Source organism: Acinetobacter sp. ANC 4648 (assembly GCF_002135345.1).
Lineage (GTDB): Bacteria > Pseudomonadota > Gammaproteobacteria > Pseudomonadales > Moraxellaceae > Acinetobacter.
Map to the genome: position 1 here is coordinate 285441 of NZ_NEGI01000004.1, position 57671 is coordinate 343111.

General features: G+C 37.5%; 46 protein-coding genes and 1 tRNA gene (2 of these 47 cut by a window edge). 26 read left to right on the plus strand and 21 right to left on the minus strand.

Annotated features, from left to right (window positions below; genetic code table 11):
* Nucleotides 1-793: the 3' portion of a succinyldiaminopimelate transaminase gene (dapC, locus tag B9T27_RS09240; protein WP_086206534.1), read on the plus strand. It extends 377 nt beyond the left edge of the window; the window shows 793 of its 1170 coding nt (coding positions 378-1170); its start codon lies beyond the left edge, outside the window; the stop codon is at nucleotides 791-793.
* A gap of 50 nt (nucleotides 794-843) precedes the next feature.
* On the opposite strand, the gene B9T27_RS09245 is transcribed toward dapC, so the two are convergent.
* The 4 genes from B9T27_RS09245 to msrB all read right to left on the minus strand — a co-directional run bounded on the left by B9T27_RS09245 (nucleotide 844) and on the right by msrB (nucleotide 3312).
* Nucleotides 844-1461, minus strand: a complete 618-nt coding sequence (locus B9T27_RS09245; RefSeq protein ID WP_086206535.1) for a LysE family translocator — start codon at nucleotides 1459-1461, stop codon at nucleotides 844-846.
* A gap of 82 nt (nucleotides 1462-1543) precedes the next feature.
* Nucleotides 1544-2380 carry an AraC family transcriptional regulator gene (locus B9T27_RS09250; RefSeq protein WP_086206536.1) on the minus strand — a complete coding sequence of 279 codons (837 nt, stop codon included), beginning with the start codon at nucleotides 2378-2380 and terminating at the stop codon, nucleotides 1544-1546.
* Nucleotides 2381-2410: 30 nt separating this feature from the next.
* The gene (locus tag B9T27_RS09255; RefSeq protein WP_086206537.1) at nucleotides 2411-2896 is read right to left on the minus strand and encodes a glutathione peroxidase; all 486 of its coding nucleotides are present in this window, start codon (nucleotides 2894-2896) and stop codon (nucleotides 2411-2413) included.
* Nucleotides 2893-3312 (minus strand): peptide-methionine (R)-S-oxide reductase MsrB, encoded by a 420-nt coding sequence (gene msrB, locus B9T27_RS09260; RefSeq protein WP_086206538.1) that lies wholly within the window; start codon nucleotides 3310-3312, stop codon nucleotides 2893-2895. The genes B9T27_RS09255 and msrB overlap by 4 nt, the downstream gene beginning before the upstream one ends.
* A gap of 152 nt (nucleotides 3313-3464) precedes the next feature.
* On the opposite strand from msrB, the gene B9T27_RS09265 reads away from it, so the two are divergent.
* Both B9T27_RS09265 and B9T27_RS09270 read left to right on the plus strand, forming a co-directional pair.
* A complete protein-coding gene (locus B9T27_RS09265; RefSeq protein ID WP_086206539.1) occupies nucleotides 3465-4700 on the plus strand; it encodes a pyridoxal phosphate-dependent aminotransferase in 1236 nt (411 codons plus the stop codon).
* A 230-nt stretch (nucleotides 4701-4930) separates the two neighbouring features.
* A complete protein-coding gene (locus tag B9T27_RS09270; protein WP_086206540.1) occupies nucleotides 4931-5989 on the plus strand; it encodes a type II asparaginase in 1059 nt (352 codons plus the stop codon).
* Nucleotides 5990-6052: 63 nt separating this feature from the next.
* On the opposite strand, the gene B9T27_RS09275 is transcribed toward B9T27_RS09270, so the two are convergent.
* Nucleotides 6053-6937 carry a tetratricopeptide repeat protein gene (locus tag B9T27_RS09275; protein WP_086206541.1) on the minus strand — a complete coding sequence of 295 codons (885 nt, stop codon included), beginning with the start codon at nucleotides 6935-6937 and terminating at the stop codon, nucleotides 6053-6055.
* Between the two features lie 181 nt (nucleotides 6938-7118).
* Between B9T27_RS09275 and dnaE the strand changes: the two genes are divergently transcribed.
* From dnaE to B9T27_RS09305, 6 genes are all read left to right on the plus strand, one after another.
* Nucleotides 7119-10685: a DNA polymerase III subunit alpha gene (gene dnaE / locus B9T27_RS09280; protein WP_086206542.1), complete on the plus strand. Its 3567-nt coding sequence runs from the start codon at nucleotides 7119-7121 to the stop codon at nucleotides 10683-10685.
* 14 nt (nucleotides 10686-10699) lie between these two features.
* The gene (locus B9T27_RS09285) at nucleotides 10700-11536 is read left to right on the plus strand and encodes an RNA methyltransferase (protein ID WP_086206543.1); all 837 of its coding nucleotides are present in this window, start codon (nucleotides 10700-10702) and stop codon (nucleotides 11534-11536) included.
* Nucleotides 11536-12354 carry a serine O-acetyltransferase gene (gene cysE / locus B9T27_RS09290; RefSeq protein WP_086206544.1) on the plus strand — a complete coding sequence of 273 codons (819 nt, stop codon included), beginning with the start codon at nucleotides 11536-11538 and terminating at the stop codon, nucleotides 12352-12354. The genes B9T27_RS09285 and cysE overlap by 1 nt, the downstream gene beginning before the upstream one ends.
* Nucleotides 12355-12468: 114 nt before the next feature.
* Nucleotides 12469-13398, plus strand: a complete 930-nt coding sequence (locus B9T27_RS09295; protein WP_086206545.1) for an ABUW_2363 family tetratricopeptide repeat lipoprotein — start codon at nucleotides 12469-12471, stop codon at nucleotides 13396-13398.
* 130 nt (nucleotides 13399-13528) lie between these two features.
* Entirely contained in the window at nucleotides 13529-15487 is a 1959-nt protein-coding gene (locus B9T27_RS09300; protein WP_416224395.1) for an esterase/lipase family protein, read from the plus strand.
* Nucleotides 15488-16112: 625 nt separating this feature from the next.
* Complete coding sequence (locus B9T27_RS09305; protein ID WP_416224401.1) at nucleotides 16113-18119, plus strand: TonB-dependent receptor domain-containing protein; 2007 nt, start codon at nucleotides 16113-16115, stop codon at nucleotides 18117-18119.
* Nucleotides 18120-18370: 251 nt separating this feature from the next.
* Here B9T27_RS09305 and B9T27_RS09310 read toward each other — a convergent pair whose 3' ends face one another.
* From B9T27_RS09310 to B9T27_RS09320, 3 genes are read right to left on the minus strand one after another with little or no spacing between them, the layout of a single operon-like run.
* The gene (locus B9T27_RS09310; RefSeq protein ID WP_086206547.1) at nucleotides 18371-18709 is read right to left on the minus strand and encodes a DUF3325 domain-containing protein; all 339 of its coding nucleotides are present in this window, start codon (nucleotides 18707-18709) and stop codon (nucleotides 18371-18373) included.
* Nucleotides 18706-20388 (minus strand): PepSY-associated TM helix domain-containing protein, encoded by a 1683-nt coding sequence (locus B9T27_RS09315; protein ID WP_086206548.1) that lies wholly within the window; start codon nucleotides 20386-20388, stop codon nucleotides 18706-18708. The genes B9T27_RS09310 and B9T27_RS09315 overlap by 4 nt, the downstream gene beginning before the upstream one ends.
* Nucleotide 20389: 1 nt before the next feature.
* Entirely contained in the window at nucleotides 20390-20746 is a 357-nt protein-coding gene (locus B9T27_RS09320) for a hypothetical protein (RefSeq protein WP_086206549.1), read from the minus strand.
* Between the two features lie 866 nt (nucleotides 20747-21612).
* Between B9T27_RS09320 and mutS the strand changes: the two genes are divergently transcribed.
* The 4 genes from mutS (at nucleotide 21613) to B9T27_RS09340 (ending at nucleotide 26464) form a co-directional block, all read left to right on the plus strand.
* Nucleotides 21613-24255, plus strand: a complete 2643-nt coding sequence (mutS, locus tag B9T27_RS09325) for a DNA mismatch repair protein MutS (protein ID WP_086206550.1) — start codon at nucleotides 21613-21615, stop codon at nucleotides 24253-24255.
* Between the two features lie 219 nt (nucleotides 24256-24474).
* Nucleotides 24475-24798: a ferredoxin FdxA gene (gene fdxA / locus B9T27_RS09330; RefSeq protein ID WP_086202708.1), complete on the plus strand. Its 324-nt coding sequence runs from the start codon at nucleotides 24475-24477 to the stop codon at nucleotides 24796-24798.
* Nucleotides 24799-24933: 135 nt separating this feature from the next.
* A complete protein-coding gene (locus B9T27_RS09335) occupies nucleotides 24934-25653 on the plus strand; it encodes a D-Ala-D-Ala carboxypeptidase family metallohydrolase (protein WP_086206551.1) in 720 nt (239 codons plus the stop codon).
* A gap of 145 nt (nucleotides 25654-25798) precedes the next feature.
* Nucleotides 25799-26464 carry an O-methyltransferase gene (locus tag B9T27_RS09340; RefSeq protein ID WP_086206552.1) on the plus strand — a complete coding sequence of 222 codons (666 nt, stop codon included), beginning with the start codon at nucleotides 25799-25801 and terminating at the stop codon, nucleotides 26462-26464.
* Between the two features lie 348 nt (nucleotides 26465-26812).
* Here the strand turns inward: B9T27_RS09340 and B9T27_RS09345 are convergent, their stop codons facing one another.
* The 9 genes from B9T27_RS09345 to B9T27_RS09385 form a co-directional block, all read right to left on the minus strand.
* Nucleotides 26813-27655: a universal stress protein gene (locus B9T27_RS09345; RefSeq protein WP_086206553.1), complete on the minus strand. Its 843-nt coding sequence runs from the start codon at nucleotides 27653-27655 to the stop codon at nucleotides 26813-26815.
* 130 nt (nucleotides 27656-27785) lie between these two features.
* Complete coding sequence (locus tag B9T27_RS09350) at nucleotides 27786-28403, minus strand: acyltransferase (RefSeq protein ID WP_086206554.1); 618 nt, start codon at nucleotides 28401-28403, stop codon at nucleotides 27786-27788.
* A complete protein-coding gene (locus B9T27_RS09355; RefSeq protein WP_086206555.1) occupies nucleotides 28396-28992 on the minus strand; it encodes an IMPACT family protein in 597 nt (198 codons plus the stop codon). The genes B9T27_RS09350 and B9T27_RS09355 overlap by 8 nt, the downstream gene beginning before the upstream one ends.
* 116 nt (nucleotides 28993-29108) lie before the next feature.
* Nucleotides 29109-34181: a SwmB domain-containing protein gene (locus tag B9T27_RS09360; RefSeq protein WP_086206556.1), complete on the minus strand. Its 5073-nt coding sequence runs from the start codon at nucleotides 34179-34181 to the stop codon at nucleotides 29109-29111.
* An 815-nt stretch (nucleotides 34182-34996) separates the two neighbouring features.
* Complete coding sequence (gene lptB, locus B9T27_RS09365) at nucleotides 34997-35743, minus strand: LPS export ABC transporter ATP-binding protein (RefSeq protein ID WP_086206557.1); 747 nt, start codon at nucleotides 35741-35743, stop codon at nucleotides 34997-34999.
* Nucleotides 35743-36309, minus strand: coding sequence for a lipopolysaccharide transport periplasmic protein LptA (lptA, locus tag B9T27_RS09370; RefSeq protein ID WP_086206558.1), 567 nt, complete (start codon nucleotides 36307-36309; stop codon nucleotides 35743-35745). Before lptA ends, lptB begins: the two co-directional genes overlap by 1 nt.
* Nucleotides 36296-36841: an LPS export ABC transporter periplasmic protein LptC gene (lptC, locus tag B9T27_RS09375; RefSeq protein ID WP_086206559.1), complete on the minus strand. Its 546-nt coding sequence runs from the start codon at nucleotides 36839-36841 to the stop codon at nucleotides 36296-36298. Before lptC ends, lptA begins: the two co-directional genes overlap by 14 nt.
* Nucleotides 36842-36883: 42 nt before the next feature.
* On the minus strand, nucleotides 36884-37423 hold the full coding sequence (locus B9T27_RS09380) for a KdsC family phosphatase (RefSeq protein ID WP_086206560.1): 540 nt from the start codon (nucleotides 37421-37423) through the stop codon (nucleotides 36884-36886).
* Between the two features lie 3 nt (nucleotides 37424-37426).
* A complete protein-coding gene (locus B9T27_RS09385) occupies nucleotides 37427-38404 on the minus strand; it encodes a KpsF/GutQ family sugar-phosphate isomerase (RefSeq protein ID WP_086206561.1) in 978 nt (325 codons plus the stop codon).
* Nucleotides 38405-38850: 446 nt separating this feature from the next.
* On the opposite strand from B9T27_RS09385, the gene cysS reads away from it, so the two are divergent.
* Nucleotides 38851-40272 carry a cysteine--tRNA ligase gene (gene cysS, locus B9T27_RS09390; protein WP_086206597.1) on the plus strand — a complete coding sequence of 474 codons (1422 nt, stop codon included), beginning with the start codon at nucleotides 38851-38853 and terminating at the stop codon, nucleotides 40270-40272.
* A gap of 64 nt (nucleotides 40273-40336) precedes the next feature.
* Nucleotides 40337-40412 (plus strand) — tRNA-Gly (locus tag B9T27_RS09395).
* A 271-nt stretch (nucleotides 40413-40683) separates the two neighbouring features.
* Here B9T27_RS09395 and B9T27_RS09400 read toward each other — a convergent pair.
* Nucleotides 40684-41664, minus strand: a complete 981-nt coding sequence (locus tag B9T27_RS09400; RefSeq protein WP_171263373.1) for an AraC family transcriptional regulator — start codon at nucleotides 41662-41664, stop codon at nucleotides 40684-40686.
* A gap of 262 nt (nucleotides 41665-41926) precedes the next feature.
* Between B9T27_RS09400 and antA the strand changes: the two genes are divergently transcribed.
* From antA to B9T27_RS09415, 3 genes are all read left to right on the plus strand, one after another.
* Nucleotides 41927-43300 carry an anthranilate 1,2-dioxygenase large subunit gene (antA, locus tag B9T27_RS09405; RefSeq protein WP_228146196.1) on the plus strand — a complete coding sequence of 458 codons (1374 nt, stop codon included), beginning with the start codon at nucleotides 41927-41929 and terminating at the stop codon, nucleotides 43298-43300.
* 3 nt (nucleotides 43301-43303) lie between these two features.
* Nucleotides 43304-43801: an aromatic-ring-hydroxylating dioxygenase subunit beta gene (locus B9T27_RS09410; protein WP_086206564.1), complete on the plus strand. Its 498-nt coding sequence runs from the start codon at nucleotides 43304-43306 to the stop codon at nucleotides 43799-43801.
* 139 nt (nucleotides 43802-43940) lie between these two features.
* Entirely contained in the window at nucleotides 43941-45323 is a 1383-nt protein-coding gene (locus B9T27_RS09415; protein ID WP_086206565.1) for an MFS transporter, read from the plus strand.
* Between the two features lie 701 nt (nucleotides 45324-46024).
* On the opposite strand, the gene B9T27_RS09420 is transcribed toward B9T27_RS09415, so the two are convergent.
* From B9T27_RS09420 to B9T27_RS09430, 3 genes are all read right to left on the minus strand, one after another.
* Nucleotides 46025-47320, minus strand: coding sequence for a DcaP family trimeric outer membrane transporter (locus B9T27_RS09420; protein ID WP_086206566.1), 1296 nt, complete (start codon nucleotides 47318-47320; stop codon nucleotides 46025-46027).
* A gap of 93 nt (nucleotides 47321-47413) precedes the next feature.
* Nucleotides 47414-48793 (minus strand): MFS transporter, encoded by a 1380-nt coding sequence (locus B9T27_RS09425; protein WP_086206567.1) that lies wholly within the window; start codon nucleotides 48791-48793, stop codon nucleotides 47414-47416.
* A gap of 404 nt (nucleotides 48794-49197) precedes the next feature.
* A complete protein-coding gene (locus B9T27_RS09430) occupies nucleotides 49198-50112 on the minus strand; it encodes a LysR family transcriptional regulator (protein ID WP_086206598.1) in 915 nt (304 codons plus the stop codon).
* Between the two features lie 114 nt (nucleotides 50113-50226).
* Here B9T27_RS09430 and B9T27_RS09435 point away from each other — a divergent pair, with 114 nt between their 5' ends.
* The 8 genes from B9T27_RS09435 to benE form a co-directional block, all read left to right on the plus strand.
* A complete protein-coding gene (locus tag B9T27_RS09435; protein ID WP_086206568.1) occupies nucleotides 50227-51336 on the plus strand; it encodes a muconate/chloromuconate family cycloisomerase in 1110 nt (369 codons plus the stop codon).
* A 25-nt stretch (nucleotides 51337-51361) separates the two neighbouring features.
* Nucleotides 51362-51652, plus strand: a complete 291-nt coding sequence (gene catC / locus B9T27_RS09440) for a muconolactone Delta-isomerase (RefSeq protein ID WP_086206569.1) — start codon at nucleotides 51362-51364, stop codon at nucleotides 51650-51652.
* A gap of 135 nt (nucleotides 51653-51787) precedes the next feature.
* Nucleotides 51788-52708 carry a catechol 1,2-dioxygenase gene (catA, locus tag B9T27_RS09445; RefSeq protein WP_086206570.1) on the plus strand — a complete coding sequence of 307 codons (921 nt, stop codon included), beginning with the start codon at nucleotides 51788-51790 and terminating at the stop codon, nucleotides 52706-52708.
* A 79-nt stretch (nucleotides 52709-52787) separates the two neighbouring features.
* A complete protein-coding gene (gene benA, locus B9T27_RS09450) occupies nucleotides 52788-54173 on the plus strand; it encodes a benzoate 1,2-dioxygenase large subunit (protein ID WP_086206571.1) in 1386 nt (461 codons plus the stop codon).
* On the plus strand, nucleotides 54170-54679 hold the full coding sequence (gene benB, locus B9T27_RS09455; RefSeq protein ID WP_086206572.1) for a benzoate 1,2-dioxygenase small subunit: 510 nt from the start codon (nucleotides 54170-54172) through the stop codon (nucleotides 54677-54679). Before benA ends, benB begins: the two co-directional genes overlap by 4 nt.
* Nucleotides 54680-54762: 83 nt before the next feature.
* Complete coding sequence (gene benC / locus B9T27_RS09460) at nucleotides 54763-55779, plus strand: benzoate 1,2-dioxygenase electron transfer component BenC (protein ID WP_086206573.1); 1017 nt, start codon at nucleotides 54763-54765, stop codon at nucleotides 55777-55779.
* 17 nt (nucleotides 55780-55796) lie between these two features.
* The gene (gene benD, locus B9T27_RS09465) at nucleotides 55797-56582 is read left to right on the plus strand and encodes a benzoate diol dehydrogenase BenD (protein WP_086206574.1); all 786 of its coding nucleotides are present in this window, start codon (nucleotides 55797-55799) and stop codon (nucleotides 56580-56582) included.
* A gap of 51 nt (nucleotides 56583-56633) precedes the next feature.
* Nucleotides 56634-57671 carry the 5' portion of a benzoate/H(+) symporter BenE gene (gene benE / locus B9T27_RS09470; protein ID WP_086206575.1) on the plus strand. 186 nt of this gene lie beyond the right edge of the window, so 1038 of the gene's 1224 nt are visible here — the first part of the coding sequence; the start codon lies at nucleotides 56634-56636; its stop codon lies off the right edge, out of view.

Sequence of the window (57671 nt, forward strand, 5' to 3'; positions counted from 1 at the left end):
AATTTATGAAGGTGCAACGCTTTTAGCTGGTGCCAAACCCTATTTCATTAACTGTACCGAAGAAAATCACTATCTGGGTGATTTTGATGCAGTTCCAGCAGAAGTCTGGGAAAAAACCGCATTATTATTTGTTTGTACTCCAGGTAATCCAACTGGTGCCGTCCTATCTAAAGAACAATTTAAAAAGTTAATTGCACTTTCAGATCAATATAATTTTGTGATTGCATCAGATGAATGCTATTCCGAACTTTGGTTTGATCAAGCACCTACAGGTCTTTTAGAAGTCTGTGCTGAAATGGGCCGTGATGACTATAAAAATTGCATTGTTTTCCATTCACTCTCTAAACGCTCAAATTTACCGGGGATGCGTTCAGGCTTTGTTGCAGGCGATGCCAATTTACTCAAACCATATTTAAAATTCCGCACCTATCACGGCGCAGCAATGCCAGTACAACACCAATTAGCTTCAATTGCTGCATGGGATGATGAAACCCATGTTGAAGAAAACCGTAAACTCTATCGTGCAAAATTTGATTTATTTCAGAATGAATTAGGTACCTTGCTACCGTTACAAAAACCAGATGCAGGTTTCTACTATTGGTTAAAGGTAGATCATGATGAAAACTTTGCCAAGATGTTAATGGAAAAAGCCCATATCAAAGTGCTACCAGGGCGTTATCTATCACGTGAAACCGAGCAAGGTAATCCAGGTGAAAATCATGTACGTATGGCATTGGTTGCAGATATTTCACAATGTGAACAAGTCATTCAACGCTTAAAAAATATTTTATAAATTTTAACAGTGCAAAGCCTTTAATTAGGCTTTGCATGATTTCAATCTAATTAAGCTAAAATCAATATCATTGAGAAAAAAAGAAAACAGCCACTCGAAATATAATAAAGCCACTGCGATTTAGCCTTTAACCAATCGATCCATTTTTTATGACTAATTAATTTTAATACAAAAAAATTCCAAATAAGGACAACACTAATCATCCAAGTACTCAATAATATTTTTTGAATCGCATTAAAATCCTGATCTATCAAAAGAATTAAACTACTATAGAACATCATATTTTTAGGATTGAGTAAACTTGATTGCAAACCTAATCTTATATTTTTAATGACCAATTGAGGTTGATGAATATTCTGAGTAGGCTTGATATCAAATTCAATGGGCGTTTTAGCATAAATGAAACAGATATATGCCAAATAAATTAAATAAATTGCACCACCGATTTGAATATATTTGATGATATCAACATTAATTTTTCCCAATAAAAATAAGCCACTCAATATAGCAATCAGGATCAGTGCATTTCCCAGTGCAATTCCGACACACACCCAATGCGCAGATTTTTTACTTTTACGTAAAAGCGTGGTAATAATTAGAAAAAAATCAGGCCCCGGTGAAAGTAAAGCCATAAAATGAGTCAATGCGATAATAAAAAACAGTTCCATATCTATCTTCAAAAAATTTTAGATAGTTTAAGAATTGTAGAACATATACTCTTGTATAAAATTGCGCACTCGTTTTAAGTCATTAATTTCGTTGGTATTGTTTTGGAGTTACGCCAGCATGGGCTTTAAAGACTCGATTAAAATGGCTCTGATCTGTAAATCCTAAGTCATGTGCAACTTTAATAATTTGTTCCCCATTTTTTAATAACTCACGTGCTTGATTAACCTTCTTATTCAGTTGGTAAGCATGTGGGGTTAAACCAAAATTATTTTTAAATAACCGAATTATGGCGTAGCGACTAATACCCATTTCACTGGATAAATCTTCTAGAGAAATACATTCATTTTCAACATTCAAATAGTTAATCAATTCATTTAAATGCTTTTGATAATACTGAGGTAAATCAAGGTCTTTCCATATAAAACTGGGCAATAAAATATCGGTCAACACCTCTATTAGGTGTTGCTCTTTAGCTAAAATAGAAACTTTAGAATTAAACAAATACAGATTCAATTGAGAGAAGGCCTGATATATATGAGCCGTTTTGATGATCTGCGGTTTTAACTGAGGAAAATGACCAGACTGAACCGATCGACTAGAATCCATGCATAATTCTTCAAGTAATTTTTCTACCCAATTTGCATTCAAGTGCATCATTTGATAGCTCCAAGCTTGATAAGGCAACGGATTACATGAATGTTCAATATGAGCGGGTATGACGACCAAAGAACCTGATTCAATTATTTGCTCTGGACTAAAACGACTCGAAAAACAGCTTTGACCTAGATCTACAGCACCAATTGAAAAGGTTGAATGACTATGCGCTTTATAACAGATACGACTTTGACATGCCCTACGTGTTTCCACATAAGGCATGTCAGGATGACTCCAAAACTCGACTGTTGGTTCTAAACTCATGATGAACTCAAAAATCGCGTTTTAAAGTATTCATTCTTCAGCCAAAGCTTTTTCAATATCAGCTTCTAAATCTTCAGGTTTCGTTGTCGGTGCATAACGATTAATGACTTCACCTTTTTTATTAATTAAAAATTTAGTGAAATTCCACTTAATACCGTTGCCTAGAATCCCTTTACTATTATTGGTTAAATAACGAAAAATAACATGGGCTTCAGGTCCTTTTACATCAACCTTAGCAAACATTGGAAATGAAACGCCATAATTTCTTTGGCAGTATTCTCCAATCTGTTCATTTGAACCAGGGTCTTGCCCACCAAATTGATTACACGGAAAACCCAGTACTTCAAAGCCTTGGTCTTTATATTTTTCGTATAATTTTTCTAGTCCTGCAAATTGCGGAGTAAATCCACATTTACTGGCTGTATTTACAATCAATAAAACTTTGCCCTGATAATCAGACAATGCTTTATTTTCCCCTTCTAACAATTCAGCATCAAATTGATAAATACTTGTCATGGATAGGTTTCCTCATCACTTTTTTCTTGTGTTTTTAATTCTAATGAAGCTGAATTTATGCAATAACGCAATCCAGTCGGTTGTGGGCCATCTTCAAATACATGACCCAAATGTGCATCGCAATGATGACACACAATTTCTGTTCTTGCCATTCCATGTGAACCATCGACAGATTCATCTACAGCACTGCTATTGACAGGTTTATAAAAGCTCGGCCAGCCACTCCCACTGTCATATTTTGTATCAGAAGAGAATAATTCAGCACCACAACAGCGACAAACATAAACTCCATGTTGCTTAGTGTTCCAATATTTTCCGGTGAAAGCTGGCTCCGTCCCCTTTTGTCGAGTAATTTTAAATTCCTCAGGTGATAACTCTCTTTGCCATTCTCGGTCTGTTTTATTGAGTTTTCCCATCATTAACTCCTTTAAATCTTTGACATTCAATGTCATGCTTCAGTAGTTCCATATTTACGCTAGAGCTTGGAAAATTTCTAGCTAAATTTCAACATAGATTGTGCTATTTCAGTAATCTATTTTTTATAAACTCAAAATAATTGGATGGGATTATGTCCGTTTTAGGTAACACTTCTCCACGCGAAATCAAAAAATCGTCAAAGCTCGAGCATGTTTGCTACGATATTCGTGGACCAGTGTTACGAGCCGCCAACGAAATGGAAGAAGCTGGACATAAAATTATTAAACTGAATATTGGCAACCCTGCACCATTTGGTTTTGAAGCACCTCAGGAAATTATTAATGATGTCGCTTTAAATCTTCCAAATGCTGTTGGTTATACTGATTCTAAAGGTATTTTTCCTGCGCGCAAAGCCATTTGCCAGTACTACCAACAAAAAGGGATCTTGGATATGCACGTTAATGACGTGTATATCGGCAATGGCGTATCTGAACTAATTGTAATGGCAATGCAAGGTCTGTTGGATGATGGCGATGAAATGTTAGTCCCAATGCCAGATTATCCATTATGGACGGCTGCGGTCAACCTTTCAGGTGGTACGGCTATTCATTATAAGTGTGATGAAGAAAACTTTTGGTATCCTGACATTGCAGATATGGAAAGCAAAATTACAGCCAATACTCGCGGTATTGTAATTATTAATCCAAACAATCCAACTGGCTCAGTTTACCCACGCCATATTTTAGAACAAATTGTAGCGCTGGCAAAAAAATATGATCTAATTTTGTTTGCTGATGAAATTTATGACAAAGTGATTTATGACGGAATTGAACATGTTGCAGTTGCAGCTTTAGCCGGCGATCAGCTCTGCATTTCTTTTAATGGTTTATCCAAGGCTTATCGTATTGCTGGTTATCGTTCAGGTTGGATGGCCATTACAGGTAATAAATCACGTGCAGCAGATTACATTGAAGGCTTAGATATGCTTGCCTCAATGCGCTTATGTGCTAATCATCAAGCGCAATATGCGATTCAAACGGCGCTCGGTGGTTATCAATCTATTAATGATTTGATCCGTCCAGGTGGTCGTTTATATGAACAACGTAATATTGCATGGGAAATGTTAAACAATATTCCAGGTGTGAGCTGTGTAAAACCTGAAGGTGCAATGTACTGTTTCCCTCGTCTTGATCCAGAAATGTATCCGATTGAAGATGATGAAAAATTCATGCTTGATTTCTTAAAGGCAGAAAAAGTTCTACTGGTACAAGGAACTGGCTTTAACTGGCCAACTCCTGATCATTTCCGTGTCGTATTCCTACCAGCTGAAAATGAATTACGTGAAGCGATGACACGCTTAAGTCGTTTCTTGGCAAAAATGCGTTAAATTTACTTTTAATAACTTTAAAAAAAGAGCTTAAATTTTAGCTCTTTTTTATTTCCTAGATTCCTAAGAACAAGCTATCTATTTTCCCTACTATAAATTTACTTGATAGTTTCTAAAATAGCATTTTAATAAAACTATATCTTTCCAATTCTTTTTTATATTAATTTAAGCACTGCATAAAACTTACGGTTTTAATACATCAATAAGCTCAACATAATAAAGGATATTTTATGAAAAAAACGGTTACCGCTCTCACCCTCACTTTGGGGATGCTTCTTCCTTTATCTACTTTTGCCAAAAATAACATAGTAGTGGTTGCCACTGGAGGCACAATTGCTGGAGCAGGTGCTAGTTCAACCAATAGTGCAACCTATACCGCAGCTAAAGTTCCTGTAGATGCATTACTTAATGCAGTACCACAAATTCAGAACCTTGCAAATGTCACAGGCGTACAAGCCATGCAAGTGGCTTCCGAAAGTATTACAGATAAAGAGTTACTGTCCCTTGCTCGTCAAATCAATGATTTACTCAAGAAACCAGATGTAAATGGTGTAGTCATTACACATGGTACAGATACCCTAGAAGAAACAGCATTCTTTTTAAATTTAGTCATTCACTCAGACAAACCTATTGTTGTGGTTGGTTCTATGCGCCCATCTACAGCGTTATCTGCGGATGGCCCATTAAATTTATACAGTGCCGTAGCGCTCGCTGCAGATGATAGTGCCAAAGGCAAAGGCGTATTTGTTTTAATGAATGATGATATTTTCTCTGCACGAGATGTCACCAAAACCATTAACATCCATACCAATGCATTTAGCAGCCAATGGGGTGCCCTAGGTTCACTGGTCGAAGGGAAAGCCTATTGGTTTAGAAATACCAGCAAACGCCACAATACAAACTCAGAATTCAATATTGAGAAAATTCAAGGTGATCGTCTTCCTATAGTCCAAATCGTTTATGGATCAGGCAATATGCTGCCTGATGCTTATACCGCATATGCTAAAGCAGGTGCGAAAGCGATTATTCATGCGGGGACTGGCAATGGATCGGTTGCTAATTATATTGTGCCAACTTTGAATCAATTACAGCAGCAAGGAGTACAAATCATTCGCTCTTCACGAGTACCGCAAGGTTTTGTCCTCCGCAATGCGGAACAACCAGATGATAAATATGGTTGGGTCGTTGCCCATGATTTAAACCCACAAAAAGCTAAACTTCTAGCTGCACTTGCTTTGACCCAAACTAAAGATGCAAAAGAGATACAACGTATATTTTGGGATTATTAATTCAGTGACATAAATAAAAAAGCGCCACTACTGGCGTTTTTTCTATTTTCACAAGATTCTACACTATGAAGCAGCATCACTAGATTCAAAGGCTTTTTGATATTCTTTGGCTTTACGAATATCCTTTTTCAAACCAAAACCACCCGTTTCATAGAGATTTGCTAAATATTGCAAAGAGTTTAGATCCCCTAGCTCATACGCCATTTCATAGTACTTGGCAGCCATTTGGTAATTTTGCTTCACGCCTTCGCCATTTTCATACAAAATTCCAATATTCGATGTTGCTAAATCATGACCTTGATCTGCGGCTAATGTATATAAACGTAGTGCTTCACCAAAATTTTGATTTACACCTGTACCTGCTTGATAGAGCACTCCAAGGTTATTTTGCGCATCTGCATTACCCTGCGCAATTGCGAGTTGATAGTACTTAATCGCTTTATTTAAATCTTGAGTGACATTCACACCACTTTCATAATTATAGCCTAGATGGTATTGCGCTTCTGCCAAACCAGCATTTGCCGCTTTACTGATCCATTCAATTGATTTTTTAGGATTAGCTGCGATGCCATCTTCACCATCTTCTAATTTAAAACCGTAATTATATTGTGAAAGTAAATGCCCCTTTTCTGCAGCTTTTAAATACCACTTCATCGCTTCCATATTATTTTTATCGACAAACTCACCGAGATCATACATATAACCCAATGCATAAATAGCGTCTAAATTCCCTTTTTCAGCTGATTTTTTATACCAGTTAAATGCATTTTCATAATTCTGTTCAGTATTATATCCCTGATAATAAGCTTCAGCTAAATCATATTGAGCTTGAGCATCACCTTTTTGGGCTTGTACTACCAAACTTTGGCTGTATTCAACTTCTGCATAAATAGCGCTAGAAAATGAACTTGCAAAGACCAAGGATAAAATCAAGTTTTTAATTTTCATAAATTTCCAAGTATTTCATATTAAAAATTATTCTAAAGTGAACATATTATAAACATATAGGCTATAAAGAGAAGTTTTAAACCTTCAACTTCTAACCAGATAAAGCTGTTTTTTACGTTTCAACAGCACGTTTCCTGCTGAGCATGTTAAAATATCGGCTTGCTTAGCGAAGGATTCATTTATGCAGTTTGTACATCTTGGTATTCATACCGAATTTTCGATCACAGAGTCGATTGTACGGATACCTGATCTCATTAAAGCTGCTGCATCTGATGAAATGCCTGCACTGGCCATCACTGATCTTTCAAATTTACATGCTGCAGTAAAATTCTATAAAAAATGCTTAGATAAAGGCATAAAACCAATTTTTGGTAGTGTACTTCGTCTAAATGATGCTGAACATAAAGTCACAGTATTGGCCATGACCAATATTGGTTGGCGTGGACTGACTGAAATTGTTTCGCGTGGTTTCATTGAAGGTCAACAACTGAGCATTCCATGTATTCAAAAAGACTGGATATTAGAACAATCACAAGATTTAATGGTTCTTTTAGGATTACATAGTGATGTGGGCAAAATGCTTTGCTCATCTTATCCTGAAAAAGCTGAACCTTTATTAGAAGAATGGATTGCAAAATTTGGCAATCGTATCTATCTGGCTTTAAGCCGAACCAATCGCCCACAAGAAGAAATTTTTATTCAGGAAGCCATTAAGCTTGCTGCAAAATATAATATCGGTGTCGTGGCACATAATGATGTGCATTTTGTTCGAACAGAAGATTTTGAAGCACATGAAGCCCGTGTTTGTATTGCGGATGGCTATGTTCTTGGCGATGATCGTCGTCCAAAAAACTACACCACAGAACAATATTTCAAAACTGCGGAACAAATGGTTGAACTGTTTGCTGATATTCCCAGTGCTATTGAAAATACCATTCAAATTGCTAAACGTTGTACTGTGTCATTACGTCTCGGTTTCAATGACCTGCCCGACTATCCTGTTCCAGAAGGTCATACCATTGATACCTTTTTTGCGCATGTCTCTCAAGAAGGCTTAGAAGAACGTTTAAACTTCCTTTATCCAGTTGAAAAACGTGATGAAGATTGGTCTGAAATTCGCAAAGTTTATGATGAACGTCTTGCTTATGAGATTGGTACTATCCTCGATATGGGGTTTCCGGGCTACTTTCTTATCGTGATGGACTTCATTCAATGGTCTAAAAGTAATGGGGTCCCTGTTGGCCCAGGACGTGGTTCGGGTGCTGGATCATTAGTGGCTTATAGTTTAAAAATTACCGATCTTGACCCACTACGTTACGACCTCCTGTTCGAACGCTTCTTGAATCCAGAACGTGTCTCTATGCCCGACTTTGACATCGATTTTTGCATTGCAGGCCGCGATAAAGTCATTGATTATGTGGCTCGACATTATGGACGTGATGCAGTTTCTCAGATTGCTACTTTCGGAACCATGGCAGCCAAAGGTGCTATTCGTGACGTTGCCCGTGTCTTGGGTAAATCCTATGGTTTAGCTGACCGTATTTCTAAAATGATTCCTACCAAACCCTTAGGTGTAGACCTCATGGGTGCGATTGAAATCGAACCACAACTTAAGGATATCGTCACCAATCCATCCAACCCTGATCATGATGATGCTGCTGAAATTTGGGAAATGGCACTCAAACTCGAAGGCATTACCCGAAATACAGGTAAACATGCTGGTGGTGTAGTAATTGCACCGACCAAAATTACCGATTATTCTGCTGTAATGTGTGACGCCGATGGCAGCAATCGTGTGGCACAATTTGATAAAGATGATGTCGAATCAGCTGGCTTAGTCAAATTCGACTTTTTGGGGCTACGTAACTTAACCGTTATCGAGGATGCCGTTCAAAACATTAATAAACGGATACCATCTGAGACTCCATTGGATATCGCACAGATTATTTTAGACGATCCAAAAGCCTATCATATTTTTGCTGAAGCCAATACCACAGCGGTATTCCAGTTTGAATCCGTCGGCATGAAAAAAATGCTGAAAGAAGCACGTCCGAGTAAATTCGAAGAAATTATTGCCTTTGTATCATTATATCGTCCAGGTCCAATGGATCTTATTCCAGACTTTATTCACCGTATGCATGGCGGTGATTTTGAATACTTACATCCCTTACTTGAAGGTGTCCTTGAACCCACTTATGGCATCATGGTCTATCAGGAACAGGTCATGCAGGCAGCACAGTATTGTGCAGGCTATACACTGGGTGGCGCAGACATGCTACGCCGCGCCATGGGTAAGAAAAAACCAGAAGAAATGGTTAAGCAGCGTCAAATCTTTATTGAGGGTGCTGCAAAAAAAGAGATTGATGAAGCAACAGCAAACCATATCTTCGATTATATGGAAAAATTTGCAGGCTATGGTTTTAACAAATCACATGCCGCAGCTTACGCACTGGTTGCCTACCAAACTGCATGGTTAAAAGCCTATTATCCAGCTGAATTTCTTTCTGCAGTGCTATCTTCAGAAATGCAAAATACTGATAACGTCGTATTTTTAATTGATGATTGCCGTACCAATGGTCTAGAGGTTTTGCCACCCTCCGTAAATATGTCTTTATATCAATTCCATGCCAGTGACGAAAACACCATTGTCTACGGTTTAGGTGCAATTAAAGGTGTTGGTGAACAAGCCATGCAATCGGTGATTGATTCACGCGAGCAAGCTGGCCCGTTTAAAGATCTTTTTGATTTCTGCCATCGTGTTGATTTGAAAAAAATTAATAAACGTACGCTGGAAGCCCTAATTCGCTCAGGCGCTTTCGATTGCCTTGGGATTGACCGTGCAGGTTTAATGTTACAATTACCAGAGGCTGTGCAAGCTGCAGATCAAGCTCGCTCAAATCGTGAAACGGGTATCATGGATTTATTTGGTGAAGTTGAGGAGGTTCAACGCAAGCCCTCTAAACCAATTAAACCATGGGCAGATGAAGTCCGCCTCAAAGGTGAAAAAGACACACTCGGCTTATATCTCACTGGCCATCCTATTGATGTTTATCGTGCTGAATTAAAATCATTTGTTCCAGTCCGAATTAATGAACTCACCCCAACTCGTCGTGGTATCACCACCGTTTTTGCAGGCTTAGTTGTTGATATTGCCAACTTCCCGAATCGCATGATGGTGACCTTAGACGACGGTACGGCACGCATTGAAGTAAGCTGTAACCACGAGCGCTTCCAACGCTATAAAGACGTGGTGAAAATTGATCAGGTAGTAGTCATTGAAGGTGAAATTTACGAACGTGAAGGCTTTGATCGTCCAATGGGTCGACTAACAAAAGCATTTACGTTGAATGAAATTCGCCAAAAACGTGCCAACAATATTACCATCAGTTTGAAAAGTGAAATCATCAGTAGAACCTTGGCATCTGATATTCAAAAAATTATACTTCCATATTGTAATCTTGATATGTGCCAGCATATTCCAATGCAAATCCAACTCGATTATGCATATGCAACAGCTGAACTTCATTTTGGACAACAATGGAAAGTTGTACCCCTAGATGAACTCCTCGCCAAATTACGTGATTATTTTGGTAAAGAATCTATACATATTGAATATCAAGTTAAATCTAAAGCGGCTAAAACAGTAAATCATGCTCAACCCACTCAAGTACTTGCACCTCCCCCAAGTGACATGAGTATGGATGATGCTATGGATCTTTATAATACTGAAGCCAGTCAATTCTCATAAGTTCTGGAAATATTATGGATATTCTTGACAATGCAGCGGTAGCTCAGCATTTAAGTCATGTGCGTATTGTCATGGTCAATACCACGCTGCCTGCCAATATTGGCAGTGCATTACGTGCCATGAAAACAATGGGTCTGATTAAATTGGTTTTAGTTGCGCCTAAAACTTATCCGCATCCCGATATTGATGCTCTTGCTGCAGGTGCAACGGATTTAATTGAGCAAATTGAAATTGTAGAAACACTTGAAGATGCCATTAAAGACTGTCATTTGGTCTTTGGTACCAGTGCACGCAGTCGTACGATTCCTTGGCCATTATTAGATGCGCGACCTGCTGCACAAAAATCTATGCATGCTGTTATGCATAATCAACAAGAAGTCGCAATTGTATTTGGACGTGAAGATCGTGGCCTCACCAATGAAGAATTAGCCCTTGCTAATTATCATGTCACCATTCCTGTCAATACCGACTATGGCGTGTTGAATGTCGCTCAAGCCATTCAAGTGATTTGCTACGAAATGCGTATGGCTACCTTGGAACTGATTGATAAAACCGCCGATACTAAGGCCACCATGTCGGTGACAGCTTCTGAAGATATGCACTGGGATGAACCCTTAGTAACGCATGAGCAAATGGAACAGTTCTACCCACATATTGAAAAAATGTTGGCAGAAATTGAATTTCTTGATCCTAAAAATCCTAGATTATTACCATTACGCTTGCGTCGTTTATTCGGACGTATACAATTAGATAAAATGGAATATCATTTACTTCGTGGCATTTTTAGCCGCGTACAAGCCTTAAACAATGGTACATGGAAAAAAACAAATGCAGATGAGGATCATAAATAATGCTCAAACAGCTTAAAGAAGATATCCAGGCTGTATTCGCGCGCGATCCTGCCGCACGTAATACTTTTGAAGTTCTGACCACATATCCTGGCATACATGCATTAATTATGCATCGTGTTGCGCATGAATTGTGGAGCAAAGACTGTAAAACTTCGGCACGCCTATTATCTTCTTTCAGCCGTTTTACCACAGGTATTGAAATTCATCCTGGTGCAAAAATTGGTAAACGTTTTTTTATTGATCATGGTATGGGTGTCGTCATTGGGGAAACTGCTGAAATTGGTGACGATGTCACTTTATATCACGGCGTTACTTTAGGTGGTACAACTTGGAATAAAGGTAAACGCCATCCAACACTTGAAGATGGTGTTGTGGTCGGTGCTGGTGCTAAAATTTTAGGGCCATTTACCGTGGGTAAAAATGCAAAAGTCGGTTCAAACGCGGTTGTGACCAAAGCTGTTCCTGAAGGTGTTACCGCTGTAGGTAATCCTGCTCGCTTTATTTCTAATGATAAAAATAAAGCGGCTGAAAATGAACAAGAATCACGTCGTCGTGATTATGCTGAAAGCATTGGTTTCCAACCTTATGCCGCGACACAAGAACAAGCAGATCCAATACTTGACGGTATGCGTGTTTTACTTGACCGTATACAAACCAATGAAAAACGTATGAATAATCTATGTCAGCGTTTAGCCCTGCTTGATCCAACCTTTAAAAACCAACTACAAACCGAACAACCCTTTAGTGCTGAAGAACTTAAAATTATTGAAGACGTTAGGCGTGAATGTGAGGCGCAAAGCACTCAATCTAAAGCTTAATGTAATGTATAGTTTTTAATATTGTTCTGCATTTCAAGTTGCATGTTCCAAATTCTTTTCTTAGACTGAGGAATATGCACATTTTTAATTTTTACAAATCATCGGAAGAAATATATGACGATTAAGCCATTGGCCTATGCAGTTATTGCAGCCTCTTTGCTCACTGCATGTAGTACTACATCAATAAAATCAAATAAATCAGCAACGTCTAATAATGATCCTATCGTTTACACTGAACCAGACTTATCACCTCCATTTTATGCATTAAATCCATTTAATTATAATCAACCACCTGTATTTGAATTGGAGCTTAAAAAAGCTGCTGCTGCACCAGTCACTAAATTAGAAGTGACTGACCCAAACAATCCAGGTCAAAAAATAATTTTAGATACCAATAAACTCATTATTCCAACGATCAATAGTAACAACCGCACTATGAAGTACGCAGTACTTGCTGGTGAAAATGAAATTGATATCACCAGTATTGACGACTTCCTACAAATGGTCGAAGGTAAAGCACGTCATTACCCACCACAATTTACAGATCGTCAAGAACGTAAAGGCTTGGAAAGTAAATTAAAAGAAGTTTCAGCACAGCTCGATAGCCTTGCAGCCAAAGAGAATGCATCTTTTGATATTTTAATTCGTGCATTTAAAGCCAGCATTTTAGGTCGTAACTTAGATTTAGGTTCCGCTTACACAACAAAATCTCTCACTTATGCTCAACGTATTCTCAAGATCAATAAAGATGATCCTGAAGCAAACCTTTGGTTTGGTTTCTCTTTATCTGAAGGTGGTGGTCAAAAAGAAGCTGTCCCATATTTAGATAAAGCCATTAAAGCGGGTGTACAAGAAGCTTATTTGTCATCTACCAACAACTTTATTGGTATGGAGCAGAAAAAAAATGCTATCCAGACTTTAAATAATTATAAAATTAAATATCCTGAAGAAGCTGAAGTTGCTGATCGTCTCATTAAGGAAATTCAAACGCAAAATCGCTACAATGTCTGGCAAGTCATGAAGAATCCAGCTTTATCTAAATAAATATTTTCTAAAATAGACTGAATTTTCAGTCTATTTTTTTGTTCAAATATCGTATGATTTCCTATAGGTTTTCACTCTGATGATAATTATGCAGTACACAAAGAATAATATTCTGCTTGTATTGATAACCATGAGCACTTTTTCGCTCAGTAGCTGTCAAGTTGTAAGTGTTAAAAATCAAAAAGTTAATGTAAGCATTGCCAATGAACGTGACAGCATCCTGACTCGCTCAAAAATGAGTGAAGCCAGTTTAAATGTCTTGTCGATGACTGGTCGTGAAGCAAAAACTTGTGCTGAAAATCCTGACACATGTGTACAGGATCTCATTGCAATTCCTCAAATTCAAGATGAACAACTGCTGTCTACAGCCAGTGAACTCTATTTAACCAAAGCGATTGCGCTTAGTTCTTCATCTAATTGTAAAGTGAGTATCTTTGATAAACATCAATCCGAAGAAAAACAAAAAGCACAACAAGTCACTCATAATGATTGTTTAGACCAGCAACTTAATATGTTAGATAAAAGCATTCGCTATAGCTATGCTTATCTATTTAAGACAGAACGCCATCCGCAAGACCGTATTTTTAATAATCGGCAAGTACAAATTCGCGATTTTTATAACCAAGCACTCGCCAAACTGATCAGCAGCTACAGCTTAAGACACAAAGATCAAAAAATCGCTCAACAAATTAATATTGGAAAAAGTATTTATACGATTGATTATCAAGACTATCCAAAACTTAAAAATACTGAGTTTGAAAATCTCCTCTCCAGTTATAACCTCAATTTTTCAGGGTTACGTTCTATTAACCGCCGCGATGGTTTTGGTGCAGAATTTGTCGCGATTCTGCCTGAGTCAAAAGCACCTGAAGAAGATAAATATATAATCGATCCAGTACATTATCATTATAAAAATGGAATAAATCCGAATATACATCCACCACGATATTTATCGGTCAGTATTACGGCTCAACCTTCTTCTTCAACTTCAGTCCAAGATATTATTAACAACCCTCATTTTAAAATTAAAGTATATGACCCTTATAGTGTCGACAAAATTAAAATGGCTGGAAATGAATATCCCTTGGCTGCTAATTTTTCAGCCCCTTATGGTTTATGGCTTGCACAAAATAATTTAGGCATTGCAGCCTATTTAAGTTTAATAGACCGTGATCAACGTCTTACCATGCCGCATTTATACATGCTAGAACCATACAATCCAAATAAAAAAGTCATCGTATTGGTGCACGGACTGGCCAGTAGCCCTGAAGCATGGATTAGACTAACCAATGACATTATGGGTGATCATGTTTTACGTGAAAATTATCAAGTTTGGCAAGTCTTCTATTCGACCAACATGCCCATCTTAGAAAGCCGTTATCAAATTAATGCCATCATTAACCAAGGGTTTAAATCGATAGATCAAAAATCAGCCTCAGCCAAAGATGCCGTACTAATTGGGCATAGTATGGGGGGAATTATCTCTCGTCTTTTGGTTAGTGATGCCAACTTGACTCAACCTGCATTAAATATGCTTAATAATCGAAAATTTAATCAATTTAAAAATGATGATATATTTAAAGCTCGTTTAACCGTCAATTCGATTCCTAATTTTGATCGTGCCATTTTTATCTCTGCACCTCATCGAGGAACGGCATTTGCTGATCGCTGGTTTACCCTTGCCGCGCGTCGAGTGATCAAACTTCCTGGGGCATTTTTAGGTGCTTTGGCTGATTCTATTGATGAGCGTGATTTAAATGCAAAAAACTTCCTCAAAGAGGTTGGACATGGTCTGATTCAGAATGGCCCCAGTGATTTAAGTCACAACTCTAAATTTACTCACTTGACAGAAAATGTCATGCCGAAAAAAGGTATGGTTTATCACTCAATTATGGGGAATATCACCAATAGTAATGATCCTAATATCATGACCGATGGGATTGTTCCTTATAAAAGTTCGCATTTAGATGGTGCTGCATCTGAAAAAATTATTAAAGGTGGACATTCGATTCAAGAAACGCCAGAAGCCGTCTTAGAATTAAGACGAATTTTAAGGTTACACCTCTCTCAGCTAGGTTTATATAAATAGTCTATTCAAGCCTCGATAATTGAATCGAGGTTTTTATTACTTCGATTCATTATTTAATGGTCTTTATTACTGTAATGATTTTTTTCAAATACAATATTCATTAAAATCATCGAATTAGCGCTATTCTTCTTGTTTTATATGGGCTTTATTGCTCGTAGATTTAAAAGATAACGTTACCTAAGTAACTCAAATTTCAGCAACAATCTAAAGTTGGAGTCTGCCTAATTCAGTGAGTTTATTTAGAGCTACTCTATGTAGCATCGATCTAATGGATCTGTTTTAAAAATTCCTTACTCTAAACTTATCACTTAATAATTGAATACAATGCATCTGGGTTTCTACCAAATTCCGTCGATGAAAAACCTAAACATTTTTCAATATTCTCCTGTCCTAATTACCCCTACTGACTCGCAATTTTTTAAATAAATAATGGCTAAAGCCTAATTTATCAGATAGAAGAATAAGTACTAATGAGAATTAATATCAATAACATTTGTGTTTATATTATTCTTTGTTACAATCTGCCTCATAAAATTCAATCTTTCTTCATATTTATTAGGAATCGGAACGTTAAATGGCTAAGCGTATTCTTCAATCTGTACTTTCTCTTTCCATTTTATCTGCAATGAGTTCAATAGCTTCTGCACAGGAAGATATTAAAAGTCCAACACCTCAATTAGAAACAATTGTCATTTCAGCAACAGGTTACGAACAAGATCTGAGCAAAGCACCTGCATCAATTACAGTGATTGGTCGTGAAGAATTAGAGAAACGTGAATACAACGATATTACAGATGTCTTACGTAATACACCTGGGATTGTTGTTTCGGGTTCAGGCTCAGCACAAACAATCAGCATTCGTGGAATGAGCTCAAATTACACATTATTTCTTGTAGATGGTAAACGCCAATACTCTAGAGATGTGAATCCAAATGGCGATGACAACGGATTAGAAAAAAATATCCTCCCACCAATAGCAACTATAGAACGTATTGAAGTTATTCGTGGCCCCGCCTCTACATTGTATGGTAGTGATGCAATGGGTGGCGTGATTAATATTATTACCAAAAAAGTGACCGATGATTGGTCAGGAACAGTTGAGCTAGGAACCACGATTCAAGATCAAGGAAATTCTGGTGATATTAAAAATGCCTCAGTCTATTTAGCAGGACCATTAATTCCAAATAAATTAGGCTTGCAGCTGGCCATTAATAAACAAGAACGTAATGAAGATAGTTACGTAGGTGGTTTCCGCGGTAATGAACATGAAAGCTTAAACACACGTTTAACTTATATTGTAAATGATCATCATGATTTAAAATTAGAAGCTAATTTTATTGACCAAAAGGGTGAGTCAACAGTAGGAAAAACTGTTGCTAATGTTGCTGGGACTGCCGATTCGACAGTACGGAATCAACGAAGTGTTTATTCTCTTACACATAATGGTCGATATTCCGATAATTTAGACAGCGCTACTTTTATACAATTAGAAAACTCAGAAAACCCTGATCGTGAAAATACTAGTGTAGGTACAAAAGGTATTGAACAAGAAACTCTAACTTTCAATAACCAATGGAATTGGAAATTTATAGATCACACACTTTCATTCGGTGCTTACTATAAAGATGAAAAATTAAATGATAAAGCGACTAACCGCAATCCAAATATCCCTGAATTTAGTGAATTAACGCGTTGGTCTGCTGCTGTTTTTGCTGAAGATACTTGGAGCATAACTGACAATTTTGATTTAACAGGTGGTTTACGTTACGATCATGATGAAAACTATAGTGGACACTTATCACCACGTTTATATGGTGTTTATAGTTTAAGTGACCAATTTATTGTCAAAGGTGGTGTATCTACAGGTTACAAACAGCCTGATATTCGCGCTGCAACAGAAGGCTTTTATGGTGTCACTGGTGGTGGTGGTTCTCCATTGCCTACTGGTCGCGGTATCATCCGTGCAAATCCTGATCTTAAACCAGAAACAAGTGTTTCTTCAGAGTTAGGGATTAATTGGAAAAATGATTTCCTAAATGCATCTTTAACAGGATATATCACCAACTTTAAAGATAAAATCACAGAAGTTCGTAGCTGTGAAACAGATACAGATGGCTCCTCTGCCAATCGAAATAAATGGGAAAACTGGAAATGTTTTGAAGGTTCAACACCATTTTATTTCATCAGTGACCGCATCAATGTAGATGAAGCGGAATTACGTGGTGTCGAAGCAACATTAGAATCCCACTTAAATGATTACACGACATTAACGGCAAACTATACGTTTACAAATACTGAGATTAAGGCAGGTGAATTTAAAGGAAAACCTTTAAATGAAATGCCTAAACATATGTTTAATATCATGGCAGATTATGAAATCAATGATGTATTAAATGTATGGTCACGTCTACATCACCGTAGTGAAACATCGGCATCTTTAAGTCGTACATCTATGGCAGCTCCAAAACCCGGATATCAATTTATTGATGCTGGATTTAACTATAAATTCACACCAAATTTAAAAGGTAGATTTGGTATTTATAATATTTTAGATGAAAAAGCTGAAAATGCTGATGGCGATCAATTATTAGATGGTCGTCGTTATGGTATTAGTTTTATCGCTAATTTCTAATTCATTTGGATAATAAAAAAGTCCTATAACCATATAGGACTTTTTTACACTACAAATAATATTTTAAGATTACATAGTAGTCACTACGTATAAGTAGCACCAACCTCCCTCTTTAGATCAATCACTAAGTTTTTAAATATTGAACTTACTTAATATATTTAGGTCAATCTCATCAAAAGTGACTGATTTCGTCTAATCCTAAAATAGATTGCTACTCATTTCAGGACTAGACCGAGGTATTGTTTAAAATTTCAAATCAGCTGCAAAGTTAAGGTAGTGATAAAAATAATCATACATACAATTGCGACCTGTGTGATTTTATTTGCAATATACGTCAGACATAAACAAACAAATAATGCCGATAAAGTCAAAGTACCAATCCAATAACTTATGCCAATACTGATATTACTTTGTAAAATTGATGCAATTAAACCTACAAGGAGTGAGATCCAACCTATGCTTATAGCTAAATAGGTTTTATGAACATCTAATTCTTGAGCAAAAATTTGCTTTTGATGTTTAGACATACCACTTGCTAAGGCAATCAAACCAAAACTAGTTAAAGACCAGATCAGTAGAAACCAAATCATACTTGAGTCTCCTTAGCTGACTGGATTACATTAGCTTTCTTAGTGGGTAACCCTTTATGCTTTTTCACTTTATAGAAAGAATAAAAGAATAATGCAGCCAATAACAAACTCATTAAATCAAATGTTGCAATTAGCCATTGTCCATTTACAATACTACTCCACAACGAGTGACCACCCGTCATAAAATTAACCACTGGCAATAAAGCAAATAATACAGTAGCAAATATCAATTGCTCTAACCATGCTTGTTTATGTGTACGAAAACAGGCATGAATCAAACTCAATAGCCAAAGTGCAAAAAAACATCGAATTTCCCAGTTTGAACGCATTGCCATGTCAGCTGGAATAAAACGGTTGGCATAAAAATACCCCGCACAAGCAATTGGCAAACCGATAATTGCAGCAATATTAGTGACTTCAACTAAACGATAACCAAATGATTTAAACCCTTGTTTTTGCTGTTGAGGAGCACGTTTTACACACCATAAAATTAAGCCAGTTGCCACCATTAAAGTACCAACAACACCAGCAATAAATAATAACCACCTTAAGGCTAAATCAACACCACGCGCTTCATGTAAAACGGTGACCACATTGTAAATACCCATAGGTACAGAGGTTTGATGTGTTGTCTGTTGTTGAGTCTCTAATTGCCCCGTCACACCATTAAATTTTAAAGTAGGTGTAATATTACGTGTCACCAAACTATCGGAATACAATGCACGTAGCTCAATTTTTGCTTGGTTAGTATTTGGCGAAATAATATTAATTGAGCCAATTTGATTATCTTTCCACTGAGATTGAGCATATGACAATAATGGTGCTAAATTAGTCAAAGGCGCAAATTGAAGCTGATTCTCGGATTGTTCTTTACGACTTCCGCGGCCTTCAGAACGTTTATCACTTTGACTTTGTCTACGTTCTAAAGAGGTAGCCGTTTGTGTCGGACTACTACGTTGATCTTGTAAAAAATCTTTTCGACTTTCATATACTTGATTAATACCCCAAGGCATGAGTGTAAACATTAGTAGTAATAAACCACTTAATGTAATCATGATATGAAATGGCAATGCAAAAACAGCAGTCGCATTGTGCGCATCCAACCAAGAACGCTGTCCCTTACCTGAACGGAAGGTAAAAAAGTCTTTAAAGATTTTTTTATGCGTAATAATGCCACTAATAATCGCCACCAGCATTAACATGGTTGCGAAACCAACAATCCAACGAGCAGGCGTACGAGGTAACCCATATAATTCAAAATGGAAACGATATAAGAAACCACCACCACGGGTTTCTCTGGCTTGGATGACTTCGCCTGTCGCACTGTCTAAAGTGACACGTTCACCACCACGTCTTGCCTGAAGATCTTCACCTTGCTTTCTAATATTGACTTCAGTCGTGGTCTGACGTGAATTAGGAAGCTGAATAGTCCAACTACCGGCAATAGGATGATTTTTTTGTAGATAATCTAATGCAACTTGGGTTTGTGTAATTTGAGACTGACTTGGTATAGATTGGTGTAATTCAGGTTTCATCCAAACAGAAATTTCATTTTGGAAAAAGCTCAATGAACCTGTGAGGAAAATAGCATATAATAACCAACCTAAAATTAAACTTGCCCATGTATGCAGCCATGACATGGATTGGCGTGGACCCTCCGGTTTAGCATCAACTCTCATTTCAACTTCCAACAACTTGATAAATTACATATAAAAAAATACTCGGAACAATAATTCCTAAACTTGCTTTTAAAGTTTTATTTACCATGAAAACCCAAATAAAAGCAGCACTATGAACACAAAATGCAATTATTGTTGCACCTATAACTGCACTTGCTCGATAATCTGAAAAGACTTTCGCAAGTACCATCGCGGTCAAAGATGCTAATACATAACCTCCAACTGTCGCTAGAATGAAACGATATAACACCAACAATCGATAGCGAGTTAGTAAAATTTCGCTCTGACTTCGAGATGATAAAGTTTTACTGATACTGGGTACAGCAACCAGATCAGCCACATTATTAAGATTCTGCATACAATTCCAAAATAAAAAGGCAAATATTAATGATAATAATTCTTATTTATATTGTAGTCTAGTTTAGTTGAATTAGAAATTTTTTATAGAAATAAAATATTTGAAAATTTTAGAGGCAATTGGCTGTCCATAACTCTGATATTAAGATGTAATAGTTTACTAAGTTAAAACCTACTTTATTTGAATATACACCAACTTAATTAAACCCCAATTTTTTATATAGAACCTCTCCTAGCTTAAGTCACTATCTCAATAATCTGTCAACTTCTTCAACCATCCAAATCTTCTTCTGATACTTGTGTAAAGTATACCTAGCTTTTAATTCCTGTTTTGAATAGGCTAAAATTACTTCAGCTATTTCTTTGGACATTCCAAGCGAAGAGTTCCCATCGTGTTTCAGCTAATAACATTACAGAATTAAGTACTGATTTTTCATTTTTTTAATACAGGATTAATAAGTTTCTATACTTATATAATTGAAAGAGATTAATTTTGTTCTACCTTTAGAAATAGGTAATTCCTTATACTCACCAATATTTACTCTTATAACCTCAAGTTTCAGGTTATCTATCGCATGCACAAATACTGTGCTCTTTTAAAAAGCTAATGTATTATTTTCAACCATCTGTTACAGATTATATTTCTGAATCATTATATTTTGCTAAAATCCATCCGATAATGAGTTTCTTATTTTTTAAAACAAAATTCTTATACCCATGCTACTTTAACATCTACAAATTAGGTGTACCAAAAGGTACACCTAAATTTAAGATTTTGCAGGTTATCTGAAACATCATAGGTCAAAACAGGACAGTACATCAAATGCAAAACACAGATAGAACGTATATATTTAAAGGATTTCATCAATGAATACTGATAAAACAATACCTGACCTGTCTACACTGACCCCGATGATGCAACAGTACTTAAATATAAAAATGCAACATCCACATTCGTTAATGTTTTATCGAATGGGAGATTTTTATGAGCTATTTTTTGATGATGCACATAAGGCTGCAAAACTATTAGGAATTACCCTTACTCATCGCGGTAAAGCCAATGGTGAACCTATTCCAATGGCAGGCGTTCCCTATCATGCTGCTGAAGGCTATTTAGCACGTTTAGTTAAAAAAGGCGAAACGGTTGTCATCTGTGAGCAAGTCGGTGAAGTTACGGGTAAAGCTCCAGTAGAGCGTGCTGTGGTACGAATTTTAACACCTGGTACACTGACCGATGATGCTTTACTCACAGCGCATCAAAGTTCAAATTTAGTCGCTTTGTGTTTTCAACAGAACCAAATTGGTATTGCGCTTTTAGATTTAAGTGCGGGTATATTTAAAGTTCAGCAACAAGAGTTTAAGTCTGAAAATTTACCCATCGAATTAGCACGTTTAATGCCAAGCGAAATTTTAGTAGACGAAGATATTGTCGACCCGAATATCATTGAACAGCTCAAAAAACAAATCGACTGCCCCATCACTAAACGCCCAAATGTCGATTTTAATCTCAATAATGCACAAAAAACGCTTTGCGATCAGTTTGCAGTGTCCACCCTTTCAGGTTTTGGCATTGATCATTCACCTTTGGCAAAAGCTGCTGCAGCTGCATTAATTCACTATGCCAAAGAAACCCAAAAGACAGCTTTACCACATATTCGTTCCATTAAATTAGAACAAAGTAGTGACTTTATTGCGCTCGATCCAGTCACTCGCCGCAATTTAGAAATTATTGATCCTTTATTTGATCATGGCACGTCATTATTTACACTGATTAATGACTGTCAAACTGCGATGGGTGGACGCTTATTAAGCCGTACATTGATGCAGCCGATTCGTGATACTGCCATTTTAGATACCCGACTAGATGCCATTGATACCTTACTCAAAGGGTATCATGAATCACCTGTGCGCTTAGTGCTCAAAGACATCAGTGATATTGAACGTGTACTCAGTCGCGTCGCCCTAGGCAGCGCTCGCCCACGTGACATTGTACAATTACGCCAAGCCTGTGCACAAATTCCATTTTTACGACATGCGATTCAACCAATTCTTAATGATCAACAATCCCAGCTCATTACTCAATTGAATGAGGAACTGGGCGATTTTAATGGATTACATCAACGTTTAATGTCTGCCATCGTTGAACATCCACCGATGCTGTTACGTGATGGTAATGTAATTGCTGAAGGTTTTGATACAGAATTGGATGAGTTACGTAAAATCCGAGATCATGCCGGCCAGTTTTTGATTGACCTTGAAATTCAAGAACGTGAACGTACAGGAATTAATACTCTTAAAATTGGCTATAATCGTGTTAGTGGTTATTATCTTGAATTAACTCGTGCTCAGGCCGAGCAAGCACCGGATCATTATATTCGTCGTCAGACGTTAAAAAATGCTGAACGCTATATCACGCCTGAATTAAAATCATTTGAAGATAAAGTACTTTCTAGTGAGTCACGTGCACTCGCACGTGAAAAAATGCTATTTGAAATGTTACTTGAAGAGTTACGCGCAGATATTGCGAATTTACAAATGATGAGCGGTGCAATTGCACAAATTGACTTACTGACTAACTTTGCACATCAAGCGCGGTTAAAAAATTGGTCACGTCCCGAATATAGCCCTGAAATTGGCATTCAGATTACCGCAGGTCGTCACCCTGTGGTTGAAGCTTTAATTAAAACCCCATATACACCGAATGATACTCAGCTTGATTTTAATCATCGTATGGCAATTATTACAGGGCCCAATATGGGCGGTAAGTCGACCTTTATGCGCCAAACTGCATTAATCAGCTTATTGGCATATTGCGGTAGTTTTATTCCAGCGAAATCTGCCAAACTCGGCCCAATTGACCGTATTTTCACGCGCATTGGTTCAGCTGATGATCTATCCTCAGGAAAATCAACCTTTATGGTTGAAATGACCGAAACGTCTCAAATTTTACATCATGCAACCAATCAATCTTTAGTGCTTATGGACGAAGTCGGCCGAGGAACCAGTACTTATGATGGTTTATCTTTAGCTTGGGCATGTGTTATCGATTTAACTAAACGCATTAAGTGTTTATGTTTATTTGCAACTCACTATTTTGAATTGACTGAATTAGGTAAAGAAACTGCGATTGATAATTATCATGTTACTGCCAAAGAACTTAATGGTAATTTAATCTTATTACATAAAGTTCAGCAAGGTCCAGCTAGCCAAAGCCACGGCTTACAAGTAGCTAAACTTGCAGGTATTCCCACTGGTGTGATTAAAGAAGCACAAAAACGGTTACGAATTCTGGAAAAACAACAGCAACAACAATTACAATCTGTAGTACAAAATGATTTATTTACTGAAGTAAGTCTTGAGCCTGAAGTCACAGAAACTGTAATTGAAATCGGAAAAAAGTCTGTGGTACTCGATACCTTAGCTGAGTTAGATCTAGATGATTTAACTCCACGTGATGCATTAGCAAAACTTTATGCTTTAAAAGAACAGCTAAACCAAGAATTGGCGTAACTATATTATTTAAAGCTTATTCTATTTCATCTATTAAAAGGCTCTCCTAACAGGGGAGTTTTTTACATTTTGGGTGTAAAATAGCCAAGCTTTTCATTTTCGAGAAAAATAGTAGCTCAACGTATAACAAATATCAATAAAAGCAATTGTTACTTGGTACTGTTTTTGCCTAAAATAGAGCATTATTCATTACAACCATATTTTTAGGTAGCAGACGCCATGACCTTCGTTGTCACTGAGAATTGTATTAAGTGTAAATATCAAGACTGCGTAGAAGTATGCCCAGTAGACTGCTTTTATGAAGGTCCAAACTTTCTCGTCATCAATCCAGATGAGTGTATTGATTGTGCATTATGCGAACCTGAATGCCCTGCGAATGCAATTTTTTCAGAAGATGAGTTACCAGAAGGCCAAGAAGTCTTTATTGAACTGAATACTGAACTTTCTCAAAAATGGCCTAATATTACCCAAATTGGCGACCAGCCTGCTGATCGTGAAGAATGGAATGGTAAGCCAGATAAGTTAAAACTTTTAGAAAAATAAGATTTTAAAGATCAGCATATGCTGATCTTTTTCATTGTTTATTACTCAATCGTACATTTGTTTGCAAATTATGCAAAATATATCATCAAAAATAGACTAAAATAATTCGTTATTTAAATTCAGCATAGATTTAAAATGAAAGATATTTTGAAGGGTTTACTCTCTGTCAGTACAATTTCATTGTTGATGATTGGATGTACCTCTTCTCCTCAAAAAGGTCAAACCATCTCTACACCGAATGGTCATCGTATTTTTATTCCACAAGAAAAAATCACTCTTGAACGTACTATTCCGCTCAAAGCCATGCCTACATCTTATCGCAATTGGCTAATTAGTAATGATAATCAACTGTCTGCTCGCGAATACGAACGATTTTTAGAACAAAATAATGTGGGCAATATTATTCCGAGTTTTGAGTTATTCAAAACAGCTCGTGACTGGCAAAAATGTGGTAAGTCTGAATATATGATTCCAAATCGGGAAATTTGGCGTAATCAAATTGCAACCCTCAAAGTCTTTAAATATTTAGTCGCGTCCAAAGTTTTAACTGATTTTGAAGTGACTTCAGTTTATCGTGATTTACCGCTAAACCAATGTGCTGGGGGGGCTGGCTCTTCTCGTCATTTATTTAACTCTGCCATCGATTTTCGTATTGGCCCTGCAAATCCTCAAGTTGAAGATTATGCATTTATTGAAAATACTAAATTTAAACTCTGTCAATTTTGGGCACAGTATGGCCAAAGTTTAAATATGGGTCTAGGTCTCTACTCTTCGGGTCAAATTCATATTGATACTCAAGGTTATCGTACTTGGGGGGCCGATTTATCTCGTAATAGCTCAATGTGTAAACTTTAAAATCAATATGCTTTTCAAAATTTTTTAATGCTGACCTGAGAACATACAATCAATTGCACTAAAATGAGAACTAGAATTGCACTCTAAACTGAAAAGTTTACAATGCATCTATCGCAACTCAGGTGACATCAGTCAGGTAAATCATATGCAACAACAGTGGTCAGATATTGATGCTTATATCGAGTCTTATTTAACACCAGTAGACCCTACACTTACACAAACATTAAAAAATACCGATGAAAAAGGGTTTCCTGACCATTTGGCTGTGGCACCGAATCAAGGCATGCTATTACAAATGCTGATTCAAATGAATAAATGTAAGCGTGTACTTGAGCTCGGCACATTTGCGGCATACAGCACTCTGTGGCTTGCACGCGCCTTACCTGAAGATGGTTATATTTTAACGATTGAAGGCCGAGATACGCATGCCACCTTGGCACAAGAAAATATTGATAATGCTAAACTTCCTCAAACCATTGAGCTTAAAGTAGGTCGTGCCGCCGATATTTTAAGAGCACTACCTGAAGATTTTGAGCAATTCGATTTTATTTTTATAGATGCAGATAAACAAAGTTATCCTGAATATCTACAGCTCAGTCTAAACCTATCTCACTCTGGCACTATTATTGTGCTAGATAATGTTATCCGTGCGGGTGATATTTTAGATTCTGACAATCATAAACCAAGTATCGAGGGTATTCGAGAAATGTATCGACTCATGCAGAATCATCCACGCCTTTTATCAAGTACTGCCTTACAAACGGTTGGTAGTAAAGGACATGATGGTTTTGCAATTGCAATTGTGAAATAACATACAACACTAAGACTTTTTAAAGCCTCTATCTTTAATAGAGGCTTTTTTATGGCTATCTTAGAAATTGATTTTTTTTACTTAATCTATTTTAAAAATTAAAATCGATATCCTCTATATTAAGTTATCCCCTAAACCTGTTTGTATCCTTGTGGATAACTTTATCATTTCAACATAAGCTAATGAAATATAACTCATTTTAACAATAGACTACAAAACAATCGCTTGTTTTAATCTTTATAAACAAAGTACTTGTATTAAAAAAAACAAGATTTTTTCAAAAGTTTTCTGCATCTTTTTAACAAAAAATAAAATTCATACCAGATAAATTTTTCAATCCAAAATCGACTATTTAACCACCAACAATGGAACACTCGCATGACGGAAAATAGTTGTCGTAACGCTGCCCAAGAAAAATTGATGAATTTTACTATGACTAAATGCACCTAAAACAATCAATTGGATTTCATGCTGATTTTGATAATCTAAAATATTCTCTGCCACATCACCATAACGATATTCAACCACCACATCTAATCCGGCATCTCTTAAAAACTGCGAGGGTTGATTTAAAATTTCAGGATAATCACCCACATAAACTAAATGACATTGTAAGTGTCTTAATATATCGCTTTTAGCAACACGTTCTAGCATCGCCTTACAGTTTGGAGAATCATCATAAGCAAAAATAAAGCGTGACGGTGGCTTAAAATTTTCCCCTACGGTCAACACCGTACATTTAGCTCCACGAATAAAATTTTCAACATTACTGCCTATATTCTTATTTTTTTCAGCCGATCGTGTACCTTGGCGACCGATAATAGCAATATCATTATCTCGCAAAGTATTAAAACTTTGTTCTAAAAAATCACCCTTTTCTTGGATCTGAGTTGGTGTGACCCCATATTTCTGTTGAATATTTTCAGAAATATGCTTGAGTAAATTATTGCTATACTCCAAAGCCAATTCACTCTGTTTTTGCTCTAACTCAGCCAGCTCTTTCAATAGCATGGCATTACTTTCAAAACCAATAACACCACTAATTTCGCCTAAATGATAACTTGCGGGATAATAATCCAGTACTTGCAATAGCACTAATTCTCTATCGGTTTTTTCTGCGATCCATGCCGCTGCCTCAGCCAAAGCATTTACACAAGGTGAAGAATCAATACACGCTATTACTCGGTTCATTATTGCCTCGCTTAGACAGTTTCGCCTTAGTTGCATTCTTATTTTAACTTAGCACAAGTTTTTTATAGATTAAGCGACTTTTATGTATAAAGTCTCAATAAAAAAGAAAAAAATTGTAAAAATTATACTGTTAGTCGCGATACCGAATAAATTTTGCAGGGTTTCCAGCGACAATTTCACGCTCTGCAATATTTTTGGTCACCATGCTATTCATTCCAACCACTGCATGTGCCGCTATTTTAATACCATCCTTAATCCCTACATGCGCACCCAACCAAACATCTTTTTCAATTTCAATACCTTTAGAAGTCACGGCTTGTTGATAGATTGGCTGTGATAAATCCATTCCATGATCAAAGGCATATAAATGACAATATGCAGCAATGCGGACTTGATCATGCAGTTTAATCCCAGCTCGTCCACCATCTAAAATACAATGATGATTAATCGCAACTTCCTGACCAATATCTAATGGCCCATGTAAAGTACAATCCGCTGCGATAAAAGTATTATCACCAATAATAATTTTCCGTCCTGGTTCAGCAAAAATATGTGCTAAAGGCGAAATAAAACAGTTTTTACCAATTTCAACAGTTTCCATACTCATCAAGTAGTCTTGATATTCTTGCTGCCAAGCATCTGCCCAGACCCGATTTTTTGGTTTAAGCGAATAATAAAGCCATGGCATATAATTTAATCGATGCTGATGTTGCTCACGATATTTTAACAATGGGTCTTGCTCAGTCATAATCTTCATCCTTAATTTTTAACTGTTCACGACCTCGTGTCACATCTTGAATTTTTAATGCCAATACTTCAATTTGATCCAGTTGTAACCTTGCTTGAACCTTAACTCCATCCACTGTATATTCTTCTGTATATTCAATATTTTGTTGATTCAACTCATATTGAAAGATTGCCCACTCACTAAACTGGCAAGCAAAATAAATTTCTTTTTTTTCAATTAGCTCAATTTTTTCAGCTAAAAGCAAACATTGTCCTGCACATCCACCGTAGGCACGAACCAAGCCACCTGTACCCAATTTAATACCACCATACCAACGGTTAACTAAAACAATAGTATTGATTAGATCATTACCTTCTATCGTAGCTAAAATTGGCCGACCTGCAGTACCTGATGGCTCACCATCATCATTAAATCGAACATTATGTCCAATTTTCCAAGCCCAGCATTGATGGGTTGTAGATATATCTAAATGTTGCTCTAAAAAGACTTTCACTTGTTGTTCATTTTCTACCGATGCAGCAATGGCCTGAAATCGACTTTTCTTGATCTCTTCATCATAAGTAGTTTCTGTTGTAAGGGTAAATAGCATAAACGAGATAAAAAATATTAAACACATAGACTTTGGATAGTATAGCTCGAATTTAATTTTATTAAGTGAATAAAAAACCCCAAGTAAACTTGGGGTTTTTTATTCGAATTAACCTATTAATAAAGCAGTTGATGATTTTGAATTAAATCATCTAGTGTAAAACTGGTATTTTGATTGGTTAATATTAACAATGGACTAGAATTAAATACGGTCTTTTCTCCATCGAAATCAAGACTTACAATGGCAACTTTACTAGTTGAATCATAGTGTACTGAAACAAATTCACCAATATTGGTTGCTGTTACATTTTTTCCAAGAAGCAAAGCTGAAATATCAATTTTATCTGCTTCTGTATCCGTTAAAGTATTTCCCACATGGAAGTCATCCCATGTGTCCATACCATTTCCACCCGTTTTATTCGCATTATCAAGTAATTTATAAATTGCCGTATCAGAACCTGCACCTCCACTTAAGAAGTCATTTCCACCACCACCAGTCAACGTATCGTTACCCTTTCCACCACGGAGGATATCATTACCTTTCCCTCCATGTAGTGCATCATTACCATCAAAACCATACAAACGTTGGTTGGTTGTTGCTGATGAAAAATCTAGGTTATTCGCTGTAGCATCACCATAATGAATATAAGCACTACCTCCATCCAGTAAACCAGGTATAACACCTAAATTTAGTAAATGCCCTTTATCCGCAGTTGTGGTCAAGCCATTTGAATCTGTCGCAGAGACCTCCATAATACCTAGTAAAGAAACATCCAGTATTGCACCTAAACCTTTAGCACCAAGCTTTACTGATGCCAAAAACTCATTCACAACTAAGTTATCAATGGCTCCACCATTAATAGATTCAATAATCAATGTCGAACTAGCACCAATTAGACCTACAACACCTGAGTTATCTCCACTACCTGCACCAATTTTTAAACCAAGCTCAGCTAGTAATGCTGCATTATAGGTATAAGTTGGTAGCGTTAACACACCAATACCAGCATTTGCATATAATTTCACAGATTGAATATTATTATTGGCATCTACCGCTAGTAGTGGTTGTTGATCTAACACAATCAAGCCCGCAACATCTGCGCCAATTAAACCTAATAAGCTAGCATCTTTAATTGCTACTACAGGTGCTACATTGCCGGTTACAGTCGGCTGAATTGTTAAATCAAACTCTGCAGATAAAGGACTTATAAGCCCTGCTGCATCTGTTGCTTTAGCTGTGAATGCGTGCTTACCATTACTTAATGCAGAATTTACCTGATATGACCATGAACCAAATGCATCAGCCACTACTGTTGCTATCGGAACTGCCCCTGGTAGTGCACCATTATCTAGGTAAATAGAAATAGTACTTCCTGCCTCAGCCGATCCATATAATTTAGGAGTAGCATCATCAGTTGTATTTCCTAATGTTATTAATCCTTTGACAGGACCCACATCATCATAACCAAAGTCAATCGTAGGTGCTAAAGGCGGTGTTATATCTGGTACAACGGAACCATTGCTGGCTAAAACATTCGTCACATTTCCAGCATCATTACCTGCAATATCTTGAATTGCATTAACATCATTTCCTACAGATGGATCTGTATAATTCACTCTAACATGCTGTCCTGCGCGGACTTCATCACTAAAATATAAAATTACAGTATTGCCAACGATATCTATTGAAGTTGGAACTACTGTATTTCCATTTACAGTAATCTTAAATGCGCTAGCTAATGGTTGATTCATTGCATCTAACGTTTCATTATAGGTTAGAGTAAGTTTTGTACCCGCCTGATTAATTGTAGCACTTTGGAAAACAGGTGCAGTAACATCTGGATTGACTTGAGCTGAGCCATTCCCCGCCAAGACATCTGTGACGGTCGCTGCATCATTACCCGCGATGTCTTGAATCGCATTGACATCATTGCCCGCAGTCGGATCGGTATAGCTTACTTTAACGTTCTGACCTGCATAGATCGGATTGGCAAAGCCCAGTACCACTGTATTTCCAACAATCTCTATCGAAGTTGGCACCACAGTGACACCACCTACCGTCACTTTAAAGGCACTGGCCAATGGTTTATCTAATCCATCCAATATTTCGTTATACGCTAGGATCAGTTTGGTACCCGCAGCATCGACCAACGCACTTTGGAAAATAGGTGCAGTAACATCTGGATTGACTTGAGCTGAGCCATTCCCCGCCAACACATCTGTGATGGTCGCTGCATCATTGCCCGCGATGTCTTGAATCGCATTGACATCATTGCCCGCAGTCGGATCGGTATAGCTTACTTTAACGTTCTGACCTGCATAGATCGGATTGGCAAAGCCCAGTACCACTGTATTTCCAACAATATCTATCGTGGTTGGTGTAACTGTTACGCCACCCACTGTAATCGTAAAGGAACTTGCAAGTGGCTTATTAGCCCCATCTAAAGATTCATTATAAGTTAGGGTGAGTTTAGTACCTGTCTCATCAACTACCACGCTTTGGAACACTGGTGCTGTGCTATCTACAGTTGAGTTATTGTTCGCTGGAGGCAAGGTTGTGACTGGAATACTAACAGCATCATTACCCACCACATCTTGAATTGCATTCGCATCATTGCCCGTAGTTGGATCTGTGTACGCAAAGGTAACGCTTTGACCTACTCCGATTGCAGGTACAAAACTCAAGATCACATCTGAACCCGATATCGTCACAGAACTCGGTATGACTGTTTGACCATTCACTGTAATCGCAAAAGCATTTGCATCGGGTTTATTGATCCCATCCAAAGCCTCACTATAATGCAACATTAATTGACCCGCAGTATTCACTTCTGCACTTTGGAATACTGGTGCCGTAACATCTGGACTAATCTGTGTAGAGCCATTCCCCGCCAAGACATCTGTGACGGTCGCTGCATCATTACCCGCGATGTCTTGAATCGCATTAATATCATTGCCCGTAGTCGGATCGGTATAGCTTACTTTAACGTTCTGACCTGCATAGATCGGATCGGCAAAGCCCAGTACCACTGTATTTCCAATAATATCTATCGTGGTTGGTGTAACTGTTACGCCACCCACTGTAATCGTAAAGGAACTTGCAAGTGGCTTATTAGCCCCATCTAAAGATTCATTATAAGTTAGGGTAAGTTTAGTACCTGTCTCATCAACTACCGCACTTTGGAATACTGGTGCTGTGCTATCGACAGTTGAATTATTGTTCGCTGGAGGCAAGGCTGTGACTGGAATACTAACAGCATCATTACCCACCACATCTTGAATTGCATTCGCATCATTGCCCGTAGTTGGATCTGTGTACGCAAAGGTAACGCTTTGACCCACTCCAATTGCAGGTACAAAACTCAAGATCACATCTGAACCCGATATTGTCACAGAACTCGGTACGACTATTTGACCATTCACTGTAATCGCAAAAGCATTTGCATCGGGTTTATTGATCCCATCCAAAGCCTCACTATAATGCAGCATTAATTGACCCGCAGTATTCACTTCTGCACTTTGGAACACTGGTGCTGTAACATCTGGGATTATCTGCGTAGATCCATTACTTGCTACAAATTCTGCTAAATTAAGTGCATCATTGCCTGCTGCATTTTGAATTGCATTCGCATCATTATCCGTAGTTGGATCTGCATAGGCCACCCTAACCTGCTGACCTATATAGATTGGATCGGCAAAACCCAGTACAACTGTGTTTCCAATAATATCAATTGTTGTAACAGTTATACTTACTCCACCAATTGTAATCGTAAAAGCCCCTGATAAAGGCTTATTAGTACTATCTAATGCTTCACTATAGGTCAGAGTAAGTTTAGTACCCGTCCCATCAACATCCGCACTTATAAAAATCGGGCCAGTACCATCCACTGTAGAGTGATTATTTTCTGAGGGTAACGTTGTTACTGGTAAGCTATCCGAATCATTACCTGCAACATCTTGAATTGCATTCGTATCATTACCTGTTGTTGGATCTGTATAAGCAAATGTAACATCTTGCCCAGTCTCGATTGGCGGTACAAAAGTTAAAATTATATCCTTACCTAATACTGTGACTGAATTCGGTACAACCACTTGTCCATTCACTGTCGTTGTAAAATCACTTGGTTTCGGAGGATGGTTACCATCTAAATTTTGGTCGTAATGCAATACTAATTGCCCATCACTGTTCACCTCTGCACTTTCATAATGTGGTGCAGTTGTATCAGGTGCTGTCGCTATAACATCTGGGGATTTATTACCAGCATTGTCTTCTAGTCCAACTTTTATTTCTTCACCATTGGTTAACGGATTTTTTAACGTAACCGTAAATTTACCATCTGCACCAACTGTCCCTGTACCAATCACATTGCCATTTTCATCTTTGATAAGAACTTTAGTTCCTGCTTCACCTGTACCTGTGACTGCAGTTCCATCTTCACTTACTATAATATTAGATGGTGCCTCTGGCGCAGTTGTATCTGGTGCTGTCGCTATAACATCTGGCGATTTATTACCAGCATTGTCTTCTAGTCCAACTTTTATTTCTTCACCATTGGTTAATGGTTTTTCTAAAGTAACTGTAAACTTTCCATCCGCACCAACTGTCCCTGTACCGATTACGTGACCACTGGCATCTTTTATAAAAACTTTAGTTCCTGCTTCACCTAGACCTGTGACTATTTTCCCATCTTGACTAAATACAATATCCGATGGCGCATTTGGCGCAGTTTTATCACCATTGGAGTTATTATTTCCTGAAGAACCTCCGCCATCTCCACCTCCCGCAGCAGCAGCCAATGCTATAACTCCAGCTCCACCTGCCACCCAAGCCCATACAGGCACATCCCCTGATGCAGAGTTATCAGTAATATATTCCTGAAAATTACTGATACCCATATAATCAATTTTTGTAGCAACCCCCTCGCCATTAAACTCATTTAATTTTAATAAAAAATAATCACCTTGTGAATTTTCAATAACTAATTCATGTGGAAGCTTTCCAGTGAAAAAGTTTTCTAAAACAATTTTTTCACCACTATTCAGCGTAATTTCTAAATTATTATTGAGTCGAATAATTTTAGAGATATTTTCTCTATCAACATTCACTTTATAAACCGCATGAGAATTAGAAGCCGTCTCTGCATTTAAAACTTTTGCAGTACCTTTTTCATAAATAGTTATATTATTCATTTCTTATCCTTTCCGGTTTTTTAATTTATAAATAAAAAGATAAATAAGTGTGAATGTTTTCACAAGTAATCAATTTTTAACGGATAAGCTTGAGTTTTAAGAGCCATTTTTTCGTATAATTAATCTTAACTATTTTAGTTGGTTTTATTTTTTTAAATGCATACTAGTTCTCATTATATTAAAATAACGATTAATCATTTCTATTTAAATTATATGACTATTTTGAATTATTAAGTTTTTATTCATTATCGTTTTTTTCTAATAAGCCAAATATATTTTAATCATTTTTTATAATTTATTTAATTAAACTTCACAAGTTAAATCACAAGAAAAGCATTTTAAATACAAAAATCAAAATTAATTAACTGTAAAACAATAATATATTATTTCTTTATATTTAATTTTGTAAAAATACTTTAAATAAGTATACTCAATATACTTTATATAAACTTAATAATTATTAATAACAACACATTACCAAAACTAGATTTAAGTATCAATTCTGTATGTTTTAAGAAAAAATATGTATACTTATTTTACCAAATGTAATCAATCCCAAGTAAATCAATACGATTTTCTTACAATCTTTAAAACTTTATAGATTTTTTAGACACCCACTAAAATAAATATACCGCATCTAAAATGACAGATTTCTAAACGTTTACGAGCATAAAACAATATAAACAGAGATAAAATCAGCTAAAGGTGATTTAAAGTTAAGCAAAAAAAAGACGCCTTGAGTGTCAAACTGAACCCATAAAAGCGTCTATTTTTTCAAAAGATGACCATCAATCATTGAAAATAATGCTAGCTGATTAAACGGTAAAATCATCACCTAAATAAACTTCACGTACCGTCTCATCCGCCAACACTTCTTCTGGCGTTCCTTCTGCAATTACAGCACCTTCACTCACAATATAGGCATGCTCACAAATAGTTAATGTTTCACGAACATTATGATCGGTAATAAGTACGCCAATTCCACGATCTTTCAATTGAAGAATAATCTCTTTAATATCACCCACGGAGATTGGATCTACCCCAGCAAAGGGTTCATCCAGTAGCATAAACTTAGGGTCCGCAGCCAGAGCACGTGCTATTTCTGCACGACGGCGTTCGCCACCAGAAACGCTCATTCCCAATGAATCTTTAATATGGGAAATTTTAAAATCTTCCAGTAATTCTTTTAAACGTTGTTTACGCTGTTCTTTATTTAAATCTTTACGAGTTTCCAAAATTGCCATGATATTGTCAGCAATGGTTAGCTTTCTAAAAATGGATGCTTCTTGTGGTAAGTATCCAATTCCTTTACGCGCACGCTCATGCATAGCAAGATCAGAAATATCTAAATCATCTAAATGAATTTCGCCTTTATCCATCCGAACCAGACCCACGACCATATAGAAACTGGTGGTTTTACCTGCACCATTTGGACCAAGTAAACCCACTATCTGCCCACTCTGCATAGTAAAAGAAACATCTTTTACCACCCAACGCTTATTATAGTTTTTGGCTAAATGCTTGATACATAAAACTTGTGATTGGTCTGATGCTGATTGCATTAATCACGTGCTCCTGGGAATGTTTTAGTCGTTGAAGGTGGAATAATAATTTGTACTCGACCTTTTGACGACCCACTATCACTTGAGCTACCAGATGCTTCTACATCCCCTTTATTCATGCTGTACTTCAAAGTACTACTGCGAATGCTAGCACCATTTTGATACAGATATGCATTACCAATGAGATTTAGAATACCTGTTTCTGCATTATAGATAATCTTAGAGGCTTCACCTCGAGCTATACCACGACTGCTGTCAACTTGTTGCTGAAACTTTGCTGGGGAACCAGTTGCAGTAATAGTACTAATTTGTTTGTTTTTATTCAGCTGAGCAACAATGGAAGCCGCTTGCAACTTCATCGACCCTTGTTCAATTACAACATTCCCAGAATATGTAGTAACACCCGTTTTATCATTATAGGTTGCATGATCAGCAACCAATGAAATTTGCTGACTCCGATCTGATGGCAATGCAAATGTCATAGTCGAAGCGATACATAAGCCTGTTACAACCATTGCATGCTGAAGGATTTTTTTTGAAAGGGAGAGTGGTTTATTGTGGTGCATACTTTCCTCGAATATGAAAGAATTCGTATTGACCTGCATTTAAATCTGCTTTTAAGCCTTGACTAACAAATTGAGCATTTGGTGTACTTACATTGACTAGCTTATTGGTTTCTAACATATGTAATTTTGGATAACCCGTCAACTCATCTGTTAAAAACACCAATTTACCTTGTTCACCCAATTTAGTGGCCTGAACTTGCCCTGTTAAAACAACTTTTTCATTGTCATTAAAACTACGTGCTTCTTTGGCAAAAAAGGTCGAATCAACTTGATTATTACGATACATTGAAGCATTTAAATGAACAAGTTTCGAGGTTTTTACACGTAAATCTTGTTCCAAATGATCCACTTGAGCAATCACATATAACTGCCCTTTTTCATTAGTTTGAAGCAGATGAATCCCATCAGCGGAATAGGTCATGTTACGTGCAGAATCTGCATCTAACTTTTTACCTTTTCCACTGTAATAGTAATATCCACCGCTAATTGCTGCTATAACAACCGCAGTAATGTATAGAGCTTTAGTATCCATAAATAATGATCAATACACTCAATGCCAAGGCAAGATTAAATATTAATGTGGGACAGCAATAAATTTTTCAAGGAGTTCCTGATATACACCTTTTGACATAAGTAACATATCACAAACTTCACGAACCGCACCACGCCCACCCGCAGCCTGAGTCACCAAGTCGGCACGACGACGTACTTCAACATGGCCATTTGGTACTGTTACTTTCATGCCCGCCAATGCAAAAGCAGATAAATCAGGCCAATCATCACCCATGTATAAGCAATCTTCAGGTACGATATTCAATTGTGCACATGCTTCACGTAATGCAACACCTTTATCTTCACGACCTTGAAAAACCAAGTCTACACCTAAATCAGACATGCGCTTTTCAACAATATTACTTTTACGACCAGTAATGATAATCACTTTGACACCCGCTTGTTGAACAAGCTTCATTCCCAATCCATCACGGATATCAAATGACTTAATTTCATCACCTGTGTTGGTTAAGGTCACAAAACCATCACTTAAAACACCATCTACATCTAAAACCAATGCTTCAATATGACGCGCTTGTTCCAGTAAAACATAAGAAGCCATTGATTAATTTACTCCAGCTTGAATCAGATCATGCATACTAATCACGCCAATCACTTTATTGGCATCATCTACAACAATAAATTGATTAATTTTCTTTTCATTCATTTTTTCAAGTGCTTCGACTGCACGCGCTTGTTGTGAAATAGTCGAGGGGTGTTCAATCATCACTTTTGAAACAGGTAAATTCACATCAAAACCTTGTTGCTTGTCAATTAAACGACGCAGATCACCATCGGTAAAGATGCCCAATAATTTATCATTCTCATCCACAACTGTGGTTAAACCAAGACGCTTATTAGAGATTTCATATAAAACTTTGTTCATTGGTGTATCTGGATGAACTTTCGGCAATTCATCACCGGTATGCATTAAATGCTTAACATGTAAGAGCAAGCGCTTACCTAAAGCCCCTGCAGGGTGTGACATTGCAAAATCATCTGCGGTAAATCCGCGTGCATCTAACAAGGCAACAGCTAAAGCATCACCTAATACTAGAGTTGCTGTAGTACTCGACGTTGGTGCTAAACCCAATGGACAGGCTTCTTGAATATTGCCTAAAGTTAAAGCGACATCTGCACTTTGTGGCATTGGCCCACGATCATCTCCACTAATGGTAATTAAAGGCACTTCTAAATGTTTAATCAGTGGCATTAACATCATAATTTCATCACTCTTACCTGAGTTTGAAATTGCAATGAGTACATCTCCACGAACCAACATGCCTAAATCACCATGCCCTGCCTCACCTGGATGCATAAAGAATGATGGTGTGCCTGTAGATGCAAAAGTTGCCGCCATTTTACGGCCAATATGCCCAGATTTACCCATACCAGTGATAACTAAACGACCTTTGCACTGTAAAATAATTTCACAAGCTTGGCTAAAGCGTTCATCAATTTGTGTGGCTAACACTTGCAATGCTTGCTCTTCAATACGCAATGTTTCTAATGCAACTTTTTGAAAATAAATTTGATTTGGCATATTTTGTGGGTTCAACGTGGGTTTACCTTAACTTTGTGAGAGGATCTCTCTCTGCAAGCAACAAATAATTTTAGCAATTTTATCATATCTATATAAATAGTACGTTTCTAAATGTAGAAGTTTTACCTTGCTCATACCGAATAAACAAGTTCATACCATCTTTTACAATGGATCTGTTTTTAAAGTATTCAAAATCAGTGAAGAGTTTTTTCTTAAAGTATTTTATGCTTTTATTTTTCAAAGACTGTGAATCATTACTTCAAGTTCATATTGAATGAATATTATTTATATTCACCACGGCTATGATCAAGCATTGACTCATATAGTATTCAAACTTTTAAAACCTCTATTCAAAAAACATACTGAGTCATACGGATAAAACTTTATGAAATAAGATGCATACGTTATGATGTTCAATGATTTTTGTTGAGCGTTTGAAAGCCCTTATGCAACCTTTTGTTCTATACAACTCTGAGCAACGTAAAAAAGTTGAATTTGTACCTCGCGTTGAAGGTCATATTGATATGTATGTGTGTGGCATGACGGTATATGATTACTGTCATATTGGACATGCTCGAGTCATGGTTGCATTTGACTATATTATTCGCTTCCTACGTAGTCAGGGTTGGAATGTTAAATATGTTCGTAATATTACCGATATTGACGACAAAATTATCAAACGTGCCAATGAAAATGGTGAAAGCATTACTGCATTAACGGATCGTTTTATTCAAGCGATGAATGATGATGCTACAAACTTAGGCTGTTTAGCACCAGATCAAGCACCACGTGCCACTGACTATATTGACCAAATGCAAAGCATGATTAGTAATTTAGTTCATAAAGGTACGGCATATCCATCAAGTAATGGCGATGTTTATTTTCAAGTTGAAAAATTTGCTAAATATGGTCGTCTATCTGGCCGTAAACTTGAAGATATGCAAGCTGGTGCATCTGACCGCGTCGATGTCGAAGTTGAAAAGAAACATCCATTTGACTTTGTATTGTGGAAACATGCCAAAGAAAATGAACCATCTTGGGCTTCACCGTGGGGCAATGGTCGCCCGGGTTGGCATATTGAATGTTCAGCAATGTCAACATGCTGCTTAGGTAATCATTTTGATATTCACGGTGGTGGTTCAGACCTAATGTTCCCCCATCATGAAAATGAAATTGCACAAAGTGAAGCATCTACAGATGAACAATATGTCAATTATTGGATGCATGTCGGCTTTATTAATGTCGATGGCGAGAAAATGTCGAAGTCTTTAGGCAACTTCTTTACCATTCGTGATGTGATGGACAAGTTCCATCCTGAAGTGATTCGTTACTTTATTGTGTCTTCTCACTACAGAAGCCCTGTAAACTTTTCAGACACAGCTTTAAAAGAAGCCAAAAATACTCTTTCTCGTTTTTATCATTCTTTTAAAGCCTATCAACAAGTCTATGCTGAAAAAATGACAGAGGCTTTAGATGAAACTTTGGTTGAGCGCTTTAATGCCGCCATGCGAGATGATTTTAATACTGCCGAAGCAATTGCTGTATTGTTTGAAATCAATAAAGAACTAAATCGTGCTGTAAAAGATGAAAATCAAGAACAAGCGACTATTTATTATTCCACTTTACGTCACCTCACCAATATTCTTGGATTAGTTCAATCGAATGTGGATGATTTTTTAAAGTCAGACATTGGTCAGGAAGCTTTAGGTTTATCTGAACAGCAAATTGCCGATTTTATTCTGCAGCGTGTAGATGCTAAAAAAGCCAAAAAGTTTGCTCAAGCCGACGAAATTCGTCAATCATTGCTGGATCAAGGTATTGTTTTGGAAGATACCCGTCAAGGTACGATTTGGCGTCGTGCCGATTAATTAAACAATCGAATTTATAGAGCGTTGACAGTTCACTAAAACTCTCTATAATGCACCCCATAAAGCGGGAATAGCTCAGTTGGTAGAGCATAACCTTGCCAAGGTTGGGGTCGAGAGTTCGAGTCTCTTTTCCCGCTCCAAAATACGAAAAAGCCCTTATCATTGATAAGGGCTTTTTTTCTAGAAAATATTTCTGCCTAACTTATTATTTGATCATTGCTTGAAATACAAGCAATAGCGAAAATTTAATGTAGCTATCTCTGTAATATCATTAGTGCATAAAAATTAAAATATATACTTAATTCAAATACCCGTATTAAACTATTTATAAACAACAACCATAGTTTCTAAATAAGCCTAATCAAATACACATTAAAAATAACCTGAAGTACTTATCTGTTTGAAGACTGTTTAATTGATTAACAATCGTTTAATCGTTTGACTTGGTTTTTCATTAAACAATAATTTATAGTCTCGTGAAAAATGTCCAAGATGATTAAAGCCATGCTCTATCGCAATTTCTGCAATATTATTTTGAGGATTATGGATTAATTCATTAAAAACATTCTTTAAGCGGATCTGTTTTAAATATTGAATCGGTGAAATCTGGAAATGTTTATTAAATAAAAGATTCAACTTGGTCGCAGAACTATGCGAAAAATCGCAGATATCTTGCAATCCAATTGGAAGTTTGGAGTTTTGTTGAATAAATTGCAATGCGAACTGTAATTCCCTTGGTAAATTATGACCTGAATTATTTTTGAGCTGTTCACTATAATTATGTGGTTGAATAAAGAGTAATTTCTTAATCAATAGACTTTCCATTTCCTGATAAAAATAGTGTAAATGATTTGCACCAGACAAATTAATATCATCTAAAAAGAAACGAATTTGTTGCCACCATTGTGAAACTTGCACAGTATCTATGTGCATTTTTGGATCAAAAACAATTTCTCGGTTTAAGTCTTGGCCGATTAGACCTTTCAGCACATATTCCAATTTTTCTTTAGGAATAGCGATATGTAATTTTTTACAGTCCCCTGCAATATTCAGTTGCAATTCCTCTTGAGGATTAATAATGAGTCCAATCTGATTATTGGAAATGATATTACTATCAACTAATTGTAATTCTTGCTCACCAGTCAGCGGCAAACTTAAACTATAACAGCGGAGTGTTTTCGCATTCACAATACCGACGTCAGTACCGTATTGGATATAGCCGAAGGAAAGTGCATCACTACTGGTTGATAATCGTGCATATTGATGCTGAAAATTAAGTTTATGCTGACGTGGAACAATCAATTCATGCTTTCCACAAATATTGTTCATCCAATGCTGTGCTTCTGATACAGCAAGCTGTGCTGATATTGATAATCGTTGTTGACTCTGCATGTTTATCATCCTGGCTAACATGGGTTTGACCACATGGTGGCTATATCGCTTCTCTTTTATTTTTATACATTTCAGTCTAACCATATTTCAGAAAACAATAAATATCGAAAAGGTATATCAACATACCCTAACTATTGATTCTCATTTTCCAATTGAGTTAAATTTGGATAAAAATCAAAAGAAAATGGATAGATACCCAAAAGAAATCCGCTTAACTTAAACAAAAGCTTTAAGGAGAGAAAGGATGCAAAACACTCAAGTCATGGATCGCGATTGGAAAACATTCGTGAATGAAAATATTGATTTTCGTGAAAATGAAGGTGTCTTTCGTGTAGGCCGCGAAATTTTTACCGCACCAGAACTGTTCGACTTAGAAATGGAATTTATTTTCGAAAAAACGTGGATCTATGCCTGCCATGAAAGTGAAATCCCGAAAGTAAATGATTTTATGACGGTGCAAATCGGTCGTTATCCGATGATTATTAGCCGTGATAAAGAAAATAACTTACACGCACTCTCCAATAGTTGTTCACATCGCGGTACCACATTGACTCGTATGTACAAAGGTAATCAAGCCAACTTTGTCTGTCCGTTCCATGCTTGGTGTTATAAAAATGACGGTAAGTTATTAAAAGTTAAAGCACCAACGGAATATTGCGAACAGACTTTTGATAAATCTAAGTTAGGCTTAAAAAAAGGCTTAGTGCAAAGTTATCGTGGCTTTGTTTTTGTAAATCTAGACGTGCAATCACAAACAAGTCTAGAAGACTTTTTAGGCGATACCCGTAAATTTTTGGACATGATGATTGCTCAATCGCCAACGGGTGAGTTGGAAATGATTGAAGGCCGTTCCAAATATGAGTTTGATGCCAACTGGAAACTCCAAAATGAAAATGGTTTAGACGGCTACCATGTCAGTACCGTACATTATAATTACGTTGCAACTGTACAGCAGCGTAAAACTATCGAAGCGGAAAAAGGGATTACCTCTAAAACACTGGACTATAGTAAATTAGGTGCTGGTGATACACAGACTGACGATGGCTGGTTCAGCTTTAACCACGGTCATGGGGTCTTATTTAGCGACATGCCTAATCCTGATGTTCGCCCTGGCTACCAAAATGTCATGCCACGCTTGCTGAATGAATATGGTCAAGAAACCGCTGAATGGATGATGCATCGCCTACGTAATTTAAATTTGTATCCAAGCTTATTTTTTATGGATCAAATTAGCTCTCAACTTCGAATTATCCGCCCTGTGGCATGGAACAAAACCGAAATCATTAGCCAATGCCTTGGGGTAAAAAATGAATCTGACGAAGATCGTGAAAATCGTATTCGTCAATTTGAAGATTTCTTCAATGTTTCGGGTCTAGGTACACCCGATGATTTAGTTGAGTTTAAAGAGGCTCAACGGGGATTTGAAGCACGTAATTCTAAATGGAATGATATTTCACGCGGTTATCAGCATTGGAATTATGGTGAAAGTAAAAACAGTAAAATTTTAGGAATTCAACCAGTTATCACTGGGACTGAAATCACCCATGAAGGTTTATATGTCAATCAGCATAGAACATGGCAAAATCTGATGTTAAAAGGTCTAGCTCATCGTAAAATCAATCTAGTAGAGGCATAAATCATGGTAAACAATGCTGAATTACAGTATCAGATTGAACAATTTCTCTATCGCAATGCCAGCCACTGTGATCATAAAAACTGGAAAGACTATCTGAATGACTTTTGCGAAGAGATGACTTTTCATGTGCCACAATGGAAGTCTGAATTTGAATATACCACTAATCCTAAACGCGAAATGTCACTCATTTACTATGCCAACCGTGGCGGTTTAGAAGATCGTATTTTCCGGGTAGAAACTGAAAAATCATCATCGGCGTATCCATTACCCCGAACCCTACACCAGCTGAGTAATATTCGCATTGTCAAAATTGAAAATGATGAAGTTTATATTGAAGCGGGTTGGGATACCTCATATGTCCGTATGGAGGTTGTCAGACGCTTTTTCGGACTCGTAAATTATCGTATTAAAAAACAAGACGAAATATTTAAAATCACGTATAAACAAGTGATTCTGATGAATGATAAAATTAATGCAGTTTTAGATTTCTATCATATCTAAAAATTGCGCATAAATACCGTAAGGTAAGCAGTTAGTGTGAGATCGAGTTTCTGCATGTCCAACTTCGATCTCACACTTTTTTATATCTTGGATAAGTTGTAATTACTCAATAAGAATAGCGATGTTCCAGGAGGGAACTATGCGTGAAATCAATGTAAATCAAATGATTAATGAGTCTAAACTCACCCCATTCCATTGGCGAGTCATTATTCTCAGTACACTTATTATTATTTTTGATGGCTATGATCTTGTTATTTATGGTGTTTCCCTACCCTTACTCATGAAAGAATGGGCTATTGATCCAGTAACAGCTGGCTTTATTGGTAGTGTTGCCTTATTTGGAATGATGTTTGGGGCACTCATTTTCGGGACTATTTCTGACAAGCTTGAACACCTGGGTGTTAGCCGAAAACGCGTCATTGCAACCTGTATTATTTTATTTAGTCTATGTACTGTCCTCTGTGGCTTTGCATCCACACCGACTGAATTCTCAATTTATCGCTTTATTGCAGGGGTTGGGATTGGTGGTGTAATGCCAAATGTCATCGCATTAGTCAGTGAATATGCACCGAAAAAATACAAAAGTTTTTTTGTAACATTGATGTTTAGTGGCTATGCGATTGGTGGTATGGCAGCAGCATTTTTAGGTTCAATTTTAGTTCCAATGTATGGTTGGAAAATTATGTTCCTGATTGCGGGTATTCCATTAATCTTAATCTTACCATTAATGAAAGTGCTCCCTGAATCCATCGATTATTTGGTCCGTCGCAAACAAAACCAGAAAGTTCAAAGCTTTTTGGGGCAAATGGTGCCTGAATATAAATATCAAAGTACTGATGTTTTTGTCTTAGATTCAAGTAATCAAAATGCAGAAAATGCTCCAATTAAAATGATTTTTGCAGATGGTCGCGCATTTAGTACCGTTATGTTCTGGTGTTCTATTTTCATGACCTTAATTATGGTCTATGCGCTAGGAAACTGGTTACCCAAGCTGATGATTGAAGCGGGATATAACCTTTCAAAAAGTTTAATTTTCCTCTTCTCTTTGAATGTGGGTGGAATGGTGGGTTCAATTTTAGGTGGTTACTTAGCTGATCGTTACAACTTAAAATACGTACTGATGGTGATGTTACTAATTGGCGCTGTGTCATTGGCCTTATTATCATTCAAATTCGATAGTACAGTTTTATATTTCCTCATCGCATGTGCAGGTGCGGCATCTATTGGTTCACAAATTATGCTACTGGCCTATATGGCGAAATTTTATCCAGCCAATATTCGTACTACAGGTATCGGTTGGGGCTTAGGCATGGGCCGTATCGGTGCAATTTTAGGGCCAATCTTAACGGGTTGGTTACTTGCGCTTCAACTACCTTATGTCTACAACTTCTTGGCATTAAGCATTCCTGCCGTGTTAGGTATGATTACCGTGTTCCTTATTCGGGATAAACTCATTCATGCAGATGCATCTACAGTATCTGAAAACACAGCAACGCCTCAAATGAGGCAAGCGATAGACTAAAAAAAGACCAGAATTAATATTCTGGTCTTTTTTTTACTTAAATTTTAGAAATATTTTTATATTTATTCAGATTTATCCATCTTTTATAATTAAAGAAGAGCAGTTTTTAAATTTCATTTCTTAATCCAATATCGAGTTATCACTCCATATAATGATACTCAATGATAAGTAGATAACACTGATCTACACTGCGTTGATTTAACTCTTTAGCTTCAATAAAATTCAGTTTATCTTTATATAGCACTCTTTGATGAAATGAACATGATGTATCGGTGAAATGCTGAAGTTAATGCTTAAATCAAACAAATACTCCAAAAAAAAATCGTTAAATACCACCGAACGATTCAAAGACTTAAATAATTAGCACTATAAGTAATTCAAGATATTTCCTATCTAGGTACTGAACGTTTTAATAGTCAGAGCTACTTTTGAGAGTTGTATTTGATCAAATTGATTTAGCGACTCAATAGTATTCTTATCTAGAAAACATAAAGCCATTTTCCGAATTCTAACTACTTTCTTCTTATACAAAAAATAAAAGCCCTTATGCATAATAAGGGCTTTTATAATACCGATGATTCTATCTCAATATTTTACATGTGAGGCAGAGGATCCTTTCTTACGATCCTGCTTTAGAGGATAATCTGCTTCATCTGAAACCTAAATCAGCACATATCTAATTTAGGCTTAAATAATTTGACTTAGAAATTATAAATCGCAACTGCACTTACACGATTATCTTCACCAGTTTTACTACCGTTTGGCGCAGCGACAAAAGTTTCACGCTCACCATAAACATACTCTAAGCCTAAGCTAATAGGTTTCGTTGGGCTATAAAATAAATTACCCCACGCTTGCCATAAATTTTTATTCGCTTTGTCTTTAAGAGTATCAATATATCTTTGGTTATCATCGGCTTTCATATAACCATAGCCCAATGTTCCACGCCATTGTGTATTAAACTGTTGCGTGATTCCGACCGTAATTGAGTCAAACTTATTGGTTCCAACAATATTTTTATTCGCATCAACAGCAAAACCTGGATTCGTCCATGCCACAAAACTGGAATCCCCTTTTACATGATAATAATCTGCTTTTAGAGTCGTTTTTGGTGTCAAATCATATTTTGCACCTAAACCTACCCCCCATGCAGTTTCTTTATCTTCCGTGGTTTTCTTTTCATTCACCATCGTACGTAAACTGAATGTACCAGCATCTGCAAATTTATGATTTAAACGTGCAGATAAAGCAGGTAAACGCATATTAGAACTGGCATCTTTCGGATCTTCCAAGGCCATCACTAAATTAGTCTTTGCATTAAATTTAGTGGTATAACGAACCTGAGGATTTCGCTTCACCGAACCACCGACATACCCTAACGCATCAATGGTTTCAGGCATATAATCTGGTACTGCAAAGTTTGACCAAGTTTGACCAATGAGCCAATCACCATAGGTTAAGTATGCATGACGGATTCTTAAAGCATCATTAGCACCTAAAAAATCAACTTCTAGTTTTCCAGCAACATCGCCCGCTTGTGTTGCTGTTTTAAAATCTAAACCTAAACGTGTTGCGGCCAATGTACTTTTTAAGCGATCGTTGCTGTCTTTACTACCACCTAAAGGTACGGTATTAATTTGATTATATAAACGAGCATCACTACCGCCTTTCGCTTGATAAGATGCATCTGCACGAACATTACCGTATATGGATAATTCAGCTCCACCTTTAGTGAACGCTAAGCCCTTTTTCTCGCTATCTGACTGGCGTTCTTGTGCAACGATCTGGGTCTGAACTTGAGTTTGAGCGACTTGTAACTCAACAGTTTGTTTTTGCTGTTGTTGGTTATATTGTTCTAATAGGCTTTTTAGTTCCTGCACTTCCTGACGTAATTGTGCTACTTCATTACTCGATTGTGCTTGTGCAAGGCTTGCCATCGATAAACCAACAGCAATGACTAAAGTTTTCACTTTTAAAGTTGTAATTTGAGTATTCATCCTGACCTCAATTAAGTTATATCAAATTGTCCATTTGCATGATTTTTTAATAATACAAAGTGGCTTGACCTCACGACCAAACCACCATTTAAATTAATTTGTTAAATTATTGAGCATATTGTTTTTTTCAGCTTGAGTCTGCTCTTTAACTGCATTCACACCATCAACAGATGCCTTAAGGCTGACCATGTAAATTGCAAATGCTGCAATAATTCCAGGAATTGCAATCACGAGGAAGTTCATTTGATGCGGTAAATGGAAAGTCAATAATGCCCCAGTTAATACTGGGCCAACAATTGCTCCGATACGACCAATTCCAGATGCCCACCCCATACCAGTAGAACGTACCGCCGTTGGATAGAACTGTGCAACAAAGGTATATAGCAAAATTTGTGAACCAATCGTTGCTGCACCAGCAATCGCAATTAACGTATAAAGTACGACTTGCGGGCTATTAAATCCAAGTAGAATTAAAGCAATCGCACCTACAGCAAACATAGTCGTTAACACGGGTTTCAAATGGAAACGATCAGATAGAACACCACCACCAATTGCGCCCACCATACCACCAATGTTCAGTGCAAATAAGAACAACATACTTGCACCTAATGAATAACCAGCTTGGATCATCAATTTTGGTAACCAGCTACCCAATGCATAAACCATCAACAAACACATAAAGAAGGCCACCCAAAACATCATGGTACTTAAAGTACGGCCTTGTTGAAATAGCGCACGTAATGGTGCTTCATCACCAACAGTCACTTCATTCAATATAAATGTAGTTTGTGAATCAATTTTTTGCTCAGGCGCAATTTTTTGTACAATTTTACGAACTTGTTCAGTTTCACCCTTTTTGGTTAAAAACATTAACGATTCAGGTAAAAATTTCCAAATCAAAGGCAGTGCAATAAATGGAATACATGCAATGTAGAACATGATTTTCCAGCCATGATCAACAACTAACCACGCACCTAAGAGTGCCGAAGTCATACCACCAATTGCATAACCACTAAACATCAATGCCACTAAAGTGCTGCGAATACGTTTTGGTGCATATTCAGTCATAAGTGCAACCACGTTTGGCATCACCCCACCGATACCTAAACCAGCTAAAAAGCGCAAAATACCAAACTCTACTGGTGTTGTTGCAAATCCACCGCAGAATGTAAAACCACTAAAAATGGCCACACAAATCATAATGGTTTTTTTACGGCCAATTTTATCGGATAAAGTACCGAAACTCATCGCGCCGAACATCATACCGAACAGCGCGGTACTTGCCAGTAAACCGGCTTGAACTGCCGATAATCCCCACTCTTGCATTAAAAGGGGTAAAGCCACACCATAAATAACAAGATCATAACCATCAAAAATAATAATTAACAAACACCAAATTAAAACTCCCCAATGGAAAGTCTTGAATTTGGCATTGTCTACCACTGTATTAATATTGAGTTTATTGCTGTCCATGCTAAAGCCTCCTGCTTCTGAAGCATTCCTAAAATATGCAGCCACAATGCAGCATTGACTTAGCAATGTCCAAAACCGATTACATCTATATTTATACCTATAAGGTTTTTTAGTTTTTTTAAGTGAGGTTGCAGAAAAAAGTAATTAAAACATGACTTTTCACGTATTTTAAGAATTATAGTTATACCCTAATCGACTCAATCGAATCATTAAAAATAGGTGATCAACATGTAAAAATAAGGCGATTTAAATCGTATCTCTGCTTTAAATATTATGACCAAGTTGAAATGATCATTTTCACTGACACACCTCAACCCTTAAAATTAAATGAATATTATAATAATGAATAATCTGACACACGATCCAACCATAGACTTAAGTCTAAATTCAACCAAGCATTTAGCTTAAAACATTGCTCGATCATATTTGATTGCTTCTAAATCATAGACCTGATAAACACAGTCAAATAAAGAGCGAATATCATCACCTTCATCCATATTCCGAATGGTCATAAATATAGGACTGACTGCACACTCATCCAATAAAGGGATGTAGTTTAAATGTGCTAACTGAATAGAACGGGCACTTTCAGGCACAATACAGATCCCCTCACCTGCGGCAACGAAGCCCAAAGCCAACTGTATTTCACGGACTATACGTATATTTTGTGGGTCTAGATTAGATTCAGAAAACAAACCTTGTATTTGTGTCGCAAAACTAGGTTGAATATGATTTGGATATAAAATTACACTTTCATCCACAATATCAGAAAGGTATACACCATCTTTATTGGCTAATAATGGATGACTCGCATGTAAAGCAACCATGAGTGGTTCTTCACGTAATAAAACGCGTCTTACTGCTGGATCAGAAATACGCAGTCTACCGAAGCCAACATCTATGCGCCCTTCCTTTAATGCTTTAATCTGTTGCAGAGTGCTCATTTCCACCAGCTCAATTTTTAAATGGGGCTGTTGCTGTCTATATAAATAAACAATTTTTGATAATAAACCATACAATAAAGAGCCGACGAAGCCCATCGTGATTGTTCTTTCAACCATGCCAATTCGCTTAGTCATGGATTTAATTTCTTCTGCATTAGACAAAAGTTTAACAGCGTGCAAATAAAAAAATTGACCCGCTTCTGTGGTCTTCAGTGGCCGACTTCCTCGCTCAAAAAGCTGGATCCCGAGCTCTGCCTCCAAATTTTGAATTTGCCGACTTAAAGGTGGTTGTGCAATAAATAATTTTTCTGCGGCCTTAGTAAAACTTTGCTCTTCCACCACAGCAACAAAATAGCGTAGATGTCTAAGTTCCATGGTCTGTATACCTTTTAAATATATTAAAATGCAAATTTGATCTTCGACAGTCAATATCCATTCCTTTAAGGTATACCATAAGAACAGCACAAAGCAAGATTGCAAAGAGTAATGATGTATAAATCAATAGAAACATTGCTGGTAGAAATTCCAACAATCCGTCCGCATAAGATGGCTGTTGCAACCATGCAGACTCAAACATTGGTGCTGATTAAAATCACAACTGAAGATGGTTTCATCGGTTGGGGCGAAGCAACCACCATTGGTGGTTTAGGCTATGGTGAAGAAAGCCCTGAAAGCGTCAAAACCAATATCGAAACTTATTTCGCACCCTTATTAAAATCACTGAAAGGCTTAAATGTTGCACAGACCTTTCAAGTCATTAAAAAGAATATTAATGGCAATCGCTTTGCTAAATGTGCCATTCAAACTGCTTTATTAGATATTCAAACACAACGTTTAAGCTTACCGCTCAGTGAAGTACTGGGTGGCCGTATTCGCAATAGTGTACCGGTACTCTGGGTGCTAGCCTCTGGCGATACGACTAAAGATATTGCTGAAGCAGAGCAAATGATTGCAGCAAAACGTCATAATATTTTTAAGCTCAAGATTGGTTCACGTGCTGTGCAAGCAGATGTCGAGCATGTGCTTGCAATTAAAAAAGCATTGGGTGCTGATGTTTCAATTCGTGTCGATGTCAATCGTGCTTGGTCTGAATTGGAAGCCATTAAAGGCATTCAAGCTTTACAAGATGGTGGTGTCGATTTAATTGAGCAGCCATGTGCGATTGAAAATATTGATGCCATGCAACGTTTAACTCAACGGTTTGATATTGCGATTATGGCAGATGAATCTTTGATGGGTCCCGATAGTGCTTACCGCCTAGCCAAACGCAATGCTGCATCGGTTTTTGCCGTTAAGGTTGCTCAATCTGGTGGCCTGATTGAGGCTTGCGAAGTCGGTAAAATTGCCAAATTGGCGGGGATTGATTTGTATGGTGGCACCATGCTGGAAGGTCCAATCGGAACCATCGCATCTGCACAAGTATTCTCAACTTTTCACAATTTAGCATATGGCACTGAACTGTTTGGTCCATTATTACTTACTCAAGATATTCTAAAAACTCCACTGCAATATCAGAACTTTGAACTGGTTCTTCCAACGGCACCAGGTTTAGGCATTGAGCTGGATTTAGACAAAATTGAAAACTTACGTCGTCATTAAAAATTGATTTTAACAGGAGCTGAATATGCTTTTCCAAGTACGTATGGATGTAAACATCCCTCGTGATATGCCAGCTGAACAAGCCAATGAAATTAAAGCGGTTGAAAAGGCATATTCACAAGACTTACAACGTCAGGGTAAATGGCGTCATATTTGGCGCATTACTGGTCAATATTCCAATACCAGTATTTTTGATGTGGATAGTAATGAAGAGTTACACACGATTTTGCAAGGTTTACCGCTCTATCCGTATATGAATATTGAAGTGATAGCATTAAATCGTCACCCTTCCTCTATTCGTGATAATGATTACTGATTGACTGTGTAAAAGATGCGTTAAGACTAAGCATCGGGAAGAAAATGTAACAAGGAAATGTGGCGACAAAGGAGCAAGCAATCGCAAGCACAGTCAGCCACGTACAAAAACTTATCATACTTAAGGAGCATTAGTATGAACCGCCAAGAAATCGATAAATTAGTAAAACAAATGAATGTGGATACCGCAACTGGATCTGTTGATACACGCGTTCAACAAATTGTGGTTCGTTTAGTCGGCGATCTATTTCAAGCGATTGAAGATTTAGATATTTCACAAACTGAATTGTGGAAAGGCCTAGAGTATTTCACTGATGCTGGTCAAGCCAATGAATTGGGTCTACTTGCTGCTGGTCTAGGCCTTGAGCATTATCTTGATTTACGTGCAGATGCTGCAGATGCCAAAGCAGGTATTACTGGCGGTACACCACGTACCATTGAAGGCCCTTTATATGTTGCAGGTGCTCCTGAATCAGTTGGCTTTGCACGCATGGATGATGGTTCAGAATCTGCAACTGTTGATACATTAATTATTGACGGTACAGTGACTGATACTGAAGGCAATGTGATTCCAAATGCTAAAGTTGAAATCTGGCATGCCAACAGCTTAGGCAACTATTCATTCTTTGATAAATCCCAGTCTGAATTTAACCTTCGTCGTACTATCTTAGCGGATGCTGATGGTCAATATACAGCTTTAACAACAATGCCAGTTGGTTATGGTTGCCCACCAGAAGGTACTACGCAGTTTGTACTCAACAAACTTGGCCGTCATGGTAACCGCCCTTCTCATGTGCATTATTTCGTCTCTGCCCCTGGCTATCGTAAATTAACCACACAATTCAATATCGAAGGTGATCAATACCTTTGGGATGACTTTGCTTTCGCTACACGTGATGGTCTAGTTGCAACTGCAGCAGATGTAACGGATGAAACTGAAATTGCACGTCGTAATTTAGATAAAGCGTTCAAACACATTCAGTTCAACGTTGAACTTGTAAAAGAACAAGCTGCTGCACCTACAACTGAAATTGATCGTCGTCGCGTAAGCGCTTAATCATTTAGCAATAGAAACCAAGATGTCTTTTCAATGACATCTTGGTGACTTCCTCACATTGGAAAGTCGGAGAACGGACATGCCTCGTATTCCTGTAATTAACACCAGTCATTTAGATCGTATTGATGAGTTACTTGTCGATAATTTTGAAACCGGTGAATTCAAACTACATCGTTCAGTTTTTACTGATCAAGCCCTATTTGATTTAGAGATGAAATACATCTTCGAAGGTAACTGGGTTTACTTGGCACATGAAAGCCAGATTCCGAATAATAACGATTATTACACTACACACATTGGCCGCCAACCTATTGTGATTGCACGCAACCGCAATGGCGAACTCAATGCCATGATTAATGCGTGTTCACACCGCGGCGCGCAGCTTTGCCGTCAAAAACGTGGCAATAAAGCAACCTATACTTGCCCATTCCACGGTTGGACATTCAATAACTCGGGTAAATTACTGAAAGTTAAAGATCCTGTCGATGCAGGCTACTCAGATTGTTTCAATCAAGAAGGCTCACACGACCTTAAAAAAGTTGCACGCTTCCAAAATTATAAAGGCTTCTTGTTTGGTAGCTTAAATCCTGATGTTCCTTCACTTGAGGAATTCCTCGGTGAAACCACTAAAATAATTGATATGATTGTGGATCAATCGGAACAAGGCTTAGAAATTTTACGTGGTTCATCAACCTATACTTATGATGGCAACTGGAAACTCACTGCTGAAAATGGTGCAGATGGTTATCACGTTTCTGCCGTACATTGGAATTATGCAGCGACGACACAACAACGCAAAGAAAAAGAAGCTGCGGATAATGTTCGTGCGATGAGCGCAGGTGCATGGGGTAAACAAGGCGGTGGTTGTTACGGTTTTGAAAATGGTCACATGCTGCTTTGGACACAATGGGCCAATCCAGAAGATCGTCCAAACTTCCCAAAAGCTGAAGAATATACCGAAAAATTCGGTGCGCCAATGTCAAAATGGATGATCGAGCGTTCACGTAACCTATGCTTATATCCAAATGTATATTTCATGGATCAGTTCGGTTCACAAATTCGCGTACTACGCCCAATTTCAGTCAATAAAACTGAAGTAACGATCTACTGCATCGCACCTATTGGTGAAGATAAAGAATCTCGTACCCGTCGTATTCGCCAATATGAAGATTTCTTTAATGCTTCAGGCATGGCAACTCCAGATGATTTAGAAGAATTCCGCGCTTGCCAAGCAGGTTATGCAGGTATTGATATTGAATGGAATGATATGAGCCGTGGTGCGAAACACTGGGTTCATGGTCCAGATGAAGCAGCTAATGAAATTGGTTTAAAACCCCTCCTCAGTGGGATTAAAACTGAAGATGAAGGTCTCTACCTTGCTCAACATCAGTACTGGCTCAAAAGCATGAAGTCTGCAATTACAGCTGAAAAGGAATTGGCAGCAACTGAAGGAGAAAGCGCATGAATACAGCCGTTACTTTAGATCAAATATCTTTAGAAACTATTGCGCAATTTCTGTATAAAGAAGCCCGTTTTTTAGATGATGAACAATGGGATGATTGGTTACAGTGTTATGCACCTTGTGCACAATTTTGGATGCCTGCTTGGGATGATAATGACACCTTAGTAGAAGATCCTGAAACTGAAATTTCGCTAATTTACTATCCAAATCGTCAAGGTTTAGAAGACCGTGTTTTCCGTATTAAAACGGAACGCTCTTCTGCAACCATGCCAGATACACGAACCAGCCACAATATTTCAAATATTGAAATGATGCAACGTGATAGCAATCAAGTCACTGTCCGTTTTAACTGGCATACATTAAGTTTCCGTTATAAAACCAGCTATAGCTATTTTGGCATGTCACGCTATGTCATCGATTTTTCGGGTGAACAACCAAAAATCGTAGATAAATACGTCGTACTGAAAAACGACTACATCAATCAAGTTATTGATATTTATCACCTATAAGCTTCACCAGATGCTCCCTTCAGTCAAATGGACTGTTGACTGAAGGATTTAAAAGTTTCAAAGATTTCCGCAGGATTCCAATCATGTCAAACCACAATGTTGCACTTCAATTCGAAGATGGCGTTACACGTTTTATTAGTGTTACTCAAGGTGAATCACTTTCTGATGCTGCCTACCGTCAAAAAATCAATATTCCTTTAGATTGCCGCGATGGTGCTTGTGGAACATGCCGTGCATTCTGTGAGTCAGGTACCTTTGATATGCCTGAAGAAACTTATATTGAAGATGCATTAACACCTGAAGAAGCCGCTGAAGGTTATATTTTGGCATGCCAATGTAAGCCAACCTCTGATGCTGTCTTTAAAATTCAAGCCTCTTCCGATGTCTGCAAAACTGAAATTCACAACTTTCAAGGTACGCTTGCTCGTGTAGAGAACTTATCTGACTCCACTATTACTTTTGATATTCAACTTGAAGATGGTCAGCCTGATGTACACTTCTTGGCAGGTCAATATGTCAACGTGGCTATTCCAGGTACAACAGAAACACGTTCTTACTCATTTAGCTCTAAACCCGGTAATCGTTTAACTGGCTTTGTCGTGCGTAATGTTCCGAATGGAAAAATGAGTGATTTCTTAAGTAAAACTGTTAAAGCTGGTGACAAGATGAGCTTTACTGGCCCGTTTGGTAGTTTCTATCTGCGTAATGTAAATCGCCCAGTGCTGATGTTAGCAGGTGGTACAGGTATTGCCCCATTTATGTCTATGTTACAAGTGCTTGAAGAAAAAGGTGCTGAACATCCAGTACGTTTAGTCTTTGGTGTGACCAATGACTTTGACTTAGTTGCAATTGAAAAATTAAATGAACTACAAGATAAATTTCCTTGGTTTAAATATCGTACAGTCGTAGCTCATCCTGAATCTACACATGAACGTAAAGGTTATGTGACGGGTCATATTGACAATGATTGGCTCAATGCAGGCGATGTCGATATTTATCTCTGTGGTCCAGTGCCAATGGTTGAAGCTGTCCGCGGCTGGTTAGATACAGAAGGGGTAAAACCTGCAAGCTTCTTATTTGAAAAATTCTCTGCAAATTAATAAGGAGAATCAATTCAATGTCAGATCGTCAAAGATTTCAAAATAAAGTCGTGATTGTGACTGGTGCTGCACAAGGCATTGGTCGTGGTGTCGCACTACAAGTTGCAGCTGAAGGTGGTTTCGTCGTCATGGCGGACCACTCAAACTTTGTTCAAGATGTACTCGCTGAAATTCAAGCTCAAAATGGTCAAGCCATTGTAGTTCAAGCTGACCTCGAAACATTTGCAGGCGCGGAAGCTGTTGTACAAGCAGCTATAGAGAACTATGATCGTGTTGATATTTTAATCAACAATGTCGGTGGTGCAATCTGGATGAAACCCTTCCATGAATTCACCCCTGCTGAAATTGAAAAAGAAGTCAGTCGTTCATTATTTCCAACACTTTGGTGCTGCCGCGCAGTTCTACCTGAAATGATAAAAAATCAATCTGGTGTGATTGTGAATGTCTCTTCAATTGCAACCTGCGGCATCAACCGTATTCCCTATTCAGCATCGAAAGGTGGTGTAAATACACTGACTCGATCGTTGGCATTTGCACATGCCAAAGATGGTATCCGTGTGAATGCAGTGGCAACAGGTGGTACAGAAGCTCCACCACGCAAAGTACCACGAAATAGTAAACCATTAACTGAACAAGATCAGGCATGGATGCAAGAAGTGGTTGATCAAACCATTGATAGCACTTTTTTAGGCCGCTATGGCACCATCCAAGAACAAGTGAATGCCATTCTTTTCCTCGCTTCAGATGAGTCATCATATATGACAGGTACCGTTGTTCCTGTCGGAGGTGGAGATCAAGGTTAAGCCTTGATCTTTTTTACGATATAACAGGATCATTGCGCATGGAGGCCTTCAATGGCACACCTGTTTAAAACATTAAAACAAGATTGGTCAATTTCAGCCACGGTTGCAGGATTTTTAGCCGTGCTGATTTCTTATGCTGGCCCCATGATTATCTTTTTCCAAGCCGCACAACAAGCCGATGTTTCTTCAAGCATGATGGCTTCATGGATTTGGGGTAGCTCAATTGGTGCTGCAATCACCGGGATTTTCTTATCCATAAAATTTAAAGTCCCGATTATTACCGCGTGGTCTGCCCCCGGCACAGCCTTATTGGTCGCATTATTCCCTCACATTTCACTGAATGAAGTTATTGCTGCCTATATCACTTCTGCAGTGATTATTTTGTTCATTGGCTTGACAGGCTCTTTCGACAAACTACTGAAATGGATTCCTCAAGGCATTGCTGCTGGCATGATGGCAGGCATTCTATTTCAGTTTGGTGTAGGGCTCTTTAAAGCCACAGACAGTATGCCTTATGTGGTATTTGGCATGTTGGCTTGTTTTTTATTGGCAAAGCGCTTTTCTCCAAGATATGCCATTATTTGGGTATTATTTTCAGGTATTGCATTAAGTTTAATTTTTGGAAAAATGAATCCTGTCGCAATGAGTTTTTCTCTAGCGATTCCAGAGTTTATTACACCTGAATGGACATGGTCTTCTACGCTTAATTTTGCAATTCCTTTAACCATTGTCAGTCTCACTGGACAGTTCTTACCCGGTATGGCGATTATAAAATTAAGTGGTTACGACACCTCAGCTAAACCCATTTTAACTGTGGCTAGTATCGTATCGCTGGGCGTTGCTTTTGTGGGAGGCATCACTATTGTTTTAGCTGCCATTACTGCCGCACTATGCACAGGAAAAGATTCACACGAGTTAAAAGAAAAACGCTATATCGCAGGTATTGCGAATGGCATTTTCTATATTTTAGGTGGTTTATTTGCTGGCAGTATTGTGATGCTCTTTAGCTTATTACCTAAAGAATTGGTTGCAGCGTTGGCGGGTCTTGCGTTGCTTGGTGCAATTGCAACCAACATCAGTGCGGCAATG

Bases quoted from the DNA above. Each gene is read 5' to 3' on its own strand.
- B9T27_RS09245 (WP_086206535.1), bottom strand. From the start codon at position 1,461: ATGGAACTGTTTTTTATTATCGCATTGACTCATTTTATGGCTTTACTT.
- B9T27_RS09250 (WP_086206536.1), bottom strand. From the start codon at position 2,380: ATGAGTTTAGAACCAACAGTCGAGTTTTGGAGTCATCCTGACATGCCT.
- B9T27_RS09255 (WP_086206537.1), bottom strand. From the start codon at position 2,896: ATGACAAGTATTTATCAATTTGATGCTGAATTGTTAGAAGGGGAAAAT.
- msrB (WP_086206538.1), bottom strand. From the start codon at position 3,312: ATGGGAAAACTCAATAAAACAGACCGAGAATGGCAAAGAGAGTTATCA.
- B9T27_RS09265 (WP_086206539.1), top strand. From the start codon at position 3,465: ATGTCCGTTTTAGGTAACACTTCTCCACGCGAAATCAAAAAATCGTCA.
- B9T27_RS09270 (WP_086206540.1), top strand. From the start codon at position 4,931: ATGAAAAAAACGGTTACCGCTCTCACCCTCACTTTGGGGATGCTTCTT.
- B9T27_RS09275 (WP_086206541.1), bottom strand. From the start codon at position 6,937: ATGAAAATTAAAAACTTGATTTTATCCTTGGTCTTTGCAAGTTCATTT.
- dnaE (WP_086206542.1), top strand. From the start codon at position 7,119: ATGCAGTTTGTACATCTTGGTATTCATACCGAATTTTCGATCACAGAG.
- B9T27_RS09285 (WP_086206543.1), top strand. From the start codon at position 10,700: ATGGATATTCTTGACAATGCAGCGGTAGCTCAGCATTTAAGTCATGTG.
- cysE (WP_086206544.1), top strand. From the start codon at position 11,536: ATGCTCAAACAGCTTAAAGAAGATATCCAGGCTGTATTCGCGCGCGAT.
- B9T27_RS09295 (WP_086206545.1), top strand. From the start codon at position 12,469: ATGACGATTAAGCCATTGGCCTATGCAGTTATTGCAGCCTCTTTGCTC.
- B9T27_RS09300 (WP_416224395.1), top strand. From the start codon at position 13,529: ATGAGCACTTTTTCGCTCAGTAGCTGTCAAGTTGTAAGTGTTAAAAAT.
- B9T27_RS09305 (WP_416224401.1), top strand. From the start codon at position 16,113: ATGAGTTCAATAGCTTCTGCACAGGAAGATATTAAAAGTCCAACACCT.
- B9T27_RS09310 (WP_086206547.1), bottom strand. From the start codon at position 18,709: ATGATTTGGTTTCTACTGATCTGGTCTTTAACTAGTTTTGGTTTGATT.
- B9T27_RS09315 (WP_086206548.1), bottom strand. From the start codon at position 20,388: ATGAGAGTTGATGCTAAACCGGAGGGTCCACGCCAATCCATGTCATGG.
- B9T27_RS09320 (WP_086206549.1), bottom strand. From the start codon at position 20,746: ATGCAGAATCTTAATAATGTGGCTGATCTGGTTGCTGTACCCAGTATC.
- mutS (WP_086206550.1), top strand. From the start codon at position 21,613: ATGAATACTGATAAAACAATACCTGACCTGTCTACACTGACCCCGATG.
- fdxA (WP_086202708.1), top strand. From the start codon at position 24,475: ATGACCTTCGTTGTCACTGAGAATTGTATTAAGTGTAAATATCAAGAC.
- B9T27_RS09335 (WP_086206551.1), top strand. From the start codon at position 24,934: ATGAAAGATATTTTGAAGGGTTTACTCTCTGTCAGTACAATTTCATTG.
- B9T27_RS09340 (WP_086206552.1), top strand. From the start codon at position 25,799: ATGCAACAACAGTGGTCAGATATTGATGCTTATATCGAGTCTTATTTA.
- B9T27_RS09345 (WP_086206553.1), bottom strand. From the start codon at position 27,655: ATGAACCGAGTAATAGCGTGTATTGATTCTTCACCTTGTGTAAATGCT.
- B9T27_RS09350 (WP_086206554.1), bottom strand. From the start codon at position 28,403: ATGACTGAGCAAGACCCATTGTTAAAATATCGTGAGCAACATCAGCAT.
- B9T27_RS09355 (WP_086206555.1), bottom strand. From the start codon at position 28,992: ATGCTATTTACCCTTACAACAGAAACTACTTATGATGAAGAGATCAAG.
- B9T27_RS09360 (WP_086206556.1), bottom strand. From the start codon at position 34,181: ATGAATAATATAACTATTTATGAAAAAGGTACTGCAAAAGTTTTAAAT.
- lptB (WP_086206557.1), bottom strand. From the start codon at position 35,743: ATGCAATCAGCATCAGACCAATCACAAGTTTTATGTATCAAGCATTTA.
- lptA (WP_086206558.1), bottom strand. From the start codon at position 36,309: ATGCACCACAATAAACCACTCTCCCTTTCAAAAAAAATCCTTCAGCAT.
- lptC (WP_086206559.1), bottom strand. From the start codon at position 36,841: ATGGATACTAAAGCTCTATACATTACTGCGGTTGTTATAGCAGCAATT.
- B9T27_RS09380 (WP_086206560.1), bottom strand. From the start codon at position 37,423: ATGGCTTCTTATGTTTTACTGGAACAAGCGCGTCATATTGAAGCATTG.
- B9T27_RS09385 (WP_086206561.1), bottom strand. From the start codon at position 38,404: ATGCCAAATCAAATTTATTTTCAAAAAGTTGCATTAGAAACATTGCGT.
- cysS (WP_086206597.1), top strand. From the start codon at position 38,851: ATGCAACCTTTTGTTCTATACAACTCTGAGCAACGTAAAAAAGTTGAA.
- B9T27_RS09400 (WP_171263373.1), bottom strand. From the start codon at position 41,664: ATGCAGAGTCAACAACGATTATCAATATCAGCACAGCTTGCTGTATCA.
- antA (WP_228146196.1), top strand. From the start codon at position 41,927: ATGGATCGCGATTGGAAAACATTCGTGAATGAAAATATTGATTTTCGT.
- B9T27_RS09410 (WP_086206564.1), top strand. From the start codon at position 43,304: ATGGTAAACAATGCTGAATTACAGTATCAGATTGAACAATTTCTCTAT.
- B9T27_RS09415 (WP_086206565.1), top strand. From the start codon at position 43,941: ATGCGTGAAATCAATGTAAATCAAATGATTAATGAGTCTAAACTCACC.
- B9T27_RS09420 (WP_086206566.1), bottom strand. From the start codon at position 47,320: ATGAATACTCAAATTACAACTTTAAAAGTGAAAACTTTAGTCATTGCT.
- B9T27_RS09425 (WP_086206567.1), bottom strand. From the start codon at position 48,793: ATGGACAGCAATAAACTCAATATTAATACAGTGGTAGACAATGCCAAA.
- B9T27_RS09430 (WP_086206598.1), bottom strand. From the start codon at position 50,112: ATGGAACTTAGACATCTACGCTATTTTGTTGCTGTGGTGGAAGAGCAA.
- B9T27_RS09435 (WP_086206568.1), top strand. From the start codon at position 50,227: ATGTATAAATCAATAGAAACATTGCTGGTAGAAATTCCAACAATCCGT.
- catC (WP_086206569.1), top strand. From the start codon at position 51,362: ATGCTTTTCCAAGTACGTATGGATGTAAACATCCCTCGTGATATGCCA.
- catA (WP_086206570.1), top strand. From the start codon at position 51,788: ATGAACCGCCAAGAAATCGATAAATTAGTAAAACAAATGAATGTGGAT.
- benA (WP_086206571.1), top strand. From the start codon at position 52,788: ATGCCTCGTATTCCTGTAATTAACACCAGTCATTTAGATCGTATTGAT.
- benB (WP_086206572.1), top strand. From the start codon at position 54,170: ATGAATACAGCCGTTACTTTAGATCAAATATCTTTAGAAACTATTGCG.
- benC (WP_086206573.1), top strand. From the start codon at position 54,763: ATGTCAAACCACAATGTTGCACTTCAATTCGAAGATGGCGTTACACGT.
- benD (WP_086206574.1), top strand. From the start codon at position 55,797: ATGTCAGATCGTCAAAGATTTCAAAATAAAGTCGTGATTGTGACTGGT.